The following is a 56,328-nucleotide window of genomic DNA, read 5'->3' as shown; positions in this document are numbered from 1 at the left end:
CGCCATCTCGCGAGATGGCAGGGTTCTCGATGCGATCGGCCAGCATGATCATTCCGGCGCAGGAGCCGTAGGCTGGCATGCCTGCTGCGATGCGCTCCTTGATGGGACCAGCTAGCCCGTAGTTGCGGGACAGCCGGTCAATCACCGAGGACTCGCCGCCGGGAATCACCAGCGCGTCAACCTGCTCCAAATCGACGACGGTGCGCACCATGTGCGTGCGCTGCCCGAGCCGTTCCAAAGAGGCCAGATGTTCGCGGAAATCCCCTTGCAGAGCGAGGACGCCTATTTTCGGCATGGTTCTAACCTTCATGGTGTTCAGTGGTTGGCAGCACGAAAAATGCGCCGAAATAACGTTAAACCCAGAGACGCCGTGCGCCTGTTTTGTTTCCCGGTGTGTCGCGGATTCTTCGACGCCGCCTCCCGGCAAGTGGCGGAACTTGGTAGGTTCAAGGACATGATTGCTGATATTTCTTCCCTCGAACTTGCCGGCGGCGTGAGCATGCCCTCGATCGGTTTGGGCACGTGGCCCATGCGTGGACACGAGGCGGCCGCAGCGGTGCTGTCCGCCCTCGACGTGGGCTACCGCCGCATTGATACAGCGGAGAACTACGAGAATGAGGACGCCGTGGGCAAGGCCCTGGCACAGAGCCGGCTTCATCGCGATGAAATTTTCGTAACCACCAAGTTCAACAAGCAATGGCATTCGGCCCAAGGCGTGCGCCAGGCATTGGAGAACTCCCTGGACCGCTTGGGTCTTGGGTATGTGGATCTGTTCTTGATCCACTGGCCCAACCCCCAGCAGAACACCTATGTCGAAGCCTTCACTGAGCTGGGCAAACTAGTAGACGAGGGCAAGATCCGGGCTGCGGGAGTCTCGAACTTCAAGCCCTACCAGCTGCAGAACGTCCTGGATTCGGGGCACGTGCCGGCGCTGAACCAGATCCAGGTTGATCCTGAACGGCAAAGCGTCGAATGGCAAGGTTTCAACACCGAGCATGGCGTTCGGACCGAAGCCTATTCCCCGCTGGGACGCAAGAAATCTGGATTCCTTTCACATCCTGCCCTGGTCCGGATCGCCCAAGCGCATGGGAAGAGCAGCGCGCAGGTGACCCTGCGCTGGCATGTCCAGTCCGGGCGGGCCGCGGCACCGAAATCGGCAGACCAGCGGCGGCAGAGCGAGAACCTGGACATTTTCGATTTCCAGCTCACCCAGTCGGAAATGGCCGCCATCAATGCCATGGATACTGGTGCTGGCCCCTTCACCGATTCGGATGAGTTCGGGCACTGAATTCCCGCAATACCTGCATGCGGCAGAAACGGAGAACCCAAACATGATTCACGGCTACCAGCGCCCAGATATCGAAGTGGCGGATTACTTCGACGAGCACGGTGCGCTGATCCCCTATGGCCAGCGCTGGGATGAGCGGCCTCCAGCGGAGAGCTATTCGCTGACCTCCCATGTGCAACGCTTTGCCCCGGTGCCGCAGGTAGCCCAGGCGTTGCTGGATTGGCTGCGCGAGCAGTTCGAGGTGCGTTGCTTCGAAGATCCCGGGCTGGCCAGGCAAATGCGGATTCAACCGGGCCATGTGGTGCGCTCTGTTCGCGTGTTTCCGTTGGATTCGCGCTGCGCGCCACTGGGCATGGTCTTCACCACGTTTCCCGCGGCGCATCTGGAGCTCGGTGCGTTGTACCGCGCGACATTTCCGCCGTGCGGCTGCGATGGATGCGACGAAGTTGTCCCCGAAATCCTTGAGGACCTCGAGATCCAGGTCGGTGCCGCCGTGTCCGGAGGATTCGGCGAGTTCCTGGATCGAGGCATGGACTGCCTCGTGCACTGTTTCGACGTTGACGGGACAGGATTCGGCGAGCAGTCCCGCGGCCTCGAAGACATATCGCCGGCACGGCTAGCCAGAGCACGCGCAATTCTTCCCTCAAGCCGCGTGTGGGCACCTTGGCCATTGCGCTAGGTCAGTCCAGCGTCCACTTTCGAAGTCCGTCGTCGAATGCGCCATAGGCATTCACTGTGGCCTCGCTGCGCTTCAAGGAGGCTTTCGCTTCATCTTCCCGAATGCATCCAGCAGCATCGAAAACTTGGCACCAGGCCACAGGTTCATTTGAGAGCTGGTGCGGAACCCACCGCAATTCGCTGACATCCCATTTGCCGGGCCCTTCCTGGGTAAACGTTGCCTTCACGCTGATGCCTTCGCGGTTGAGAATGGTTGGTGTGGCGTGTTTTGCCACGGAATTGCCCAAACCGTAGACGATCCAGGTTCCGTCGTGCTTCTCAATGGGCAATACCGAGTGGGTGTGGTGCATGTAGATGAAATCGAAGACACCGGACTCTGCCAAGGCTCGACCGAGCCTTTTCTGGGACGCTGTCGGTTCGGTGCTGTATTCAGCCCCATCGTGCACGGCAGCCACGACGATGTCCGCTCCCGCCTTGCGCGTTGCCTTGCCCCTGGCGATCAGTTGCTGCGCATCCACCCCGGTATCGACTTGCCAGTCAGCTTCTTCCGGCAAGCCATTGAGCGAATAGGTGCTGGTTACTACACCGAGCTTCACACCTTCCATGTCCAGGATCGATGGCTTCTCGGATTCTTTTTCACTGCGGTAGGAGCCGGTCGCGAAAAGCCCATTCGCTTCCAGGGCGTCCAGCGTTCGCTCTACTCCGGCCGTCCCGGCATCTACCGTGTGATTGGTGGCAGTGGTGCATCCGTCGTAGCCAATAGCGCCGAGGTCGGCCAGGATTCGATCAGGGACTGTGAACCGCGGATACCCCGAATACGGAGGGACGCCAATCGGTGTTTCCAGATTGCATAACGCCACATCTGCGTCCTGGACATAGGGTGCCAGGCCCGCAAGCAAGGGGCTGAAATCGTAGTCGCCGCCGTTGCCCGTTTCCGCTCCAGCCGCTTGCTTCGCTTCATCCAATAGCTGCGGATGCAGCAGTACATCGCCGGTAACCATCAGCGATAGCTCTTCGGGCGCCGAGGGTGCGGCCGAGGCATCCGCTATGGCTGAACTCGGAGCCGGTTCCGGCGAGGCAGGAACGCTGGCCTGGACGGAAGGCTGCGGGGCTGCTGGTTCTGCGTTGTCGCTCGGGACTGCAGAGCAACCGCCAATCAGCAATGCGGCCAGCAGCGTTGAGCTCAGCGGAAGAAATGCAGGCAGTGCACGTTGGGGCATGCATCGAGCCTAGCTCAGCTGGGCATCTGGGGTGTAAATGCAAGCTAAATCACGTTTTCCATGAAAACCTAGGCCTATGCAAAACCCGCTTCTGACTCCCAGTACCAGGCCCTACCAATGGCCAGCCTTCGACCAGCTCACCGCTGAGCATTATCTGGAGGCAGTCCGGCTCGGCGCAGCCGAACAGCGTGAGGAGCTGCAGCGCATCATCGACGAGGCCCAGGCTCCCACTTTTGAGAACACTTTCTTGGCGCTGGAAGCCAGCGGGCAGACCCTGCGCCGTGCGCTCATGACGTATTTTTCGGTGATTTCTGCCCACGGCACCGAAGATCTGCGGGCGATTCAGTCGGAGATTTCTTCGATCTGGACCAAGCAAGAGGATGAGATTTACCTAAACCAAACCTTGTACTTGCGTCTACAAGCTTTGAATTATGAGGGTCTCCAGGGTGAAGATGCCCGCCTAGTGGAGCAAACGCTGAAGAATTTCCAATTGGCCGGCGCAGGCTTGGGCGACGCCGAAAAGGACCAGTTGAAGGCACTAAACGCCAAACTCGCTGAGCTTTCCACGCAGTTCGCTGACCTCGTCCTGGAAAATCAGAATGCCCACGCTGTGCACTTCGACGACGCTGAGGAACTCGCAGGTCTTTCCAGCCAAGCGATCGAGTCCGCTGCGCAAGCCGCCAAGCAAGCAGGCCACGCATCGGGATACTTGCTGACGCTGGTTTCGCCTACCCAGCAACCGGTCCTGGAGTCGCTCGCGTCAAGCCAGTCCCGCCGCAAGGTGTTCAATGCCTCGATCAGCCGTGGCACCGAAGAAAACGCGACCATCCATGTGGCCGCCGAAATGGCACAGCTTCGCGCCGAGCGCGCCGCTCTGCTCGGATTCGCCAACCATGCAGAAACCGTGCTCGCCCAGGCCACTGCACCTTCCACCGCTGCGGTGGAAGAACGACTGGCCGAGCTAACCAAGGCCGCCACCGCTAATGCCCGCCAGGAAGCCGAGGTGCTGGGCAAGATCGCCGGTGCCGAAATCAACGCGTGGGATTGGAAATACTTCTCCAACCAGGTCTTGCGTGAGGAGTACTCGGTGGATTCCGAGGCACTGCGCAACTACTTCGAATTAGACCGGGTCCTGGTCGATGGGGTCTTCGCGACCGCTACCAAGCTGTTTGGCATTACCTTCAGCGAGCGGTTCGACCTTCCCACCTACCACCAGGATGTTCGCGTCTTCGAAGTTTTCGACGCCGACGGCGAGCCGCTGGCGCTCTACACCGGCGACTACCTGACCAGGAATACCAAGAAGGGCGGTGCATGGATGACCAGCCTGCGCGATGCCGCCTCGTTCCTGGACGAGCGGCCAATCGTCACCAACACCTTGAACATCACCCCGCCTGCGCCGGGTGATCCGGTTCTGCTGTCCATGGATGAGGCAAATACGCTGTTCCACGAGTTCGGCCATGCGCTGCACGGGATGTTCTCCAGCGGAAAGTACGCTTCGCTTTCCGGCACCTCGGTCCCCCGGGACTTCGTGGAGTTCCCATCGCAGGTCAACGAGATGTGGATGCTACACGAGGATGTCGTATCCGGTTATGCCGTCCACCACCAGAGCGGCGAAGTGCTGGAAGACGCGCTGATCGAGAAGGTCCGCGCAGCTTCGCTGTGGGGCCAGGGTTTTGCAACGACTGAGTACCTCGCTGCCAGCGTCCTGGACTGGGCATGGCACACCATCAGCGCCGGGACTGTCATCGAAGATCCGCTGCAGTTCGAACAGGACGCACTTCAGGGCGCCGGCTTCGACTCCGCAATGATTCCGCCCCGCTACCGCACCGGTTATTTCCAGCACATTTTCGCCAATGGATACTCCGCTGGCTACTACTCCTACATCTGGAGTGAGGTGCTCGATGCCGACACTGTGCAGTGGTTCGAGGAAAATGGGGGCTTAATGCGCGAAAATGGTAATCGGTTCCGTGAGGAACTGCTTTCGCGCGGCAATACGCGCGATCCCCTTGAGTCCTACGAATTATTCCGCGGCCGCACCGCATTGGTTGAACCGTTGTTGCGCCGTCGAGGATTGGTGAACGCAGAATAATGACCACTATTGCCTCCGCACAGGAAGCACTAAGCCACTGGCATCAGGCACTTGCAGTAGCCACCGGCGGCAAGATCTTTACCACCCACGGATGCTCATGGGCATGGCAGCCAGTACGCAAGCGGCTGATCCTGCTGTTCCCCGAGCAACCAGAACAGGCGGGCCTGCGTCCGGCGCTAGCCGAAGGCCACCGGCTCGGTGCCCGGCGCGTGGAAGCTTGGGTTAACTCTGGAGCCCACGCAGATGAGCTGAGGGCGACCGGATTCTCCGATAATGCCCAGGTTTCCTGGCATGCTGGCCCATTGGCCATTCCAATGGATCGTTGGACCGGCAAGATCCGATTGGGCAATAACGTGCCTGAGGCCACCGGCGCTGATGCGGCCGAGCTGAACGTGACGAACCTATGGCGCGAGACCAGCACCCAGCTCTCCAGCGGGCATCCGGCATTGCGTCGCGTCGAGCACGCCTTGGCCCGTACCGACGAGGGAGAGATCGTGGGCCGGGGCTTTGCCCAGCAGGGCCTGAACGGCCAGCTCATGGTGCATTCCTTGGCCGTGGGCAAGGAACATCGCCGCCATGGCGTTGGCACTGCCCTGCTTCATGGCCTGTCGCGTTCAATGATCAATCCGCTGTCGCCGCCAGACGATGAGGTACCGCAGGAACTGCTCGCTGCGGCCACGCCATCGAGCGCCGACTTCTTCAGCGCCAATGGGCTCAAGCTCCTTGGGCGTGGACGCCACATGATCTTGCGCTCATGGAACCAGTAGCCAACCTCTGATAACTAGAAAGCTCAGCCGGTCACCGGACGTTCCGTGACCGGCTGAGCTTTCTCGAATGGCCTTACCGCGATTTGACGACTCGATAGACAAGCCGGGCGAACGGTCCGGCTTGTCGCGCTTCAACCAGTTCGAGGCGCTCGCTGGAAATAGTTCGTGGCAATACGGGCGCACCAGACGATAGTGCGGCCGGGGCCACAGTCAATGCCAAGACATCTAGGGCATCGACATCCAGGAATTGCCCCAGCAGTTCACCGCCGCCAAGTACCCAAACATTCTTCTCCCCCGCGCTGTCACGAATTACCGGCAAGAACTGCGCAACGGGCCCGTTCACCAGCTGCACATCAGCCCCTTCTGGAATGGGCAACTCTCTCGAAGTGAAGACATAGGTCTTGACCCCCGGATAGTACTCATGCCACTTTTGCGGATTTTCCATGAGCTGTTCATTCTCGATCATCCACATATAGGTGTTCGCGCCTTCGACATGCACACCAACGTTTTTGGGCAATAGTTCCTTATCAGGTTCATGGGACCCCGGAACGTCAAAGAGCCATTGCAGGCTATGGTTCTCGTCGGCCAAGTATCCATTGAGAGTGACCGCGGCATCGAAGATAATCTCGCTCATGGCACATAGTCTGCCACAGGAAAATTGCTCGTGGCTCCGGGGTGCACTTCGCTACCGGCATGCCTGCTCCAGAGCTGCGCCACTAGCAGGTCGCCATCCGAAGTCCCGCCGGCTCCGGAGTCCGACCGGCCGCGGATAGCGTGCAGGCTCCGGTCGAGCAGTAAGTGATCGGGTTGCGCCATGGTACTCGCGATTCCAGGCAGCGAATCTGGTTGGGCGGGGCCGGAGACGGATTGCTGCTCGTAAACGCACCACCTGGAATTAGTTGATTCACGCTGGTTGAAAAGAACACTTGGCGGCAAAGGCTAGATCGCAGTCTCTTGCCGTATCGGGCCCCGGCAGCACTACCGGCAGCACAGAAGCAGCGAGGCCGGAGAAATGGACTGATCTGTCCACTTCTTCGGCCTCGTCATCAGCTACTCAGCGCAGTTCCTACCATCCGTGCTCCGAAAGGCGGTGCGGCACCGGCACATCGGCAACGCTAAGATTGAGGGGCAACTACTCGGCCGCGTCAAGGCCAGAGGCTTACCTGATAAGTGTTCGCAGGGCTACACCACCGTATGAACTGCTGCTAAAGAGTACCCAGCCGTCCGCATGTCATATGCATTCCCTGAGACAGCGTTTTGAATAGCAGACCAGACAAAAGTTGCTCGAAAAATTCATGAACTTCTCGTGCACAGCAGGGGCCAGAGTCTACAGGACCCATCGCGCCCAAAATGTTGAGACGATTCGGGAAGTTGCCTGACTTCACACAAAAGAAATAATGAAAAACTGGAGACTTCCGAGGGACAGTCTCCACCGCTCAGACGAGATCTACTATGCCGTAGACCTCATGCGCCGCGCTGTCATCCAAGCTAACTGTACCGGCATCGGTTGCGATAACGGCGATGGTGATGTCGCGCGATTTCACTCGTTTCCAAGAAATTTCGTATCTAGGCGCTCGTGGGAGCACAACGAGCTGACGGAGTATAGGAAATCGTGCCTGACAGATTTTGCGTCGAAACTATTTTCTCATCCAGATTAGATCCCTGCCACACCTTCGTCTCAACTGATGCAAAAGGGAAACATGCTATCCAGGTGCTGTACAGTAAGTTCGCGTCTCTATAAGGTTCAAAGACCAATGATGCACGACAAACTGAAGAGCCGCCTATCCGATAACGCACCCCCATAGTCGAACAGCGGCAAACTCCGGGAAATCAAAATCGCTGGACTAGATCAATTGCTCCAAAAAGGGGCGTCGACGCCCAACCTAATACTTTTTATACCGACAATTTGCTGTCACTCGCCTCTTTCATTAACTGGTGGACGAGTTTATACATCGTTGATGATGGGTTATTCTCGGGGAATTGAGTGTCGTCGTCTTTATGTTTGCTGTCGAGCTTCTCGGCACGACGCATCGCTTGAGTAAGTTGGTCCATATATCGGTCTTCATCGACTTCTTTGCCCGTTGACGCGTCCAATTCTCTGCGTCGACGGATCGCTTCATTAGTAGTAAGGTGAGCAGTCGCACTTTCGAAGTGCAGGATCAACCACAGCTCGAAGCATGGATTGCTTACAGCAAGCCCTATGTCGTTTGCACGCGCGGTATCAATTGCGGCACTTAAATGCTTGTCACGTTTTTCCGGAGGACTCTCGACATCGAACACACACCAGAAATGGTCGATGTCTCCAATTCCACGCTTCTTGTCATCTCGAGCACGTTGTACCAGCGTGTAAGGCGTGGCTCCCGACTCCTCAATCACAATTTCGACAGCCGAGCCGTTCGCAATATCGGGGTGATTTAGTAGCGCGTGGACATAGTCAACCTCCGTCACTTCGCCTTCCGCATAAATTCGAAAGGTCGCATTCGCCTGACGCGTTCCCTGAACACGGGTGAGTGGCTTATTGGTCTTCTTTCCGCGATTGCGCGCGCTCATGCGATCAAACCCAGCGCGCGCAACACCGCGGGCTGGCTAACGTCGGGGAGGGCACCGAACCTCCCGCTGAGGTACTGCGCTTCAACGTTCGAAGTCCGCCGGACCCTAGCGCCAGAGTATTCGGCTAGAGCTGCAAAACTAGTTTCACCATCCGCATTCTTCTCCGTCAACCAAATCTCGTCACGATTCAAATCGTTTAGCAGGTTGGTGTCGTGCGTCGTAAAGATCAACTGAGCACCACGCGGGTTCGAAGATGTAGACTCGAACATACGCACCAGCTGTGATGTGAGGACCGGGTGCAAGCTTGCGTCAATCTCGTCGAATAAAGCAATACGACCATTCTTGAGCGCAGCTAATACCGGACCAATCAATTCAAACCACGCGCGAGTACCGATTGATTCATTGCGATAGTCAAAAGTCTTACGTTCGCCTTTGGACTCGTGCACAAGCATCGGCTCCTTACGCGTCCAATTAGAACTTGTGCTGTCTCGAGTGCCTCTGGATACTTCGTCAATCTCGACATCGGTGATACCGAGGTCAGCTAGCTTCAACATCGCAAGAGCTTCCTCACGCGTCGAGTGAGATTCGACTTCGAATAGTGCAGGCTGTTCTTGCTGGCCGGCAGCAAACAATCTCAGTGTCGCGCGGTAGCCGAAATTGGTGGAGCCCCGGAGCGGCTTACCAAGAACTTGGATACCGACCACAGCATCAACGAATGCGCTGACTTCATACACGTCAAATTTGCGCATTGCAGAGAGAGCAAGCGTCCGTTCTGTGAGAAGTGCGCGTGCTCCGCTAAGTCGTCCGAGGCCACGCTGGATCTCGAGCTGCTCCCCATCACGTTCGAAGACTCGTCGTTGGCGTCCCTCCGGATAGTGGAACAACGCCTCGTAGGAGACGCGCTGCGCACCAATGTCTAATAAGTACTCATAACGAACACCGTCGATCTCCATATCCAGTATGAAGGACATGTCTTCTGATGCAGCCTCGCCAAAAGCGAATGGTTCGACAGGAATTGATTCTTCCCAGCCTCGTAAAGAATCAGCAACTGCATTACGTAACCACATGAGTGCAGAGAGCATATTCGACTTGCCCGAAGCATTCGGGCCAAAGATGCCGGCAGCAGGGACAAGCGATGCTCGGATACGTTCATGGCGACGTGCCTCAGCTCGGTCTTCGTCGACCGCCACCATCGAGAGCTCCGCGGACTCGCGTATAGATCGGAAGTTCTCGACCTCGAACCGGATGAGCATACACACCTCCAACAATTAAGTAACCTGTTCCGACGCAAGTCTACAGATTTAGCATCTCGTATGCATATGACTAGTTACCTCGGCGGTCAGGTAAGTTGATCACAATAGGCCTTGTTCCACGCACTAGTGCTCGCCAAACTGACCGTCATCATGGTGCCGGCGCTCCTCATACAGATCGCGCTCCTCGTCTGGGCCACTGCCGGAGTGCTGATCCTGCAATTGAACGGTGCGTTTCCATGGTAGTTCGCCGCATCCGGCGTGATCATAGTCGTCGCAACACTCCCTTTAATCGCCACCCAGCCACTGATGTAGATGTTAGGCTGTTCAGTCGCTGCACCTGGAGGGCTGCGTGATCGGCGTGGCAGCCATGACTTCGACGGCTCTGCGACCTATTGCTTACGTACTACCGCAGGCGATCAACACCCGTACACTAAATCTTGGGTCAACAGCGATTACCGGCTCCGGAGTACTGACCGCTTCAAACAGCCTTCAACTCATGCTCGCCGCCGTAGTTATCGCAGCAGTTCCGATCGCGCAGAAAATCCTATTGATCTGCGCGCTCAAGTTCCGCTGAAGACAGCGGTGTCGCTAGGGTTCGGCCAGCCGCGCTCGTCTGATATCCCTCGTTCCGTGGCGACGGGGACGCCTGGCCACATTGGTCACGAGTCCTTGAAACGCAGAAGTCCGTAGTCTCCACTAATTTCCCGGATCGCTTAGCGTGTTTTTGATGCGAGCGAAAGACGGACGGATGAGAACAACCCCGTGATCTCGTTGACCCAGGGGCTGTTCTCACGTTAACGGGCATAGCTCCATCGGTGGCTCGATCATACAGTGACCAGTTCGAAGTTGAGTGAATCGCAGACTTCCTTTATGCGAGGAACAGGTTTGTCAGGTACGTCGAACCCCGATCAGCGCAGTAGAGGCTGGCATCGACCATAGCGACCTCCGGCATGTAGCCCGTCGACATCTTCAGGTGAGGCCCGGTCTGCTCCCTCCCCACTTGCACGTGTGGCTCACCCCAGGCTCAACTAGGTAATGCGACGAGACTATCCGTTGAATCGCTCATTCGCCAACCACGAGGCGGAGCATCGGACGCTGGTCGGGCTCACCGAGCAACTCACGCACCTGCCGAGGGCCGATCTTAAGATGCTCAGCCAACACCGCAACACTGCCTCCGTGGTCGGCTGCGATTTCCGCCGCCTTCTTCAACAGTGTGGGCATCTCGCCGGGGTACGCGGTCGTCGGGTCGGTGTTCGGGTCCTCGGTCACCGCCAGGCGCTGGTAGGCCCTGCGCGCCGACGACTCGGTGGTTCGACCTCGCTCAACCATCCTTCGCACCAGAGAATGCGGGGAGACTCCCCACGTCCGGCCCAGCCTGTCGAGGGCCACGAGGTCAAGGCGCTGAGGAAGGAATGAATCCATCGCGGACGCAGGCGTGAGGAAAGCTGCGGCGAACTCGTCGGCCTCCTTTTCGATTCCGGCACTGTACTCGTCGGTGTCTCCATGCAGCAGGATGTGGCCAATCTCGTGGGCGACGGAGAATCGGTGCGGGAACACCTTCCCGCTCCGGCGGGGCGTCGTCAGGAGGACGGGGCGGTCCACGATCACCGCGGAGAAGGCGTCGACATCGTCGATTTCTCCGTCCGGGCGCACCGACACCACGATCCCGTGCGACTCGGCGGTCGCGACCAGATGCTTGATCGGCCCGTCCGGCAGACCCCAGTGGCTCCGAAGCCGGGCGGCTGCCACTGCCGGGCTCATCCCCGGCCTGATCTCGGGCAGGTCGACGTCTGGAAGCCTCACATAGCGCTCCAGGGCGAATGTCAGCTCCCAGACCATGGTCGCCGTCGCCAATGCCTTCTGTCGATCACTCACACGTGCTGAGCGCAAACTGCGGAAGTGCGCGTTGACCGTCTCGAATCGCGCCATTGGCCGTCCCACGCCGAAGAATTCCGGACGGACATCCAATGCGTCGGCCAAGCGCTCGAGAACATCAGCGCGAGGTGCGTTTACTCCTGCCTCGTACTGACCGATCGCCGCCGCTGAAACGCCTGCCCGCCCCGCGAGCTGTGTCTTGCTCATCGCGGCCTTCACCCTTGCCTGGGTAAGCCGCGCCGGCTCGAAGCGGCCAAGTACCTGCCGATGGCCGGGCATCTCGAACAGACCCGGCGTGTCGTCATGCATCGAACTGCGGCCTCTCCTGCTCCCGTGGCTCGAGGACAGGAATCACAGGAGCACCGCTGTCGAAGGATTCCACCTCGGACGAATCAGGCTCAGCCACGTGCTCAGGCTGCCAGATGGTGGCCTCCCCGCGGAGACGGACTTCCTCTGACTCGAGGTCGAGCTCGGCGACTGCCCACTCGATGGACTGAAGCTGTCGTGGCGACGAGTTTACCATCACGAGCACAACCGGCATCATGCCTTCCATCGAGCTCAGTACGGCTTCGAGATCGCCGAACGAATCAGACTGTGCGGTCAGATCATCGGTCGAAGAATCCCCCACTCCCGAGAAGTCAGGCCCGAACAGTGCTGGATCTGGCAGCGGCGCGCCGAAGCAGCTCATCTTGGTCGGGCTCGTGGCGAAGTGGGCCGGATCGCTCGTGGCCGGCACGCGCCAAACATAGAGGATGCAATCGTTGACGATAGGCACCTTATGTCCGGCTGGGGCCAGCCGGTGGAGATCGTGCCCACGGCTCTGAAACGCCTCTTGAACATCGATCAAGAGGTCCTGCCACAGAGTCGAGTAACCACGCGTGTTCCGCGTGTGCGCTGCCTGGTGCGCATCAGCGGCATAGCCGTGCCTTCTGCGCACCAAATTGGTCACTACTTCGCGGACCGTGTCTGCGTACCGGCCGAGCGCGTCGGCAGGTGAATCTGGAACCATCAGAGCCTCCTGTAACCCAGTTATGAGCCGACAGTCGACCCAATCATAACTTTAGTATGCCACATGATTCACGCACTATGACTTCAACTAGGCCTTTGTGTCGTGCGATCAATATCTTAAATGATGATTTTCGCAAGCTGACTTTCTTCCACAGCACTCTGGACGTCATACCAGAACGGCTCAACATCGAAAAGTGCCGGCCAAGCCTGAACGAGCCCATACAACAGCCTCCGGCATCGAGGGCAGATGCAGGACGTGTCCGCGCTGGTCTACTGCACCGCGCTCAGTCCTTGCTCGGTTTCAGGGCTGATCGAAGCAATCTCTTCCACCCATGAGCAATCGGACCGATGCACCGCTGACAGCGAACACGGCCCCGTCGGGCTGGCGTCCATATTGTCGGAAGGGAACGGTAGAAGTGAAATATGGACTCAAAAGCGCCAGGACGTAACCAGCTCCACACGACTTCCCGTGAGAAACAGCACGTCAGTTCTCGAAAGGCCGGCAAACAGGAGCAAAAAGAGAAACATGCCTCTCACCGAACGCAGCGGGTGAAAGTCCGAGGGCTTCTAATGAACCCGTCCGACGGCGACGGACCAGTCGAGATCTGCGTCAACTTTCAAGCCGACTGGGAGCTCGTCTACAAGAACCCTGAGATCCGGATAAAGTGCCTCGTGGAGTCCTGCGAAACCCTGCTTATGGCCAAGCGCATGAACAAGAGGGGGCTGCGCTTCCTCGCAGTCCGCTCCGGAGGTTGCTCGCATAACCTGGTAGACATGCCAGTGGAGCCCGGCGAGCTGGAGCAGGATCCATCGACTCTGGAAGGAGGCGGAGGGCCAGAAGGTAACGAGCACTTATGGAATAAAGGGCGACTGCTCAAGATCGTGCAGAGCCTTGGTGCCCAAGCTGTCCTGGAACACGCGCCGACACGAGCGGACGTCTTCCTTCCGGACGTGAACATCGCTCTTGAATACCAACGCTGGGATACCGACTTCCAGCAGCGAACGGAGCAGCGCGCCTTGGCGGGAGCTACTACCACAATCTGGTTGTTCCCCTGGCTGCCGTCTAAGACGCCAAAATCGAAAAAACACAGTGCATTCGATAACCAAGTATTCAAGCACGGCGGCATTTACGTAGCAGTCAAAAACATAGACAACCACTACGAATCCCAGTGTCCTTGGGAGGACATCACGCAGGAGCGCACGGCTCGCCTCTTTGCCAGTGGCTCGATCGCGGTATTCGACCCCGACCGCGGCGCGCTGGTCAGGACGTCGCGTTCACTGGCAACCATACTCGGCGAAATCATCGCCGGCGACCGAATATTAACGAACACATTCGTTTTCCGCAAGAGGGATGCTCGCGTAGTGCCGGCGAAGGTGTGGGTCCTGCGTGACGACCTCGCACGTGTCGAGTCCATGCTAACGGATCGCCGACGCGACGCGACGCAGACCACCGGCAAGGACTCGGCCCTAGTTTCGAACACGGAAAGGGTCGCCGAAACTGAACATCGGCAAGGGACCGGCTCATCCGCGGAGGTCAAAGGCAAGGAGGAGCAAGGTACATCTCCGGACTCAGAAACACCATCGGTTGAATCACCGAGCGAGATTCCTGACGTTGCCCTCGGCTCTTCCGCAGCAACAGCTAACACCGATACCAAACCAGTCACCGGGTCAGTTCCTCACGAACTTGCTCCCCCAACGAACCTTCACCCTATGACTCCGCCGTCGACGAATCCACTGAACGTCCCACGCCGATCGATGTGGAAAGCGATCACTGGCTGGTTACGCCGATTGTGAGACAGCAATCAGGATCCGATTCCGCCAGAACCATGATCGGTGACTTGACGCCCGGTAATTCTCAATCCTTCCACCGCGGGACTCAGCGGGAGGCGGAGGCTCTTAGCGCCCCTAAGCACACCGATGCCCTCGCAGCTAGAATCTCTTCTGGCAACTCGGGCAGAAGTGGCTCGAACGGTTTATGAACTCCTCGCGCACGATCGGAGTCAAACAGCGCGGACGCGGCTGTTCCGTGAGACCGAACACGCTCAGAGGCCGATCAGAGTACACACTACTGCCGGCCAGAGCGGGATTCCGCTAGCACGGCAGCGGATGGACTTCATCATCTTATTCTCCAACAGGCATCGCGTCGTGCTGGAAGTAGACGGGAAGCAGCACTACGCGAACGGTGACACTGCGAGTCCCGCACTTTACAGCGCGATGGTCGCCGAGGACCGCAATCTCTGGCTCGCCGGATACGAGACCTACCGCTTCGGCGATGTCGAGCTGATGAATGCTGGCTCAGACAAGATGCTCACCCGCACAAAGCAGACCTATAAAATGAAACCATGAAACCGCATCTAAATGACGCTACTCCGGGCATCCGGCCTGCGCGCGCACCCAATCGACCATTAAAACGAGCAAACATTAGCGAATCCACGCGAAGATATCTCTTATCTGAGTCCGGGGGTCACTGTCAGAACCCGCAATGTCGACGCGACTTGCACGCCATCGTAAATGGTGATGTTGTCGCTGAAAGGGCTCACATCATCCCCGCGAGCGCTGACGGACCACGCGGCGACGATGAGCCATATCTGGACGAAATTGCGCGAGCTAACGCTGCCAACATTCTGCTTCTCTGCCCGACATGCCACACTATGATTGACCGCGCCCCCGACGATTTCCCCGTGGCGCTGCTGCGAAGCTGGAAGCGCACCAGCCAGAATGCGAGGGAGACTGCGTTCGGCATTCCCACGTTCGAGAACCGCGTCGAGGCTCGCGCGTACCTCGCAAGGCTTCTAGACGCGAACCATCAGGCATTCCAAGCGTACGGCCCTATCGAAGACTTGCACGACGAAGACCGTGCGTGGATGTGGAAGGAGCTGGTGAAGCGCAATATTGTCCCGAACAACGCAAGGATCGTCGCCTTTCTGCAAGCGAACAGCCGTCTCCTGACGGCTGACGAACTTACCTTGGCAAGTCAGTTCGAACTGCACGCGCAGCAACTAGCGGACCGGCACCTCAATGATAATTGGGCGGCCGGCACCCTCAGATTCCCTGAAGGGTTCGACAATATGATGGAGGACGCTTCTTGAATATTCGTGACTGGGTGCGGGAAAAGCTCGCGAATGACGGGCTCACTGCCGAGCCCGTTGGAAGCGACGCGCTCGCTGTGTCGACGAGCTCACGCCCCCGGCCGGCGGTTATCGTCGTCCCCGAGCCTATGCAGGAAGTATTCGGTGTTCCTCAACTGAACGTGGTCACCGGCGACTATCCGGCAGTCGATGCAGTTCTCCTCATACGACGGCCGGCAGATGAAGCTGTTTTCACCGCGGCTTCTGAGCGCAGCATTCAGATCGACACCTTTGGAAACGTGGTCCGAGCGCTCGAAGAACAAGGCGAAATGAGTCGCTACCAGCATCCGAAGGAGAGATATCTGCGGTCCCGCATCAGCAGGCTACCCGCGGTGCGAAAGATCCATCGGATAGGGCTCTCGGCATGGGGCATCGAGCGAAATAACGGTCGGACATTACTAAAGATCATCACGCACGATCGCTATGAATTTCCGGTGTCTGAGCTACGTCAAGTGTTGAATACGCATCCAACTTTTCGGCCAGACGCGGTGGTGATCACGAACCCCAATGCGAGCGGCTTCAGCACTGTTGTCACCGAAATCGCTCAGCAGGAGGGGGTACGACTCCTCCTCCTCCCCGACTTCATCGAAGGCATCAGACATGCAACCATCTGAGCGCTGGCCGGTACTCGGCGAGCTATGCCGTGCGGCTGAGCAGATCGGAAGCCTTGAGCTGCGCCTGTTCGGCTCAGCTCTATACTCAATAAGTCCCAGCGATCTCGACGTTCTTGTCCTGTACGACAACCCTGCGAAGCTGAACGCTCTCGTGAAGGCTGACCTCTGGGAAATGTACGTGCCGCCAATTGATCTGATAGGCATGACGCACGATGAAGATTTCGAACTGAAGTTCACCGCAGGAACGGGAGCGACTCCACTTTCCGGACGAAGACACTACAGACTAGTAGCAACCTCTACGACCGCAACTGATCAATCAGCCCCAGAGGGTGCCGAGCGAACGATCGCATGAGTTCCCGGCAGCAGTTGCGATGAAAGACCGACGGTATACGCATTGACATACAGCAGGGCGAGGGAGTGGCCGCACAACGGCTTCCCGAATAAACTCCCGATTCAGCTCTGCGTTTACGCTCAACTACCGTTTTCGCTGGCAGACCGGGCAAAAATGGCTGGAGCGGTTCATGAACTTTTCCCTTACGATTAGCGTGCCACAGCGCTTGCAGGGACTTCCCGCAAGCCCATAGACATTTAGACTCCGATCAAAGTAACCCGATTTTACGTTCACATTGACGTACAGGCCTTCGAAACTCGTCCCACTTCTGTATATATACCGCCCCATAGTGAAGAAGTATGTCGAGAAGTATGTCTCGGCCTGCGAGTCGCCGGCTTGCCCTCGCGGAATCGGAGAAAATAGCGGCCTTTGTCCGACTGGCAACTGTCGAGAACCAAAACGACTTCCCAGTCTGATGTGACGCATCTGATCAGCGTTGCGTGAGATTGACGTTATACAGACATGTATTGGATCGGTGAAAATGCTCAAAAGGTCAATTCACGTCGACGTCTCGCAGGAGGCCGCAGTTGCCCCTTGCTCACAGGTAGCACACGAGTTTCACCAACCGACGCATAAATTTCTTTAAAGACATACCATCACCAAACCGCAGCATCGACGGATACCTATCTTAGACCACAGCATCGGCCTCTGAACAACTATGAAAAACAAGGACCCACGCCACCGAATTCCCGCTGACGTGGGCCCGATTTGTCTTGTATTTCAGTTTTTACCAGCCGCGCTCCGAAAGGCGGTGAGGTACCGGCACGTCGGCGACGTTGATGCCGACCATGGCTTCGCCCAGACCGCGGGAGATCTTGGCCAGCTCGTCCGGGTTGTCGAAGAAGGTCGTCGCCTTCACGATGGCCTCGGCGCGCTGCACTGGATTGCCGGACTTGAAGATGCCCGAGCCGACGAAGACGCCATCGGCGCCCAGCTGCATCATCATTGCTGCATCGGCCGGGGTGGCAATGCCGCCCGCGGTGAACAGCACTACCGGCAGCTTGCCGGTCTGCGCGATTTCCTTGACCAGCTCATACGGTGCCTGTAGCTCCTTGGCAGCCACGTACAGCTCATCTTCCGGCAGTGCGGCCAGCTTGGCGATCTCTGCACGGATCTTGCGCATGTGCCCGGTGGCGTTCGAAACATCGCCGGTGCCGGCTTCGCCCTTCGAGCGGATCATCGCGGCACCTTCGTTGATGCGACGCAATGCCTCACCGAGGTTGGTGGCGCCGCAAACGAATGGAACGGTGAAAGGCCACTTATCGATGTGGTTCTCGTAGTCTGCTGGCGAAAGGACCTCGGACTCATCAATGTAGTCGACGCCGAGGGACTGCAGGATCTGCGCCTCGACAAAGTGGCCAATACGAGCCTTGGCCATCACCGGGATGGACACCTCGGCGATGATGCCATCGATCATATCCGGGTCGCTCATGCGCGAGACGCCACCCTGGGCACGGATATCCGCAGGAACGCGTTCCAGAGCCATGACGGCCACGGCACCTGCATCTTCGGCGATGCGTGCCTGCTCTGGGGTGACTACGTCCATGATGACGCCGCCCTTGAGCATTTCGGCCATGCCGCGCTTGACGCGGTCCGAGCCAACGACGGAGTTCTGGTTGTTCGTAGACATGGTGTGGAGGGGTTCCTTTCGACACTGCGGTGACTCGTTTTTGCCCCAGAATTTCGGGGATATAAGCGAGGTGGTACGCCAGTAATCGTAGGATCGCTTTGCTTTATTACCTCGCGTGTTGCGTCACAATGTTACACCGGGAGACTTGTCCACTGATCAGGGGTTAGTGCGTAACATAGTCATTCAAGCTAAAACTGCTAGTCAGAGATGATTTTTGCGCGCAGTCGAGGGTTTCCCTCCAATAGCTCAGCGACAATGTTTTTTGCTGGTTTTTCATTCGCGTCATATTCGCCAGTTTCCATGCGCGCCACTTCATCTGACATGTACTTCACCAAGTGCACGTCCCCATCAATCTTGCCTGCCACTGCCTGCAACTGTTCGGCGTAGTCCAATAGCTGCGTGGTGCAGGCCCGGGTGAAAGATGGATCAGGATCGTCGGCGCGTTCGTGGATGCCGCTGAAGCATTCGGCCAGCTCATCAATCCCAGGCTTCGCAGCTTCCATTACTTGGAGCAGTGCGCGGTCATCTGCCCGTGCTGTGCCTAAGAGCCCGAGGCGGTAGTGGGATTCGGTGGCCACGGCCGCTGCGAGCCGTTCCAGCGGATCCAGGGTATCCAACCAACCGCGCAGGAACGTATCGCAGTTTGCATCGTGCTCGTAGCCCAGTTCTTCAAGCAGCTGATCAATCATGCCGATCGAGTAGCGGGCCGCTCCTTGGATAGCGAAACGCATTTCATGCTCGGAGCCGCTGATAATCCAGTCGCGGATGTCGTCAATGGTGCCGATTGGTTCGGGAGACCTGGGAATTTTCAACGATGCTCATTTCATGGGGAAGTTGTTCCACTATGCCACCATAATCCGCCGCATTCTTATTTTCACAGGTCAAGACGGTTGTTTTGGCGTTAAATGACATTGGGCCCGACAGGACATTTCCATGTCCTATCAGGCCCGTGTGCCGGTTAGTGCCTAGTTCGGTGTTTCGCTGTCCCATGCATCAGCAATGGCACTGCGAACCTCGGACAAGGTCTGCGGGATGGCTTTTGTCTGCGCGATGATCGGGAAGAAATTCCCATCCCCGTTCCAGCGCGGCACGATGTGCTGATGCAGGTGCGCGGCGATGCCTGCCCCCCCGGCTTCGCCCTGGTTCATGCCCAGGTTGAAACCGGCGGGGTTGGAGACCTTGCGCAGCACGCGCATTGACTGCTGCGCCAACGCTGCCATTTCGGCCGTTTCCTCCACCGTGATATCGGTGTAGTTGGGCACATGGCGGTACGGGCACACGAGCAGGTGGCCCGGGTTGTACGGGAACAGATTCAGGATCAAGTAGCAGGTTTTGCCACGGTGCACGATCAGCGCTTCTTCGTCGGTACGCCCAGGACCGGCGCAGAATGGGCAACTGGCCTCATCCTTGACCTGGTCCTGTCCGCCCTTGATATAAGCCATCCGGTAGGGAGTCCACAGGCGCTGGAACGAATCCGGCACTCCGGCGAGTTCAAAGTCGTCGGTGACGGACCGGTCTGCTTGTTCCTGCATGCTTGGTGGACTCCCTATCCGAACTAGTTGTTGTTGTCGCGGCTCTTGATGGCTTCAACGATGCGGGCTACCGCATCGTCGACTGGAACCTGGTTCTCCTGGCTGCCATCGCGGAAGCGGAAGGACACGGCGTTTGCATCGGCATCTTCGCCACCGGCGATGAGCACGAATGGAACCTTGTCCTTGGACGCGTTGCGGATCTTCTTCGGGAAGCGATCCGTCGAGTCATCCAGTTCCACGCGGACACCCTGCGCCTTGAGCTTGGCAACAACTTCACCGAGGTAGTCGTTGAAAGCCTCGGCCACTGGGATCGCGCGAACCTGTACCGGCGAGAGCCATGCGGGGAAGGCACCTGCGTAGTGCTCGGTGAGCACGCCCAGGAAGCGCTCGATGGAACCGAACTTCGCAGCGTGGATCATCACTGGTTCCTGGCGGGAACCGTCGGCAGCCTGGTACTCCAAACCGAAGCGCGCTGGCTGGTTGAAGTCGTACTGCACGGTGCCCATCTGCCAGGTACGGCCGATGGCATCCTTGGCCTGGACCGAGATCTTCGGACCGTAGAATGCGGCTCCGCCTGGGTCGGCAACCAGTTCGACGCCGGATTCGGTGGCGACGCGCTCCAGCACGGCGGTAGCTTCATCCCACTGCTCATCCGAGCCGATGAACTTGTCCGACTCCGGATCACGGGTGGACAGCTCCAGGTAGAAGTCGTCCATGCCGAAGTCGCGCAACAGCGAGAGCATGAAGTTCAGCAGGTGCTCAACCTCGGCCGGTGCCTGCTCCTTGGTGACGTAGGAGTGGCTGTCATCCTGGGAGAAACCGCGCACGCGGGTCAGGCCGTGGACCACGCCGGACTTCTCGTAGCGGTAGACGTGGCCGAATTCGAATAGGCGCAGCGGCAATTCACGGTATGAACGTCCGCGGCCGCGGAAGATCAGGTTGTGCATCGGGCAGTTCATGGCCTTCAGGCGGTATTCCTGGCCCTGCTTGGTGATGTTGCCATCTTCATCGCGCTCTTCATCGATGTGCAGCGCAGGGAACATGGTGTCCGCGTAGTACGGCAGGTGGCCCGAGGTGTGGAACAGCCCATCCTTGGAGATGTGCGGGGTGCCCACGTACTGGAAGCCTTCTTCGACGTGGCGGTCGCGCACGTAGTCTTCCATCTCGCGCTTGATGATGCCGCCCTTGGGGTGGAACACCGGCAGGCCCGAGCCCAGCTCATCGGGGAACGAGAACAGGTCCAGTTCGGCACCGAGCTTGCGGTGGTCGCGGCGCTCGGCTTCGGCCAGGCGCTCCTGGTAGGCCTTCAGGTCGTCCTTGGTTGGCCATGCGGTGCCGTAGATGCGCTGCAGCTGCTTGTTCTTCTCGCTGCCCAGCCAGTAGGCGGCAGCCGAGCGGGTCAGCGCGTAGGCGTTCTTGATCAGCTTGGTGTTCGGCAGGTGCGGTCCGCGGCACAGGTCCTTCCAGACAGTGTCGCCGGACTTGCGGTCCACGTTGTCGTAGATGGTGGTTTCGCCAGCGGCCACCTCAACGGTGACGCCTTCGCCGGAAGTGTCGGCGGAGTCGGCCTTGGCCAACAGCTCGCACTTGTATGGCTCGTTGGCCATTTCAGCCTTGGCTTCCTCCGGGGAAACTTCGCGGCGGACAAAGAGCTGGTTCTGGTTGATGATCTTCTGCATCATCTTTTCCAGCTGCTTCAAGTCTTCTGGGGTGAATGGGTCCTCGACATCGAAGTCGAAGTAGAAACCGTCGGTGATGTAGGGGCCGATTCCCAGCTTGGAGTCCGGGCGCAGCTGCTGCACAGCCTGGGCCATCACGTGGGCGGTCGAGTGGCGCAGCACCTCCAATCCTTCTGGATCATTGATGGTTACGCGGGTGACAGTGGTTCCGGCTTCCAGTTCGCGGGCCAGGTCGCGCAATACGCCATCGACGTGCATGACAACCACGTCTTTATCGTTGGCAAAATGCTGCAGACCGGTCGTTCCCGCGTCCACCTGTACCTGCTCGCCGTCAATGGTGAGAGTCAGCTGCTCGCTCATGAGATCGGGTTCTACCTTTCAATCTGTGATGGCTTCATAGCTTGTGGCATACCTTGGCCACAGCCAGCCAGAATCCAGTTTAGTTCAGGACCCCACCTCAGCGTGCGTTTACCTCGGGTTTTACGAAGATTGATCGCCCTCTTGTGACTCGTTCAACAGCGAATCTGCGTTGAACAGGCTCATGACATGCCAGATTTCACGATCGCCCGCGGGCTGCGAACTGGTGACTTTGCCGTTTTTCAGATCCTCGCGGAAAGCCGGAATCACTTCTTCCATGCGGCGCATGAGTTCGTCGCATTCATCTTGGGTAAGCATCAGGTTGCTCGTTTGCATCTGCGCTTTAATCTCCCCGGGCTCTTCGCCGCGATAGTGCCTTTCTGCATGCCGAAGCGTCGCTTGCAGGCGGCGTTGCTCGTCATGGACCACTTGGCTGAGGTAGGCATCCATAGCCGTCCCGGTCTGGTCCTCCGGGCGCTCTCCCGCTTTGCCGGTCGTATAGCCGCGAGCCGCAGGTTTCCATACGCGGTCACGCCTATCGCGCGCCAGTTCCGGAACTTCAACGATCATGTCGGCTTTGGCCAGCTCACGCAGATGGAAACTGATCTTGTTCGCGGGTACACCAAGAGCCTGCGCGAGGTCTGCCGCGCGTGCGGTTTCCATTGCCGAAAGCGCGTCAAGGATTTGCCGACGCAAGGGGTTTGCGATGGCCTTGAGCATGGGGGTGGTGAATGTGACCGGTGGCTCATGGTTGCTCATAAGCACAGCATAGCAATCCCACAAATAAAGTTGCGCAAATTCTATTGCGCAACTTTATTTGCGAATCTATAGTTGGTGCCATGACCAGCATCCAGGCCAACGATCCATCAGGCACCACAGCGATTATCACGGAGCCTTTGCCGCCTTTGCGCGTGCAGCGCAACTACCGGATGTGGCTGCTGGCGGACTCAACGGCTTTGCTGTCGGGCAGTATTTACGGGTTCATCTTTCCTTTGATCTTGCTGTCCGCTACGGGGTCCCCGGTTTTGGCCGGAACCCTGGCCGCAGTGGGAATGGCAGCACGGGCGAGCGTAATCTTGGCCGGCGGAGCCATGGCGGATCGTACCGACAAGGCTCGGATGATTCTCATAGGAAGTTTCGCCGGTGCTGCAATCACAGCAGCCATGGCCCTGGGCAGCAGCGTCGGTCCACTGCCGGTTGCCTCCTTATGCCTTGCCCACATCCTTATGGAACTGCGCGGCGGGTACTTTGGGTCGACAACCAATGCCGCCCTAAAGGATCTCGTACACCCCAAACAGCTCGGCCGCGCGATGGCCGCGAATCAAGGCCGCGACTCGGTGCTGATGCTCGGCTCCGCTCCCCTGGGCGGCGTGCTTCTGGGCTTAGGCGGTGGCATTGCCCTGCTCATCGTCAGTGTCCTGAATCTGATCGCTGCGGCCAGTGGATTTGTGCTGCGTCGTCCATTGCGGGCAGCCAATCGATCTGGGCAAGATTCCAATGGCACCAGCAATGATTCCGAGGAGGAAGTGGCCCACGGAATTCTGGCAGGCATGCACTGGTGCTTTTCCCGGCCACAGCTGCGCGCTCTGCTGATTTTGATTACTGTCGTCAACATCGGCGTCAACGGGCTGATGACAACGCTGATCTACGGACTTCAACAGCGTTCCGAAGAACCTTGGGTTATCGGGTTAACTTCTACCTTCATGGGCGTTGGAATGCTGCTCGGATCGTTGGTCGCAACGAAGCTCATCGATAAATTCCGCAGTGGTTTACTTGCCTGCGCCTGTCTCACCATTTTGGGTGTAGCCATGCTGCTCATCGGGTTTAATACGAACCTGCTCTGGATGGGGACCATGCTGATGATCAGCTTCCTCAGCGTTCCAGCTCTCAACGCTGCGGTGGGTGGATACTTCATGGCATCCATTCCGAAGCAAATGTCTGGGCGCGCTAATTCCCTAATCACCTTTATGGCTTTGGCCGCTTTGCCCTTATCTCCGCTGGTTACCGGCTTTGGTCTGGAATCGGTCGGCATGGGACCGACGCTGATATTTTTCGGGGCATTCGTTTCCTTAGCAGCAGTCATGGCCTGGCTCTCACCGCAGGTACGGCGCATACCCCGTCCTGAGCATTGGGTGGCGACATCGCCCGAACTCACCGTCGCATCCGCCCCTCAGCAATCCCCCGCCCCAGCGGCCTCCACCGAATAGGAGTATCCAAAGCGAATTCCGATCCCACATCGCCCAGCGATTACCGGCTCAAGCGATCAGCCCGGAAGCGAATCTTCAGCAGCGAAAAAAGATACCGCCATGCTTCTGCGTTGACGCACCAAGCCGACGATGCAGTTGCCCAGGCGAGGTATCAAGCGCTGCGCAACGAACAATGGATCTATTTATAAGGAGGCAGGAAAAGTCTTGGAAGATCCGCAAACCCATGGCTTTCATTTTCAACCCCTCCTACCCTAGGAATATGAACAAACCGGCCCCACCTGTCATCAGTGCCATTACCCTCGGAGTGCGCGATGTCGGTGCTTCCACGAAGTTCTACACCGAGGGCCTGGGGTTTGAGCTGGTCCAGCCAGCCCACCCGGAAATCGCTTTTGTCCGTGCCGGCTATGGCTTGATGCTCGCCCTCTGGGATGTGAAGCAGATGCCCAGCGAGTACGGCGACGTCGGGCACAGCCAGCTGGCGCCACCGATCTCACTGGGACACAACGTGCACTCTGACGCAGAAGTGGACCGACACTACCGGCGAGCGCTGGATGCGGGAGCGACTTCTGTCACCGAACCGACGGTGCAGCCGTGGGGTGGCAAGAGTGCCTGTGTGGCTGATCCGGATGGCTTCCGCTGGGATTTTGTGCACAACCCGTCATTTGTCGTCGACGCCGATGGGCATGTTTCCTCGGTTTGAGAATTATCAGTTTTCAGTGATCTTCCTTGATGCCTCCCGTTGCGAGGGTTCATCACTAGTGCCTGCAAAGCAGCAGGCCTTCGCTGCGAAGTGGTCGATGGCGTCCGTGACGCTGAGGAAGGGAATAGCCAGCGCCCCAAAGGGCTCTTCGTACCAAAGTTGGACGCATGCTCCGTTGCGTACTTCGATTTCTGCGTCCATGCCCTTGAAGAGGACTTTGGCTCCACGAATGAGCGCATCTTCGGCCTCCCAGGACGTATCTTCATCGAAGTAGATGAAGTCGTAGTCACGAATTCCTCTTTGCGGATCTTTGCCTTCGAGCACGTTCCAAACTGTTTGGGATAGTGCACCTGCAGTGAGCCACCAATCATCTGTGCTTACGCCCGTTCTCCCCTCACATCAGGTATCTCTCCTATTGGACCCGATGTATCTGTTAGGTAAACCCTGTCAGCGAACTAGCTCATCAGGCCCCTCTCTGGTCCAGGCCTTCAGCTTCCATCCGTTTGGCAAGTTCCCCGACACTTTCGATCTTGCGTGCTCCCTCGCCGAGGTTTGGCCGATAGCTTGGTTGCGGCCGGGTGAGCTCCGCGAGGTAGCCTGCAGCAGGCAGGGTCTCCGGCTGATGCAGGTCCCAGGCGTTCAGCGCTTGGAGGGAGATGCCGCGCGGTCCGGTACGGCGTGTGACCCCGTGGATGAGCAGCATGCGTGTGGAGAAGAGCAAGGGCGCTGTGCGCTGCTGCGTGTCATCGAAGAAGGTGGCGTCGATGCAGCCAGTCCCATCATCCACGGAAATGAAGACCACACGCTTGCCTCCGCGCATGGGAGGAGTCTGAGTGGCCACCCGTACCCCGGCGACCAGAACTTCGGTTCCGTTGCGCAGGTGCAGCAGCTCGGCTGCCTGCGTAATGGGCAGGTGCGCCAGCCGTTGGCGGTACGAGGTGATCAGATGCTCGCTGGCGTCCAGATGCATGAGGTCCAATTCGGTACGTACTACTTCCGCGGGATCCAGTGCTTTGCCGGTCTGGTCGATATATTCGATCTGCCCCAGATCCAGGGCAAGTTGTCCGGGTCCCGGCCGGTATTTGGCCGGAAGGGAGCTGTGCGCCATGGATTGCGTGTGGGCGATCATGTCGGCACGGGAGGTCCCGGACAATAGGGAATCGAACACTCCGAGCGCTGCAAGGTTCTGGTAGGTGCGTCGCGAGAGTCCTGCGCGGGCGCGGACATCGGCGAGGTACTCATAGGGCTGGCCTGCGACCAGGCGTTGTACTTCGCGTTCGCTCATCTGGTGGATATCGCGGAAGGCCAGACGGATTCCATAGCGCCCAGGGCGCAGCGAGCTGGGTGCGCGGGGCACCACAGGAACCTTCGCTGGAGCGGATTCGAATATTCGTTCGACTCGGTAGTGCCCGGTGGATCGGTTGATATCCAGCGGAAGGATGGGAACGCCCATTCTGCGCGCTTCGGAGACCAGCAGCCGCTTGGGATACATGCCCGGGTCGTGCTCCCAGATCCCGGCAAGGAAAGCTTCGGGGTGGTGCGCCTTGAGCCAGGCCGAGTGGTAGGTGGGTACGGCAAAGGCAGCCCCGTGGGCCTTGCAGAAGCCGAAGGAGCCGAAGCCGGAGAGCACCTCCCAGACTTGGTCAATGGTTTCCTGGCTATAACCGCGCTTGGCCGCTTCGGCGCGCACATATTTCTCTACGGCTGGTTCCTTCTCCGGGTTGCCCAGCAGGCGCCGGTAGACATCGGCCATGCCCAATCCGCATCCGGTGAGCACATCAAGCATGCGCAGCACCTGTTCATGGAAGACGGTCACCCCGTGGGTTTCGGCGAGCGCCGGAATCAGATCCTCGTGCAGGTATTGGGCAGGGGCGAATCCGTGGCGGTGCTCCAGGTAGGGCTTGACCATATTCGACTGCATGGGACCCGGGCGGAACAGGGAAATATCGATGATCAGGTCGTTGAATTCGCGGGGCGCGAGCTTGCCGATCAGTTCGCGCTGCCCCGGGGATTCGATCTGGAAGCAGCCCAGCGTATGGGTGGAGCGGATCAATTCGAAAGTGGGTTCGTCATCCAGTGGCACCCTGGACAGGTCTATCGCTCCGGTAGCGGAGATATAGCTGTCGTCGGCGTGCCCTCCGGCGCGGGCGGCCGCTTGCTTATCCGGGTGCATGCGGGCGATCTCCTCGAGCGTGTAGGCGATGGCTGATTGCATGCGCACACCGAGCACGTCGAGCTTGATCAAGCCCATCAGGTCCATGTCATGCTTGTCGAACTGGCTCATCTGCAGTCCGATGCCCGAGGGCTGGACCGGGGTGCGGTCCAGCAGGCTCGCGTCGGAGAGGATCACCCCGCAGGGGTGCATGGAGATATGCCGGGGCAGCCGGTCCAGGCGCTCGGTAGCGTCGATGAGGATATCGAGCTGGGTGTCATCGGTAATGCGTTCTGCCAATGCGGCCAGCTCCGGCTTCTCGGTGAGCGCTTCGCGGAAAGAGGATGCGGAGAAGCGCCAGAGCTGCTTCGCGATCTCATCCACCTGCTCCTGCTCTACCCCGAGGGCGGCTCCTGCATCACGGACCGCGCCGCGCGCACGGTAGGCGTTCTGCATGCTCATCAGGCTGACGCGCTCTTCCCCGAAGCTGGAGAAGATCTCGCGGTAGATCTCGTGGCGGCGTGCGGATTCCACGTCGATGTCGATATCCGGCAGGGTGGTGCGGGTATCGGAGAGGAAGCGTTCGAACACCAGGTCGTGGGCCAGCGGGTTCACCTGGCTGATGCCCAGCAGGTAGTTCACCAGCGAGGAAGCACCGGAGCCGCGGGCGGCCACGCGGATTCCCATGCCGGTGATCAGCTTGACGGTTTCGGCGACGGTCAGGAAATACCCGGCGAAGTCCAGCCGGTCGATCACCCCAAGTTCCAGAGCCAGCTGTCTTTCAATGAGGCTGGGATTGGCGTGCGGCAAGAGCCCAGGCACCGCTGCATGGACTCGCTCGGTGAGTTCTTGCATGGCCGGACGGTGCAGGCCGATGATCTTCGCTTCGGGGATCACCGGCTGCTTCCATCCAAGATCGGCTACCGGGTCCGCCGCTGCCCATTCGGCGAGCGCTTCAGTTTCCCGCAAAAGCTGCTGCGCCCAGCTCCTTTCTGTGGCTTGGCCGATCTCCTTGGCCAGCTGGCGCATCTGGGGCGGGGTTTTCAGCCACCCTTGGCCATTGGGTTGGCAGGAGTCCAGGTTCTTCAGGCTATGCAGGGCGCGCGCCGAGTCCAGGATGTCTGCGGTAACCGCTCCATCGGGGTCCACGTAGCGCACGGCGTTGGTGAGCACGGCCCTGATCCCCCGCTCCTGGGCGTAGCGCAGCAAGCGGGCTGCTTCACCGAGGCTGTAGCGCGATCCAGGGCTGGAGAGGTGCGTGGTGATTTCCACTCGCAGCATCTTTCCCAGCCGCTTCTTCCAGCTGGCAAGCAGTGCCCGGGCTTGGGCGTAGCTTCCCTTGAGGATTGCGCGGGCCACGTCTGATTCGCCGCCGAGCAGGATCATCAGGTTTCCGGCAGCACCCAGGTGTGCCAGCTGCTCGGTTTTCAGCCCCGGAACCCCGTGCGCAGTGCTGTGCGCGAGGGTGATGGCTCGGCACAGCGCCGCATACCCTGCGCCATTGCAGCGCCCACGGGCCAGCAGGACAATCCGCCCTTGGGTTTCTCCGTGGTTATCGAGCACGGCAAGGTTCACCCCGAGAATCGGGTGCAGCCCTTCTGCCATGCAGGCCGCCACATGCTTGACCGTTCCATAGAGCCCATCCCGGTCAGTCAGCGCGAGCATCTGGGCACCCTGCGCTTTGGCCGCTTGGGCCAGCCGCTTTGGGTGCGAGACTCCGTAGTGGGCGCTATAGGAAGAACTGACGTTCAGGTGGGTGAAGCTCATGGAGGTCCTTCGAATATATGTTCCCCTGCAGGGGAATTAGGCGCTGCGGGCCAGCGACTCATGCACACGCACCAGACGCCACCGTTCGGTTTGCGCATCAAAACTCACATCAACGCTGTGCACTTGCCGGGATCCGCGCACCGCGACCAGTTGCAGGCGCCACATCTCATAGTCGGCAATCCCCGCACCGGCTCCGCGAGGAATCCGCAGGTTTTCATCCCACCATTTGCGGCGTTCGAACCAGCGCTGAGGCTCGGCCACCAAGCGATAGTCCTGCCCTTGCCAGCTCACGCGCAACGGCATTCCATCAGCTGCACGAGTAACCTCGATCGACTCGGTGAACATCCCCACGTGTGCACTCCTTACTTAGTAGAACCATTCTATTCGAACACGTGTTCGAATGACAGTTACACTAGTCAGTGCGACCGACAGTTTGGGTTAGCCAGATGCAGCGGATCTCAGCGCCGACGGACTGGTTGAATAAGCCCTGCGAAAGGCAGCGCTGAGCGCAAAGGGTGAAGAATATCCGACATCACGGGCAATCTGCGACAGCGGTGCATCGCTGGCGAGCAGCGCATCATGAGCCAACGCCAGACGCAATTTGGTGAGGTACCCCATGGGCGCGGTGCCCATGGCCTGGCGGAAGGCTGGCGAAAAAGCCGAACGGGACATCGCAGCTGTTCTGGCCAGCCCCTCCACGCTCCACGCTCGAGCTGGTTGCGCCCACATCGCCCCCACCGCCAACCCAATGCCTGGCGCCGCCGAGCGAAGCACCCTGGTTCCCGGCAAGTGCTGCAAGGCGCAGATCGCCAGAATGTCCAGCAGCCGGTCCAATACCACTTGCTGGGCGGGACCCGCACTTTCGGCTTCGGTCGCCAGCAGTTCAGCCCATCGCCACGCCGCATCGTCATCGATAACTGCCAGATCGGTACCCTCGCAGACAAGATCAGCGAGAGCGCTGGTCGTAGTGAAGGTGCCAACCAGTAGCTGGTCGGGGCCATTAGGCGAATTGCCCCATGCACGCACCCCATGGCGCAACTCCTGGACCATGGCTCGGCCCGATGGCCCCAGGCATTGCTGGCCCGGGGCAATGGCATAGTTGCCAGGCGCCGCGGACGGAAGAGTCTGGGCGCTGGCCGAGCGAACCTCATAGGAGGCTGATCCGCAAATGACGACCAATTCCCCTTGCCGCGCCACCACGGACTTTTGTCCTCGTTGCACCCTGCAGGATCCCGAGCGCACCGCCAAAATCGTCAGCGGGCAAAGATCGCGAACAGCAACACTCCACTGGCCATCCATGCACATGCGGAGAATGAAGGCTTCACGAGCCCGTGGGCCAGAAGGGAAAAATGCATCGGGTCTCACGCCACCACTCTGGACGATTGCGTATGCATTGTCGAGCCTTGAGCATTCAAAATCCTGCCCAACATCTGTTGAATGAAATCATGAACCTGCCGTTGCTTACTATTTTCCTGCCGCTGCTGACAATTGCCACCGGCTTGATCATTGCCGGATTCTACGTTTCCTTCACCCTCGTGGTCTTCCCTGCGCTAGCGCGAATGGATGATCGCTCCGCAAGCACGTTCATGGTCCACGTGAACAGATACGCCCAACGGCCCCCATTCCTGAGCTTGTTCTTCCTCGGCTTGCTCGCCAGCACCGGATGCCTTGCCCTCTCCATCGTCCACGAGAATATCCGCATATCGATCGGAGCGGCACTGGTGCTTAGCGGTGCCCTGCTCACTATCGGGGTCAATGTTCCGCTCAATCGGCGACTGGAGCAGAATTCGTTGGCTTGGGCGAAATACGAGCCACGGTGGATCAGGGCCAATGCCGCGCGAGCACTGGGTTCCGGCCTAGGCGCTGTCCTCCTGCTCAGTGGTGTTTGAGCTGGATGCAGCACTCCTGCCCCGTCACATCCATTCCGGGGGCAACCCGTGATCGACCTGCACAAATTGGCTCTGCGCGAAACTGCCTGCGTCATTGTGTCTCGAATGCTCGATTAGCACCTGAGACACCGATAGCATCGAGAGAGCACTAGCCAATCGTTCCAGGAGCTAAATCCCATGTCCCATAAGGTCAAAGCCGTTATTTCCCGCGTCAAAGACGCACCCGTAGAGGTCGTAGACATCATCGTTCCGGATCCGGGTCCCGGAGAAGTAGTTGTCGATGTGCTCACCACCGGTGTCTGCCACACCGACCTGCACTACAAGCTCGGCGGAATTGGCGACGAGTACCCGTACCTGCTGGGCCACGAGTCCACCGCAGTAGTCAGCCAGATCGGCGAGAACGTCACCAACGTCAAGGTCGGCGACCGCGTGATCCTGAACTGGCGTGCAGTCTGCGGCCAGTGCCGCGCTTGCGCCAAGGGCGAGCCGAAGTACTGCTTCAACACCTTCAATGCCACCCAGAAGATGACCCTGGAAGATGGCACCGAGCTTTCCCCAGCGCTGGGCATCGGGTCCTTCGCCGAAAAGACCCTGGTCCACTCCGGCCAGTGCACCATCGTGGATGAAGAAGCCGACCCGGCCGCAGTAGGCCTGCTCGGTTGCGGTGTCATGGCCGGCATCGGGGCAGCGATCAATACCGGCGAGATCAAGCGCGGCGAGTCCGTCGCAGTGATCGGTTGCGGTGGCGTCGGCGCTGCTGCCATCGCCGGCGCGCAGCTGGCCGGCGCAACCACCATCATCGCGGTGGACGTGAACCCGGACAAGCTGGAAGGCGCCAAGAAGTTCGGCGCCACCCACACCGTGGATTCTTCCAAGGTCGACGCCGTGGAAGCCATCCAGGCGCTGACCGGCGGTTTCGGCGCCGACGTCGTCATCGACGCGGTGGGCCGCCCGGAAACCTACAAGCAGGCCTTCTACGCCCGCGATCTTGCTGGCCGCGTCGTATTGGTAGGCGTGCCAACTCCGGAGATGAAGCTCGAGCTGCCGCTGCTCGATGTCTTCGGCCGCGGCGGCTCGCTGAAGAGCTCGTGGTACGGCGACTGCCTGCCAAGCCACGACTTCCCGATGCTCGTCGAGCAGTACAAGCTCGGCCGCCTGGATCTGGATGCCTTTGTCACCGAACGCATCACGATCGATGAAATCGAAGAAGCGTTCACTAAGATGCATGAAGGCACCGTGCTTCGTTCGGTGGTGGAGCTCTAGTGGCCGCCCGCATCGAGAACGTCGTCACTTCCGGCACCTTCTCCCTGGATGGCGGGACGTGGGATGTCGATAACAACGTCTGGATCGTCGGCGATGATTCCGAGGTGATGGTCATCGACCCGGCACATGATGTAGCCAAGATCCGCGAAGCTGTGGGCGATCGAGAAGTCATGGCCGTGCTGCTTACCCACGGGCACGATGACCACATCCGCGCGGCTGGCGAATTCGCCGACGCCGTGGATGCACCGCTGTTCTTGAACCCGGAAGACCGCATGCTCTGGGAAGCTGTCTACCCCGAGCGCGATGTGGACGCAGAAATCAGCGAAGGCGATTCATTCACCATCGCCGGCACCACGCTGACCGCCCTGCACACCCCGGGGCACTCTCCGGGCTCAACCTGCTTCTACGCCGAAGACCTCGGTGTACTGTTCAGCGGTGATACCCTGTTCAACGGCGGCCCGGGGGCTACCGGTCGCAGCTACTCCAGCTTCGAGACGATCGTCGAGTCGATCCGCACCAAGCTGCTGGTCCTGCCAGCTGAAACCGTGGTCAATACCGGCCACGGCGATGCCACCTCCATCGGTGCAGAAGCGCCGAACCTGGATGAATGGATCAAGCGCGGTCACTAAGCACCACGCATCGAGCGGCAGCAGGCCTTTAGAGCCGGCTGCCGCTCGTGTTTAAAGTTGATGCGCAAAACATCTGGTGATGGCAAGATTAAATACATGCCTTCAGATAAACGCTACAAGTCCGCCACTGCCTTATTCCTGGGCGCAGCAGTATTCATCATCGTCGGCATCGTCGTGCTGTGGTGGGACAGTCAGCAAGAAGTAGTTTTCTACTCTGGATCCTATGTACCGCTGGTCGAAGACTCTGAAATCTACTTCGGCCCGGGTCCCGCCGAAATTTTCGGTTGGGTGCTGGCTTTGCTCGGCGTTGGCGCGCTGGGGGTTGCCGGCGGCTTATCGCTTCGCCAGCTCGCTCGGTTCAAGACCTGGTTCCTGATCGCCGGGCTGCTGTTGGCAGCAGGTGGCATCGGAGCACTGCTATGGGACTACAACCAGGTTCGAACCTTCGGCTGGTTCGCCTATGCCCCGCTGAGCGAAGCAGCATTCGTTCCTGACAGCGCAGCCCACGTCATGGGCGAGCTGGGACTTGTGGCAGGAACCCTGCTGGCCAGCAGCTACCTGGGGTTCCGGCTCGGGTCCAAGCCCAGCGGATCAGCCATCCGCGGCTAAAACAGCGAGTTGTTGTGCGCCGCAATCAGCTCCGGCGAATTATTGCGCACATTGCCAACAGCGGTATCGACCTCATGCATGGTCCATTGGGAAGCCACATCGAAAGCTTCGGCGCGAATCTGCTCGATCAGCCCTTCACCGTCTTCCTCGGCAGGGTTCATCCACCGGCCCATCATCTCCTTGCCCAACGGAATGGGCAGGCGATCATGCAGGCCCGCAAGTTCGCCGAGCACCCCGGGCTCCTCCGCTGAAGGCGAATCCATGGTCATGATCGAGGTGGAAAGAATCCAGGACCCGTCCTGGTCCTTCCACCATTCGTAGAGGCCGGCGAAGAAGATCAGCTTTCCATCCTCGCGATGCACGTAGAAGGGGCGCTTTTTGCTGCCTTCCTTTTTCCATTCGTAATACCCTTCCACCGGGACGACGGCACGGCGCTTCTTCACCGCCGAACGGAAGGTCGGCTTGGTGCTGGCCGTCTCGCTGCGCGCATTGAAGGCGCGCACCCCGACCGCGAGCTCCTTGGCCCATCCTGGCACCAGCCCCCACCGTGCTACATGGATCTGGCGGTGCAGCTCATCGTCGATCAGCCGCTCGAGCACAACTGGCACGTCGGTAGTCGGAGCAACGTTCCAGGACTGGCGCAGTTCCAGATTGGCGTCCGCTTCCGCCTCGGCCTCTGCCACCAGATCGCCGATGGCTTTGGCCATCACATATCGTCCGCACATCGCCTACCCCTTCGAACCGGCATCAAGGAAAATCTGCTCCCCAGTCTAGCGAGCGGAGCAAAAGAATCCAGCGAACTTTTTCTACCCCTCCGGGAACAAAGTAAACATCATTGCCGTTACACCATGTATGAGCAACGAATTGAACCTTGACCAGTACGTTCCCGCTGCCGGCGGAGTCACCATGTTCACCACCAGCTGGTGCGGCTACTGCCGCAACCTCAAGCGCCTGATGGACCAGAAGGGTGTCGCATACACCGAGGTGAATATCGAAGAAGTCGAAGGCACCGCAGAGATCGTCGAGGCGTTCAACAACGGCAACCAAACCGTGCCAACCCTGATCTTCCCGGACGGCACCGCAGCCACCAACCCGCGCATTGACGAGGTTGTTGAGCGAGTCGGCGCTTAGATCCGGCCGCGAACCAAAATCGGCACCCGCATCGGGTGCCGATTCTTTTTTAAGCTGTGCTAGATGCCTTGCAGCGCGGCGTGCTCGCTATATTCCTCGAGCAGCGCTGAAATAAATGCTTCGGTGGTGACAGCGGCGAGCAGATCATTAGCCGCGCCTACTGTCGTGGGATCCATTGGAATGCCCATTGCTTGGTAGACCCCATCGAGGACTTGCCGCAATGGCGCGGAATCCTCGACAACAAAGACCGAAGAGAACAGCCATGCCCCGGAAACCACACGCTGAGCTGTGCCTACCAGCTTCACTGGATAGTTGCGCGGCGATTTCCCATCAGGGAGGCCATGCACCGAATGATCTCCCGGGCAATACTCCCCCGGGATTGGCCCGACTTGCGCATTCACGCCAAGGCGCTGGAAAGCGTTGGCATACACCCGCGCGAAGACCTCGAAGCGATTCTGCTGGCGCATCACCGCCTCGGCTTCGGGCTCAATATGATCAACGATCAATGTACCCCGGTGATACGCGGCGGCCCGGCCTCCAGCTTTGCGCACCAAAGGAGCAAAGCCTTGCTGCTGCGCTACGTCACGAGCCGCCTCATAGCCCTCTAGCCGCACATCGCGCTGGCCGAAGGCCAGGGTCGGGTCCGGACGATAGAGCCGTAGCAGCGCGCCGCTTTCGCCAGATTGGACGCTGCGCAGCAGTTGCACTCCACGTTCTAGGTCAGCAGCCGGGTCTCCGGTAGGATTTTCGATTTCCACAGATAACGGCGCATCTGACTGGGGGTTCCACAAACTCATAAATCTGAGTCTAATTCAGCAATTCGCTCCAGGCGGAGTAGATGTCACAGCATCCGATTGCCGATGGCCGAGGTTTCTGGGCCATAATAAAAGGCGTGCCAAATTCTTCTACCCCTGTCATCCTGATCGGCGGACCGTCCGGCTCCGGCAAGTCCTATCTCGCGTCGAAATTCGGCCGACCCCACCTGCCACTGGACGAGTTCTACCGCCAGATCAGCGAAGACGGGAATCCCGTTGATTTCCCCCGTACCGGTTACGGCGAAATCGATTGGGACAATTCGGCTACCTGGAATCAGGAAGCCGCACTGCAGGCTATCGATGATTTGCTCCACCACGGTACCACTCTGGTCCCCAACTACTCGATCACGACCTCGAGCTACAACGGGCATCGTGAAATCGCTTGCGCAGACGGGCCGATTGTCGCCGAAGGCATCTTCCTCTACGAAATCCTTGAGCCGCTGCGCGCCAAGGGCATTAACGTCCAAGCGTATTACGTCGACGAACCTGCATTGGTAACTGCTCTTCGACGGTTCGTGCGCGATGTAGCACAGCGCCGGAAACCGGTCCTGTTCTTGGTCAAGCGCGGCTATGCACTTTTCCGGGCCCACGGTGCAGACCGGGAAAAGTACCGCCAGCGCCAGTTCACGCTGAAGTCCAAGCCAGAGCTCAAGAAGCTGCTGGCCAAGCTTTCAACCGGCGCATCGAGCTAGCGCGAACGGACCGTCAGGATCTGTTCAGCACGGCCGAAAGGGCCTGCTTCATCGTGCAATACCGTTGAGGTCAGGCCGATGCCGTCTGTGCCGAAGCTCTGCTGGACATCCAGGCCCAGCCACTTGCCCTCGGGCTTGCGGTACATGTGGATCTGCAGATCCACGTTCGGGTAGATCCAGGTTCCTTCACCCGGATCCACGCGCGGCACCACACCGTTTGCCGTGTCGATCATTCCCACCAAGCTGGACAACGCTGTGGCGTCTCCTGTGTCGACGAGGTCATAAGGAGTACGCAGCCACGCAAAACCTCGACCCGGCCGCAGCTCATCATTGGCGCGCATCTCGATGGATTTGATGTAGCCGCCGGGCCACTGCTCACTGATTTCGCGCACCGCGCAGGCCTCTGGGCCTGGGATTTCCTTGTCTTCAACCCCTGCAACAGCACTGGTGTCACCCGTAATCACCCGCCACGCGCGCGCAACGATGCTGGTGCGGCCCTTGGCCGTCATTTCGGCCTCGATCAATTCGATCGTCCGGCCGGGACGGACCATTCGCGTTGAGATCTCGAATTCTCCGGCGTGAATAAGGCCATGGATCTCATAGCTGATCCGTGCGATGCGCATGTCTTCACGAGGCTGGAAATTTTCCAAGGCGTAGGCCAAGATTCCAGAGGCGGGACCCATGTGCTGCTCATGGGGATTCCACGCACCCTGGGAATGCCACGACGAGCGATAGCGGCCTTCACCGAGTGCTTCGAAATAGAAATCGCCATCAGCTAGGACCTGTTCAAGCTCCTCGTTGAGCTGGTGCGTCATCGTTGCCCTCCTGGCATCGCAGTGTTCAATACTCTGCCCTCAGGTTATCCAGGAGTAATTGGAATCACTAAACTAGCTGGCTGTGTCGTGCTCATGGGCTCGTTGGCCTGCATGATCCATGATTCCGAGCACCTCGGCAATGCCATTGACCGCCCACAGGGCATGAGGAGTCATTGTGTCGAACTGCGCAGATTGCCCCGCCTTCACGTGATAGGTGCGATCTCCTAGCTTTAGCTGGATTTCTCCGAGGAGCACTGTGAACCATTCCTTGCCCGGATGAATACGCAGCTCGGTGGGAGCAGGCGCCTGCGAAGGGTCGAAACGCATTTTCGACACATTCACCCCGTTAACTGCGTCATCGGCGGACAGCTTCCACATGGTTATCCCGGTCATCGAAATCGGCTCCGGGCGGATAATAATCTCGGCTTCAGAGGTCGATACGAGCTCATCCAAGCTGGTATTCAGTGCCTTGGCTATTGGAACCAGCTGGTCAAGGGCAATACGCCGGCCTCCCGTTTCAATCCTGCTGAGCGTGGAAACGCTCAGGGAAGCCTTGCTCGCCAACGATTCCAACGACCAGCCTAGGTTCTGCCGCAACGTTCTTATGCGCTGGCGGATGACTTGGTCAACTTCAAATTCTTGCGTCATGCGCAAAACGGTACACCCCACAGCGCAAAACGTCGATACCGTGGACACAACATCACAAATAGCAGGGAGAGGAATCATGGAACATTTCGAAGCGATCATTATCGGCGGCGGCAGTGCCGGGCTCGCGGCCGCAGTCGCATTGGGCCGCTCACGGCGTACCGTCCTGGTCATCGACGAGGGAAATCCGCGAAACGCGGCAGCGCAGCATGCCCACAACGTTCTGGGAAACGAGGGCATCAACCCGCTGGACCTCCTGGCCCGCGGACGGCAGGAAGCGATTGGCTATGGTGCGCGGATCATCGAAGGCGGGGTGGAGAACCTCACCGGTTCGCTGGACACCGGATTCAGCGTCTCTGCTGCAGGGAATACCTTTAGTGCCGAAAGAATCGTGCTGGCAACGGGCCTCATTGATGATTTGCCGTCGATTCCGGGGCTGGCCCAAGCATGGGGTGATACCGCGATCCATTGCGCATACTGCCACGGCTGGGAAGTGCGTGACCAGGAGATCCTGGTACTCGGAATCGGCCCCATGAGCACGCACCAAGCAATGATGTTCAGCCAGCTCAGCTCGAAGATCACCTTCGTCAACCACACCCCGGATGCATTGAACGATGAAAATCGCGCGACACTTGCCGCATTGGGAATACCGGTGGTTGAGCAGCCAGTGAAAGCAATCGATTTCGATACCCAAGGGACTCTGGATTCAGTCACACTGGCAGACGGCCAGAAGATCAGCGCTCAAGCTCTGGTCGTTGCAAGCCGAATGAACGCACAAGCCTCGCTCTATCTCAAGCTCGGCGGACAGCTTGCCGAGCACCCGCTTGGCACCTTCATCCAGGTCAATGAAATGGGTGCCACAGCCCTGCCAGGGGTTTATGCGGCAGGGAATGCCAGCAACCTAGGTGCGATGGTCATGGCAGCAGCCGCAGCCGGAACGATCGCCGGAGCAGCCATAAATGCGGATCTGCTCGGAAATCAGCTAGCTAAGGTCCAGGCGCAAGCGAATCCGTAACTGCTGGCTCTACCCCTTCGGGCACCGGCCCAAACGGGGTAGAGCCAGGGCCGCAGGGTGAGCATGAAAATAGCCCGCATCAATTTTCCGGAAAAATAATATTTACTAAAACACTAGTCAACAGGGAAATAACGAATGTCGATGCAACGATTTGCATTGCCAAAACGCCCAAGTATCACGCATCACGCCCCACGGACCAGCGATCAATGGTACGCTTGATTTGTTACCTCAACGGTTGCAGGTGTGAGTCCCCGCCAGTAATTGTTAGCAGTAGGATTTGTAGCACAGCCAACAAATCGTCTGTGCTTTACAAATCGGTTCATCGATCTTCAGATCGAATGAGCTCCTATCGAAACGAATTCTTCATCTTCTCTTCTTCACTGCAGATAAAACATCTCGACGACTCCGTACGTCACTTTTCTGTGGATTCCTTGTTCTACTCCGCTAGCGTGGGGTCATTACCCGTTAGCAGCCTGGAATCCGACGATGTTTAAGCAAGTGCAGCGACCCCCGTTTTGGCCGATACCGGCAAAATCAGTATTCGATTCTCCGTATCGACGGCAGGCGAATCGTTCTCGGCAGCTCTGCGCGAGGTAACCCCTAAATTTTCCGATTCGGAACTTCGGATCGGCAACCAGGCCACATCGTGGCCAATCAATAAATAAGGATATAACACTATGGCCACTGGCACCGTGAAATGGTTCAACGCTGAAAAGGGCTTCGGCTTCATCGCTCCTTCGGATGGATCGGCTGACGTCTTCGCACACTACAGCGCAATCCAGAGCTTCGGTTTCCGTAGCCTCGAAGAGGGCCAGACTGTTGAGTACACCCTGGAAGCTGGTCCAAAGGGCCCACAGGCAACCAACATCCAGGCTCGCTAAGAGACTTTCTTCAAAGGTGTAGTTCCCCGCAAGGTTGGAACTGCACCTTTGTTGCTTTTAACCGGTTCTTAGCTGCAGGCTTCGACCGGAGGACGTTCCCGAAGAACCCCAACGCCAAGCAATCTACCTGGCAGTGCCGTTTGCTTCGGGGCAAGCGGAAAGCTGCAGCTATCGGCATCGGCAGCTGGAATTCGGCTCGGAATTCGACTATCGACTGCACGGCTAGTAGATTGCGGAAATTCCACTGTGGCGCCACGGCAATGAATTGAAAAGGGAGCTGCATTCGCGACAGGTTAGGAACGGTTGCCGGCGATCCGTTGGAGACCGGACTACTTGCCTGGGTAACTTTGCTGAACCCGATTCTTCGAATTCGCCCACCAGTCCCAGTTCATAGAGCACGTGCAAAGTTGACGGACAGATGGTGCCACCGCGAAAGTCCCTGAGGAACTCACCGTGCTTTTCATGAACCGCTACTGGCACACCGCTGCGAGCAAGCATTGAACCGGCGGCCATTCCAGCCGGCCCTCCCCCAACTTTGATTCACTGCCTTCTGCCTGCCATGAATATGCTCTCCTTCATTTGAAGTGACTATTACCGAATTGGATTTGCAGCCTACTCGTGAACAGTTCCAGCGCTATTAGACTTCATATTCACAGCGATCATGAACATCGCGAAAATCAACAGCACCACGGCCAGTCCGCGGAACCCTACAGCTGCCAAAATTGGGCCAGCGGTGAGACCGCCAAGCACACCAGCCAGATTCATGCAGAGGTCCGACGTGCCCTGCAACTTCGGACGTTCAGCAAGGCCAACTGATCCAGTAATCATCGTTGCGCCTGCAACCGTCGACGCCGACCAACCGAGGCCTAGACTAAGCAACGCCAAAGTTGTCACGGTATGGTTCTCTGCATTGCTCCATACCAAGATGCTTGCGGTAACTAGCAACGCCTGTCCGGTAAAGATGACCGTTCGTGGACCTCGCATATCTGTGAGCCAGCCAAAGACTGGTGAGAGCGCATACATCCCCGCAACATGGACCGAAATGGTGATCCCGATGAGCGTGAGGCTTGCCCCTTGATGCTGCATGTGAATTGGAGTCATCGACATCATGGACACCATATAAAGATGAGTCAAGGCGACGGTAAGCACGGCATGCCTGGCAGCAGGAGTGTTTCTTAGGATGCTCCAGCCGCGGCGGCGAAGCTGAACCTCGCTCGCTTGGGCAGCCGCCTGACGCTGTGCGATCTGCAACGGATCGGGACGCAAGCCCAGCCAGTAGACAAGAACCCCTACCAGCTGGGCGCACATCGCAATAAGAAAGCCGCCGGTAAACGGTGGAAGGCTGATGAACTGCGCTAGCTCTTCTCCAGGTTCAAATAAATTCGGGCCGATGACTGCACCCGCAGTTGTTGACCACACAACCAGGGAAAGGTCACGGCCTCGTGTAGCCGTGGTGGACAAGTCGGTGGCAGCGAATCGAGATTGGAGGTTCATTGCCGAACCTGTTCCCAGAACCAGCATTCCAAGCAGCAGCAACGGCCAGTATCTCAGAAAAGCTGCGGCAATGATGACGACAACACCGCTGGCTGCCAGCAATGCGCCGGTCGACAGCGAAATACGCCGGCCGAACTTCTGGGCAAGCAATGCCAAAGGCAACGCCATGATGGCAGCACCTAAAGTATTCATGGTCGCGGCCATGCCAGCCAATGCATCGAGTCCGGAAATGCTTACGATCAGCAGCGACCCCAAAGTCAGGGTTGCGCCACCGCCTAGACCTCCAAGAATTTGTCCCGCAGCGAGGACGGAAATCGACTTGCGTCGAATCCGCTGAATCTGCTGGTCATCCAATGAACGCTGTTCATCCGAAGTGGATTCGATCTGCACATTGACTCCCCCGCATTTATAGCTACCTGTACTGTCTAAGTATCTACTATTTATCTCCGAGCGTTGAGTGCGCCGCTGTGCATGACTATGGACCCACCGAAGCTGGGCTATAGCCGGAGTGGTCGCATCCCCATGAATTTCCAATTCAATGGGCTAGGTAACTCACCTTGGTTGCGGATCCGCATCTTTCGACGCTCGAATAATACTGGCGTATCGCTCTGCCGGGTCAGCAGGCAGTCCCACTTTAAGTTCACGGTTCACATCAACAGCGAACACCTCTGCGGCTCCGGATTGGAGTCCATCTCGCAGTCTTCAGACCCCAGCTTGGCTGAGCCGTCGGCGAAGGCGCAAAATTTCGGACCCGTATGTGAGATCGGTCCTTTCGAATAGGGCAACGGCGGCGCATGCTTCTGTGGAAGCATACCGAGATTGCTATTACGCCTACTCAAGTTACTCGTTTTCGCGAATCGCTGCCGCAGGCAGCTTACCCTTCACTGTCTCAAGACCACTGCCTCCAAAGCTCAAAATACGTGCCTTGTCCGGCGCAGTCTCGATCGTTTCCATAACGTGCACCGCGAAGAGCGCCACTTGAGCTTCAAATGGTTCCATTTGAGGCCAGAACTCTTCGCCACCAGATTGAACCGCGTGATTGAGCACTTCTTCGAAAGTGCAGTCGAATGCGTATAGCTCTTGGGAGTCGGCATACCGCAAGAATACGTATCCATCTTCAGCAGGAGGCACAATAAAGACCTCGCCAAGCCCCGATAATTGGTGTTTCAATCGCTCCAGTTTGCCTGGCAAGCTAGGCATCTGGACCCCCATTCTTGCTTTGGCAGAGAACCATAATGATGCAGCGATCTGATTATTCGACCGCCGTGCTGAGGTCGCTCTCTTCTGCTTTTGTGGCCGAAGGAGTTTTTGCTGTAAGAGGCTGAACTCGCGTGGATGCTAGTCAAACCGCGTTGCTCACGATACCTGCGAAATCTCGCCATTTCGCGTTCATCTGCGGTTGCGGGCCAGGTTGCTTCCGCCCAAGCCATAATTCCCCGCGATCTGGCGGTTGTCCTTGTCTCGATGGGGATACTGCGAGAACGAACTCCAGATTTCATAACCGCTGCTCACCGCGCAAACGGGACATTTGTCCACGCACCGGGTTCGCACGTAGTTACCAATGGCCGTTCCAACACCACAGGCGCCCCAAGATCTTGCTCGGTCCACCGCTGACGTACCGTTAGCCCAGCCGGATACGTCAACTTCGGAACAGCTTAAATGCCAGCAGGCCCGGACTCTGCATGAGTCCGGGCCTGCTGGCCATCACCAATTAAGCTGAAGATTTTCTAGATTAGAAATCCCAGTCTTCGTCTTCGGTGTTCACTGCCTTGCCGATCACGTACGACGAACCGGAACCGGAGAAGAAGTCGTGATTCTCATCAGCGTTCGGGCTCAACGCAGCCAAAATCGCTGGCGACACATCGGTCACGGTCGACGGGAACATCGCCTCATAGCCCAAGTTCATCAGCGCCTTGTTGGCGTTGTAGTGCAAGAACTTCTTGACGTCCTCGGACAGGCCTACCGGATCATAGAGATCGTGGGTGTACTGGACTTCATTTTCGTACAGTTCATACATCAGCTCGAAGGTGTAGTCCTTCAGCTCCTGCTTGCGCTCCTCGGTCTCGTTTTCCAGACCCTTCTGGAACTTGTATCCGATGTAGTAACCGTGAACAGCTTCGTCGCGGATGATCAAGCGGATCAGGTCTGCAGTGTTGGTCAGCTTCGCATGCGAGGACCAGTGCATTGGCAGGTAGAAGCCCGAGTAGAACAAGAACGATTCGAGCAGCGTCGAAGCAATCTTGCGCTTCAGTGGATCTTCGCCGTGGTAGTAGCTCTCAATGATCTGAGCCTTCTTCTGCAGATTCACATTTTCAGTGGACCAGCGGAAGGCTTCGTCGATTTCCTTGGTCGATGCCAAGGTCGAGAAGATCGAGGAGTAGCTCTTTGCGTGTACCGATTCCATGAAGGCAATGTTGGTGTACACGGCTTCTTCGTGTGGGGTGATCGCATCTGGAATCAGCGAAACAGCGCCAACGGTGCCCTGCAAGGTATCAAGCAGGGTCAGACCGGTGAAGACGCGCATGGTCAGCAGCTTCTCGTCTTCGGTCAGGGTTCCCCACGACTGGATGTCGTTGGACAGCGGCACCTTCTCCGGCAGCCAGAAGTTATTGACGAGACGGTTCCAGACCTCTACGTCCTTGTCGTCCTGGATACGGTTCCAGTTGATTGCCTCAACCTTGTTGGTGAGCTGAATCTTCTCGGTCATTGCCCCTCATCGAAAAGCTAAATCGTATTAAGAACTTTGCTTACAACTCTACCGTTCTTTCGAACGCCACCTGTACAGCAAGGCCCCAAGTTATTGTCAGATCGCTGACACGATCTGAGGTCGTTTTGATATGCAACAGCTGCCGTTGGGCGAAACCATGCGGCAGCTGTTGCGTGATGCCATTGCCCGGCTAACCGGTCAATGGATCAAGGTCTTACAGTGCGCAGGAAACGCAGCCTTCAACCTCGGTGCCTTCCAGCGCAAGCTGGCGAAGGCGGATGTAGTACAGGCTCTTGATGCCCTTGCGCCATGCGTAGATCTGGGCCTTGTTGATGTCACGGGTGGTGACAGTGTCCTTGAAGAACAAGGTCAGCGACAGGCCCTGGTCTACGTGCTGGGTTGCGGCAGCGTAGGTGTCAATGATCTTCTCGTAGCCGATTTCGTAAGCGTCTTCGTAGAAGTCGATGTTCTCGTTGTTCATGTAAGGAGCCGGGTAGTAAACGCGGCCGATCTTACCTTCCTTGCGGATCTCGATCTTCGCTGCGACCGGGTGGATCGAGGAAGTCGAGTTGTTGATGTACGAGATCGAACCGGTGGGAGGAACTGCCTGCAAGTTCTGGTTGTAGATGCCGTGCTCCATGACAGAAGCCTTCAGCGCCTTCCAGTCTTCCTGGGTAGGAATCTGCATGCCGTCGAACAGTTCGCGGACGCGCTCGGTAGCTGGAACCCATTCCTGCTCGGTGTACTTGTCGAAGAATTCACCCGAGGCGTACTTCGAGTTCTCGAAGTTATCGAAGGTCTCGCCGCGCTCCATGGCGATCTTGTTCGATGCAGTCAGTGCATGGAACAGGATCGTGTAGAAGTAGATATTGGTGAAGTCGATGCCTTCTTCGGAGCCGTAGTAGATGTGCTCGCGGGCCAGGAAGCCGTGCAGGTTCATCTGGCCCAGGCCGATGGCGTGCGACTTGCTGTTGCCGTCAGCAATCGAAGGAACCGAGGCGATGTAGGACATGTCCGAAACTGCGCTCAGGGCACGGATGGCGATGTCTACCGAGGTAGCCAGATCCTTGCCGTCCATGGCCTTGGCGATGTTCATCGAACCGAGGTTGCAGGAGATGTCCTTGCCGACGGTCTTGTAGCTCAGGTCGTCAGAGAACTCCGAAGCGGAGGAAACCTGGAGGATTTCCGAGCACAGGTTCGACATGGTGATGCGGCCGGCAATCGGGTTGGCCTTGTTCACGGTGTCTTCGAACATGATGTACGGGTAACCGGACTCGAACTGGATCTCGGCCAGGGTCTGGAAGAACTCGCGGGCGCTGATCTTCGTCTTCTTGATCCGAGCGTCGTCTACCATCTCGTAGTACTTCTCGGTGACGGAGATTTCGCTGAACGGTACGCCATAGACGCGCTCGACGTCGTACGGGCTGAACAGGTACATGTCTTCGTTCTTGCGAGCCAGTTCGAAGGTGACATCCGGAATAACAACACCCAAGGACAGGGTCTTGATACGGATCTTCTCATCAGCGTTTTCGCGCTTGGTGTCCAAGAAGCGGTAGATGTCCGGGTGGTGTGCGTTCAGGTAAACGGCACCTGCACCCTGGCGTGCACCGAGCTGGTTTGCATAGGAGAAGGAATCTTCAAGAAGCTTCATCACCGGGATGACGCCGGAAGACTGGTTCTCGATCTGCTTGATCGGCGCACCGTGCTCACGCAGGTTGGTCAGCGACAGGGCAACGCCACCTCCGCGCTTGGACAGCTGAAGCGACGAGTTGACTGCGCGGGCAATCGATTCCATGTTGTCTTCGATGCGCAGCAGGAAGCAGGAGACGAGTTCGCCACGCTGTGCCTTGCCGGCGTTCAGGAAGGTTGGGGTGGCCGGCTGGAAGCGGCCTTCGATGATTTCATCGACCAGGTGCATGGCCAGCTTTTCATCGCCACGTGCCAGGTGCAGGGCAACCATGCATACGCGGTCTTCGTAGCGTTCCAGGTAGCGCTTGCCATCGAAGGTCTTCAGCGTGTACGAGGTGTAGAACTTGAAGGCGCCCAAGAAGGTTTCGAAACGGAACTTCTTGCCGAAGGCGTGCTTGAACAGATCCCGGATGAAGTTCATCGAGTACTGATCGAGGGTTTCACGCTCGTAGTACTCGTGCTTGACCAGATATTCAAGCTTCTCATCGAGATCATGGAAGAACACGGTGTTGTTGTTCACGTGGTCCAAGAAGTACTGGCGAGCCGCGTAGCGGTCCACCTCAAACTGGATCTTTCCATCTGGTCCGTAAAGGTTCAGCATGGCGTTGAGGTCGTTGTAGCTCAAGCCCCGGAACTGGGCTGGGAGCTCCTTTGAGCTATTCATCGTTGCTGCCGGTTCTGCGACGCTGGTGTCCAAAAGGTTTCAAGCCCTTCTTTGACGTTGAGAACGTCTTCTGAGGTTCCCATAATTTCGAATGTGTAAAGCACGGGTACGTTGCATTTCTCGGCAATGCGTTTTGCCGCAATGCAGTAGTACTCGCCAAAGTTTGTGTTCCCTGCACCGATCACGCCGCGAAGATTCACGCGGTTCGCTTCATGCCGCAGGAACTTCATGATCTGCGGCATGATCGAGCGCTTGCCACGCTCTCCGCCATAAGTGGGTATGAGCAGCACGTATGGTGCAGTTGAGATCAGCTGCGGTTCGGTCGCATAGACCGGAATCCGTGCGGCATCCATCTCAAGTTTGTCCACGAAACGCTTGGTGTTCTCCGAAACAGATGAAAAATAGATCAGTTTCGAATCGGTGAGTTCCAGCGGTTCCTGGGCCTCAGCATTTTGCCTATCGGCAAGCGCTGCAGGTGACATTGCTTTTCGCCTCCACTACAAGCTAGCGGATGGAATTCTTGATTAGTTGGCTGGAGCCAGCAGCTCGATCTTGTCTGGGCGGAAGCCCGACCAGTGATCGTCATCGGTGATTACGACAGGTGCCTGCATGTAGCCCAAGCCACGAACGTGCTCCAAGGCTGCCGCATCCTGAGAGATGTCTACCTTGTTGTACTCGACACCCTTCTTATCCAGCGCGCGGTACGTAGCGTTGCACTGAACGCAGGAAGGCTTCGTGTAAACCGTGATGGCCATGTCCCTGATCCCCTTTAAAAAGTCTTTGTTTCGGCTAGGATCCCGGATTTTCGGAAAAGTCCTAGCCATCCTCTCGGATGCCTCAAAACCACTGTTTCGAGGTGCTTCTGGTGCGAGCCGCACCGACGGGTTCAATACTACATCTTGTGTTTGGCGGGTCAAGCGGCCACAACATGATGTATTACAAGTATGTCATTCATCCACGGCAACGTCCACAGGAACTGTGGATATTAACCCCCGTTTAAACCGCGATTTCTCGCGGACTCGAGACCTTTGTCCACAGGTTGGCAGAAGTCCGCCGTGGGTTAAAAATTCTTCTTGTGAGATGTTCGTCGGCGTGTTCTGCACCCTCCATGTAGTTCGGGGTACACGGTGTGCACCACTACATGTAGTGTCGCCCCTGGCACCCACAGTTTGGCCGACGCACGACCGGCTGTGGAGAACGCGCAGCAAGGGCAGCTGGCGATTTGCCAGCTGCCCTTGCAACGAAGCTCAGTGGCGACGCAGAAGCGTCTTAGGCCGGGTAGGTGCGGGCACCGAAGATTCCCTGGCCTACACGCACGACGGTGGCCCCCTCGGCGATGGCCAGCTCGTAGTCTCCGCTCATGCCCATGGACAGGTGCTGGAAGCTTTCAGGAGCATCCTGCTGCAATTGGTCACGGGTTTCGCGCAGCAACGCAAAGCTGCCACGGATGGATGCTTCGTCCTTGGTATTTGCGGCCATGGTCATCAAGCCCACTGGCGTCAACCGATCCAGCGGCGCCAACCCGCCAAGCAAGTCCGCTGCCCCAGCAGCTTCGATGCCTGATTTGCTTTCCTCGCCGGAGGTATTGACCTGGATGAAGACTTCAAGCGTCCGATCCTCTGCCTCCAACCGGCGTTGCAGGGTCTGTGCCAGCTTCAGCGAGTCCAAGGCATGGAACTCATCAGCGAACTTCGCCACGAACTTCGCCTTGTTGGTCTGCAAGGGACCGATAATCGCATAACGCAGGTGCGGGAAATCCTCGCAGAAGTGCTCGTACTTGCCTTGGGCCTCTTGGACCTTATTTTCCCCCAGCGTGTCCACACCGGCAGCAATGGCCAATGCCAAGCGCTCGAAATCGATGGTTTTGGTGACCGGCAGCAGCCGAACCGAGCCAGCGTCGCGGCCGGCGGCCAGCGCCGCCGCGGCGATCTTCTGGTTGACAGCAGCCAGGTTGCGGGTGAAATCCTCGATGGTGGCCGCGTGGGTAGCGGCAGGTTGCGAAGCCAAAGCGCCAACTTTCTTGATGTCACAAACGTGTTGCTGGTGCCAAGGGCACCAGCAACAAGCATAGGCATAAAAGGACTAGAACAATTGCCGCCAATTGGTTTTAGCCAGATTCAGCAGCTCGTCGCCACGCCCGGAGAGCACGGTGCGTATGGCATACAAGGCAAATCCCTTGGCTTGTTCCAACTTGATTTCCGGTGGCATCGACATCTCCTGGCGGTCGGTCACCACATCCAGCAGCGCAGGACCGTCATGGGCCAGGAATTCTTGCACCGTGGCTTCAAGCTGCGCCGAATCATCTACCCGGTAGCCCTTGAGCCCCGAGGCGGTAGCCACGGCCCCGAAGTCGGGGTTGTGCAGATCGGTGGCGTAGGTGACGAACCCGGCGGCCTTCATTTCCAGTTCCACGAAATTCAGCGAGGAGTTGTTGAACACCACGATCTTGATCGGCAGCTTGTTCTGCGTGGCGGTCAGCAGCTCACCGAGCATCATGGCCAATCCGCCGTCCCCGGCGAACGCGATAACCTGGCGCTGCCGGTCAATTGCCTGGGCGCCCAGGGCATGGCACAGTGCGTTGGCCATGGAACCGTGGTTGAAGGAGCCGAGCACCCGTCGCTTGCCGGTCATGGTCAGGTAGCGGGCTGCCCAAATCACCGGGGATCCCACATCGGCGGTGAAAATCGCATCCTCATCTGCGTGCTGGTCGATCAGCCGGGCCAGATACTGCGGATGGATTGCAGCACCCGGCTTGGAGGGCGTGGCGAGCTCGTCGAGCTTCGTACGGGTCTTGCGGTAATGCTCCACCGCTGTCTCCAGGTGCTTGCGGTGGGTCTGCACCGGCAGCAGCGCATCCAGAGCCGCCGCGGTGTCCTTCACGGTGCCCACCAGCGGGATGTCCACCCGGGTGCGCTTGCCGATCTGCTCGCCGCGGATATCCACCTGGATGATGGTCGCGTCCTGCGGGTAGAACTGCTGGTAGGGGAAGTCGGTGCCCAGCATCAGGAGCACATCGCATTCGGCAATCGCCTTGGCGCCCGAAGCGAAACCCAGCAGGCCCGTCATGCCCACATCGAAGGGGTTCTCGTACTCGATATGCTCCTTGCCTCGCATCGCATGCACGATCGGCGCGCCGAGCTTGCCAGCCAGCGCGATCACCTCGTCATGGGCTCCTGCCACGCCCGCACCAGCCAGAATGGTGACCTTGCGCGAGCCTTCGAGGATCTCCGCGGTGCGCTCGAGCTCGTCTTCATTGGGCAGCACCCGCGGGTTGGTCTTGGTGATTTCCTGGGTGGGCGTGCGTTCCATCTCCGCCAACGCGACATCGCCGGAAATCACTAGTACTGCCACGCCGCGCTTCTCGATGGCCTCGCGCATCGCAATGCGCAGCATGCGCGGCATCTGCTTGGGGTCGGAAACCTGTTCGGCATAGACCGAGCAGCCACGGAAGACTTCCACCGGGTGGGTCTCCTGGAAGTAGTTGGAACCGATCTCCTCGGTAGGGATGTGCGCTGCAATCGCCAGCACCGGCACGCGCGAGCGGTTCGCGTCGTACAGCCCGTTGATCAGGTGCAGGTTCCCCGGTCCGCAAGAGCCGACGCATACCGTCAGCTCTCCGGTGATTCCGGCTTCGGCCGCCGCGGCGAAGGCAGCGGCTTCCTCATGGCGGTGGTGGACCCATTCGATCCGCCCGTTCTCCCGCAATGAATCGGTCAAGCCGTTCAGGGAATCCCCCGGAAGGCCGTAAATCCGGCGCACTCCCTGGGTATCGAGCTGTTCAATCAGGTGGTCGGCTACGGTAGGCAAAACATTCCTCCTGCACACAATTTTCCAGTGGGTCTATTCTTCACCCTACTGCGCCAGCCACCTTGTGTCATGGGTTTTTGACGCTGCCGAAGGTTCCTCCCAACACACCGGCAGGTGGCGCACGCAACGAGCGCAGATTACGGGGCAACGCCGGCTACCCCGCACCGGTGCACCCAGGTCCACCGCGCTTTCTTTCCCGGCGTCCCGGGGCCTGTGGGCGAAGCGCGCCGCGGCGGGTCATCGATGGGAGCCAGCCGTGGTATCCAACAGCGTGCGCCGGCTCAGCAGCATGGCCAAGGGCGCGGCCGTCGCCAATGCCGAGGCCGCGTAGAGCACCCGCGCAATCAAGGGGCTGCCGACGCCGAAAATCAGGACACCCTGGATGAAGACAAGGCAGAGCAGCGCCATGGGATGCGACGCGGTCCAAGCCAACACGACCCAGCTGGCCAGCAGCAGCGGTCCTCCGGAGAAGAGCACCAGGCCCGGTCGCCGATCCGATAGCCGCCCTGCGCTGGTTACGCCGAGGAAGGATCCGAGCCCGAACAGGACCAGCGCGGCCCAAACCCATCCCTCGGCCACGCCGGCGGTGATAGCCGCAACCGGCGCAATGAAGGTGAACGCCGCGAAGGTGCCCCCGTTGACCAGCGCTCCCAGTGCCATGGCCAGGATGAGCGGCCGCGTGGCCAACTGGCTCAGTTCGGCACGCACCGCGTCACCGCCCGGTGGACCGGGGCGTTGCCCGCCATTGGATAGGCTGGAAGCTGCAGCAGAGAACTTCAAGGAGAGACGATGCCCGAACCGCGCCGCATGGCCAATACCACCGAGCTGGCCGCCGGAAAAACCAACGGAGCGATCTGGAAGCTGGAACCCGGGCAGCGCGACCTCGACGCCAACGTGATCTCGCTGGCCCCGTCCGGAGAGATCGGGGAGCACCAGGGCCCGGAGCTGGACGTGGTGCTGCACGTCTTCGCCGGCTCCGGGGTGCTGCATACCGCCAGCGGATCCATCGAGCTGGCCATCGGCGACATCATCTACCTGCCCGCCCGCTCCCAACGGCGCTTCGTGGCCGGCGAAGCGGGCCTGGGCTACTTCTCGGTGCACCAGCGCAAGAAGCGGGCCGGGCTCATGCCCGCCCTGCGTGGCAGCTAGCTCCAGGCCCCGGTCTGGATGAAGCGCTCCAGCTGCGCGGCGTAGGGCTCCAGGTCCAAGCCCTGCTCGGCCACCCACTGCTCGTTGTAGTAGGTGTTCGCGTAGCGCTCGCCGGAGTCGCAGATCAGCGTCACCACCGAGCCCTGCTCACCGCGTTCGAGCATCTGGGCGATGATTCCGAACGCCGCGTAGAGGTTGGTCCCGGTGGAGCCGCCGGCAAAGTAGCGGGTCTTGGCGCGCAGGAAATGCATGGCTGCCAGCGAGGCGGCATCGGGCACCTGCACCATCTGGTCGATTACCCCTGGCACGAAGCTCGGTTCCACGCTGGGCCGGCCGATCCCCTCGATGCGCGATCCCTGCCCCGTCGCGTAGCCCATGTCCCCGGTGCGCCATCCCCCGTAGAAGGAGGAGCCTTCCGGATCGCCCACGCAGATCCTGGTTTCGTGCCGCTTGTAGCGCGCATAGCGCCCGAAGGTGGCACTGGTGCCGCCGGTCCCGGCTCCGACCACGATCCAGCTGGGGATCGGGTGGGCTTCGGCGGCCATCTGCGCGTACACCGACTCGGCAATGTTATTGTTCCCGCGCCAATCCGTCGCCCGCTCGGCATAGGTGAACTGGTCCAGATAGTAGCCGCCGGTTTCGGCCGCCAGCGCGCGGGCCGCCTCATCGACCTGGCCGGCCGCGTCCACCAGGTGGCAGCGCCCGCCGTAGAACTCGATCAGCTCGATCTTCTCGCCGCTGGTGGATTTGGGCACCACCGCGATGAAGTCCAGCCCCAGCATCCGCGCGAAGTACGCTTCGGAAACGGCCGTGGATCCGCTGGAGGCCTCCACCAGCGTGGTGCCTTCGCCGATCTTCCCGTTGACCAGCCCGTAGAGGATCAGCGAGCGCGCCAGCCGGTGCTTGAGCGAACCGGTGGGGTGCACCGACTCGTCCTTCAAATAGAGCTCGATCCCCCAGTGGGCGGGAAGTTCGAAGCGATGCAGGTGGGTGTCGGCGCTGCGGTTCGCGTCAGCGTCGAGCAGGGAAATGGCACGGCGTACCCAAAGATCTGTCATGGCTCCACTCTAACCGTGGCGAACGGTTTTAACCCTGGCGGCGTGGTACCTTCGGAATCGTGAAAAGAAGGCTGGTTACCGGCGGTTATGCCGCCATCATCCTGCTCGGCTTGGGCTGGGCGGCGTGGGCGGTGCTTTCCGCCGCCGGGCTGGAAACACTCGCCGGCGGGTGGATGGGGCAGGACGCCACCGTCACCTCGGTGCCGCGCATCGGGCAGCTGCCCTGGTTCGGGCTGATGGCCGCAGTGGCGTTCTACGCGATCTGGCAATGCCTGCCGCAAGAACGCACCGGGTTCCATCGCCGGCTGCGCCCCTGGGTGCTCGGCGCGGTGCTGTGCAATGCGCTGTGGGTGGCGTTCTTGGAGCGCGACCGCATCGGCACCTCGCTGGTGTTCGGCCTGCTCCTGCTGGCATTGCTGATCCGCATCGTGGTGATGATCGGCAAGACCCCTGCCCTGCAGCAAGTGGACCGGTGGATTACCCGCGCCAGTTTCGGGCTGTTCACCGGGTGGCTTTCGGTGATCGTGCTGGCCGAAACTGTCGCCTTCGCCGCCCTGTCCGGGGCCGACGCCAGCTCCCTGATGTTCAAGGGCGCCTGCGCCCTGTCGGTGCTGCTCCTGGCGCTGTTCCTCAGCGCGGTGAGCTTCAAGAATCCCATGGGGATCTACCTGAACGCCGGCGCGCTGTGGGTGATCGGCTGGATCATCGTGGATCGCTACACCGGCCACGCCACCTCTCCCGGGTTTGCCACGGTGCTTTCGATCGCGGCGATACTGATGCTGCTGTGCCTGCTCAGCGCGCTGCGGACCCGCATTCGCAAGCTGCGCCCGCCCGCAGCCTCCCAGTAAATTCCCAGTTCGCAGTCAGCGCAACGGCGCGGCCTTGAGTGCCCACCCCCGGCTGGCTAGGCTGGGAGCTGAGACCTCAAGGTCCACCAGACTCAAGGTCCATCAGAGAGGAACAACATGTCGAAGACTGCCAAGAGCTTGAAGCAAGTTGAAAAGTCGCTGGCGAAACTCGCCAAGGCTGCCAAGGAAGAGCTGCCGAAGGAAATCCGTGGCGGCTGGAACGAGGCCGTCTCCGGTGTCAACACCGAAGCCATCAGCAAGGCCGGCGCCAACCTGATCGAGAATGTCGGCGGGAATTCCAAGGCCGCCAAGCGTGCCCGCGCCTCGGTGGAGAGCGCTGTGCAGGCCGCCCAGAAGAACCTCGCCGCCCAGGACAAGAAGTCCGGCAATGGCGGCAAGTTCCTGGTCATCTCGCTGATCATCGCCGTCGTGGCCGCGGTCGTGATTTCGCAGAAGAAGAACTAGCTGTCAATCCCGAAGGCGTGGCACCTGCATAGGTGCCACGCCTTCGCTGTTTTCCCGGTACCTTCCGTGCGGCCTACTTCGCGCGGGCCCGTGCGGTCTTGAGGGCCGCCGCGGCGCCGAGCAGCGCGATCACCGCACCCACCGGAATCAGCCAGAAGCTGTTCGCACCGGTATCGGCGAGGTGTTCGCTGGCTTCCGGCTGGGCTGGATCCGCGGCCTGCGGCGCCTGGGACTGGCCAGCTTCCCGGGTCGGATCCGGGACCCGCGAAGGATCGTGCGATTCCCCGCTCGGCTGCGGCGAGGGGTTCCGGGTTGGTTCCGCGGCTAGCTCTTCGTCCTGGTCCTTGCCCTCTTCTTCGCCGGGCTCCTCGCTGGGTGCCTGGCCGGCCAGCTCGAAGACCTCTTCCACCGCACCGAGGTTCGCGAAGACGGTCTCGCCGGTGGCCTCATCCACCGCATCGTTATCGGTCACCATGTAGAGGTGGCCATCGGCTACGGCCAGCCCCTCCAGCTTTTCCTGGGTCCATCCGTTGGTTTCCTGCAGGGCAGGCAACGCATCGGCCGCCAGCTTCTTCTCGACCAGCGGCACCTCTCCGGCTACGGATTGCGGAAGCCGGAACTGGTAGATCGCCTTGTGCTTGGCGTTCGGACCCACCTGGTTATCGCGTTCGATCACCGCATAGGAGCCATCGGGCAGGGCGGTGATTTCCGACAGGCCATGCCATGCGCCTTCGGCAGCCGCGTCCAGCCGGTAGCCGTACCAGCTGAATTCCCCGGTGGACGGCAGGTACTTGCCCAGGCGGACGAAGTCCTCGCCGGGCAGTTCGCGCTGCACGGCGAACACTACTTCTTCCTGTTTCCCGGAGCCGGTCGCGGCAATGCCTTCCAGCCCGTGCTTGCCCAGCCCCGCCAGTGCAGGCAACGCGACTTCTTCTTGCACCGCACCGGCCGCGTCGATGCGCACCAGCAGGTTGTCCGCCCCGGTGGCCCCTTCATGGGCGGCCCAGAAACCGCCCTCCGCGCGGGCGGCAATGCCTTCCAGGTCCAGTTCGGTACTGGCCGAGGTCACCGCCATCGACGATTCCACGGTGGCCGGGGTACCGGCGCCCAGGGTGTAGATGCGCGGCTGGTACGCGTTGTCGCTGACCGCGAAGAGCTGCGAAGCATCGGCCGGGTTGGCCGACAGGCCGCTGAGCGCACCGAATGGCACCGGATCGGCGGCATCCGAGGACAGCTGCGGGAACTGCGCTTCGGCGGCACCGAAGGAGTACAGGGACACCGCCGAGCGCACCTGGCCCTCATCGGTTTCCGAGGCGATGGCCAGCAGGTTGCGCCCGGGGATCGGCAGGATCCCTTCCGGGCCGTTGGTAGTCGGCAGCGACTGCACATAGCGCGGGCGCACCGGGTCGGACAGGTCGTACACGGCCACGAAGTTCCCGCGCTCGGCGGCGATGAAGCCGTAGTCCACGCCGCCGAATTCGGCGATGGCCAGGCCCTCGGGCTCAACCCCCTTCTTGCCTGCGCGCTGCTCCGGGAACAAGGCCTGGGACAGCGCGAGGCGCTCGAAGCTATTGCCGGCATCCCACACCACGTCGCCGGTGGCGGAGTCGAAGATCGTGAATCCGCGGCTGCCGCCCTTCCAGTCGCCCTCATTGGCCGTGGCCAGGTAGCGGTCCTGGATCCAGCCGATGGCATCGGGCTCGCGCGGCACGCCCTTCAGCTCCCCGCTGGGATCGAGCACGCCGTCCTTTTCGGTGTCGATCCCGGCCAGGTCCACGGTCCCGGTGCTGAAGGCGCCGGTAATCCCGCCCGAGCCCAGGTCCACCAGCACCACGCCGTTGTTTTCCTGGAGGGTTGCCGCCAGCTGGTTCTTCTCGTTGATCGTGACGTACTCGGGCTCGGGGTCTTGCGGGGTGTCGAGACCGGCCGCGGCCAGCAGCGGCAGCGCAATCGGTTCGGTGCGGGAACCGGAGGTGAGCGGGACTTCGCGCAGCTTCCAGCCGGCCGGGTCCGCGCCTTGCAGGTCCATGATGGCGATCGATCCGGCCGGGGCTTGCGGCAGCGCGCCTTCGCCAGCGTCCTCGTCGCGTTCATTCTCGATGGCGATGCCCGCGTAGGCGCCGTCGGCAGACAGCGCGATGGAATCGGGCTGGCCTGGCAGCGCAAAACTGTGCACCAGCGTGCGGTCGGCAATCCGCACCACATCCACCCGCCCCGAGGGGTCGCTGTAGCTGGCCGAGGTGTTCACCACCACGAACACGTAGTCGCCGTAGGCGGCCACGCTGGTGGGCTCGTCCTCGGCGCTGCCCAGCTGGTGCAGGCCCAGCAGGCCCAGGCCCTTCGGTGCGGCAGGGTTGGAAATGTCCAGGAAGCCGACGCTGCGCGAGAGCGCATCGGAGTAGATCAGCGTGTTGCCGTCCGCCGATACGGTGGGGATTTCTGCGGCGGTCTGGGCCGCGGCGCCCTCGGGATGGTTCTGGTAGACCGGGTAGGTGGCCTCGCGTTCGAAGTACTCCCCCGGGTCCGCGGCGGCGGCTAGCGGCGACAGGCTCGCGGCGATGACGGCGGCGGCCAGGACTCCCGGGGCCTTCTTGGATATGCGGTGCACGTAATTCTCCCCCATGCTGGTTGCGGATGACTCCCCAAGAGTTCCAGCACCACCTAGCCAGAAAGTGAATCTTCGGCAACTGGCAGCCAACCAGCAGGTGTCGGGCGTTCTCCCGCTCACATTTAGTTGAAATTGCGCAACTAAAAGCGGAGAGTGAAGCTGTACCCCAAGGAGAATCATGGAACTGCAACGCATCACCGTTCTGGGCACTGGCGTGCTCGGCGCACAAATCATCTTCCAAACCGCCTACCACGGCTTGCCCGTCATCGGCTACGACATCAGCGAGCAAGCGCTGGCCGCCGCAAACCAGCGGCTGGATGCCCTGGTTGCGCAGTACGCCCAGTACTTCGGGAACCCGCAGAAGGCCCAATCCGCCCGCGAGTCCATCGAACTGACCAGCGATCTGGCCGACGCGGTGCGGGAGGCCGACCTGGTCATCGAGGCGGTGCCCGAGAATCTGGAGATCAAGGCGCAGACCTACCGGAAGCTGGCCGTGCTGGCCCCCGAACAGGCCATATTCGCCACCAATTCATCGACCCTGCTGCCCTCGGATATCGCCGAATTCACTGG

Annotated in this window: 54 protein-coding genes and 4 pseudogenes (2 of these 58 cut by a window edge); 24 read left to right on the top strand and 34 right to left on the bottom strand. The window is 59.4% G+C overall.

Annotation, left to right across the window (positions count from 1 at the left end; translation table 11 throughout):
* On the bottom strand, positions 1–295 hold the 5' end (the start) of the coding sequence (gene pdxT / locus ACP3TE_RS16045; RefSeq protein ID WP_105661372.1) for a pyridoxal 5'-phosphate synthase glutaminase subunit PdxT. 317 nt of this gene lie to the left of the window's left edge; 295 of the gene's 612 nt are visible here — the first part of the coding sequence; the start codon lies at positions 293–295; the stop codon falls past the left edge of the window.
* Between the two features lie 159 nt (positions 296–454).
* Here pdxT and ACP3TE_RS16040 point away from each other — a divergent pair, with 159 nt between their 5' ends.
* Both ACP3TE_RS16040 and ACP3TE_RS16035 read left to right on the top strand, forming a co-directional pair.
* Positions 455–1,288 (top strand): aldo/keto reductase, encoded by an 834-nt coding sequence (locus tag ACP3TE_RS16040; protein ID WP_426734238.1) that lies wholly within the window; start codon positions 455–457, stop codon positions 1,286–1,288.
* A 43-nt stretch (positions 1,289–1,331) separates the two neighbouring features.
* Positions 1,332–1,967, top strand: a complete 636-nt coding sequence (locus ACP3TE_RS16035) for a DUF6226 family protein (RefSeq protein WP_426734236.1) — start codon at positions 1,332–1,334, stop codon at positions 1,965–1,967.
* A 1-nt stretch (position 1,968) separates the two neighbouring features.
* On the opposite strand, the gene ACP3TE_RS16030 is transcribed toward ACP3TE_RS16035, so the two are convergent.
* The gene (locus ACP3TE_RS16030) at positions 1,969–3,186 is read right to left on the bottom strand and encodes a CapA family protein (RefSeq protein WP_426734235.1); all 1,218 of its coding nucleotides are present in this window, start codon (positions 3,184–3,186) and stop codon (positions 1,969–1,971) included.
* A 76-nt stretch (positions 3,187–3,262) separates the two neighbouring features.
* On the opposite strand from ACP3TE_RS16030, the gene ACP3TE_RS16025 reads away from it, so the two are divergent.
* The gene (locus ACP3TE_RS16025; RefSeq protein ID WP_426734233.1) at positions 3,263–5,275 is read left to right on the top strand and encodes a M3 family metallopeptidase; all 2,013 of its coding nucleotides are present in this window, start codon (positions 3,263–3,265) and stop codon (positions 5,273–5,275) included.
* Positions 5,275–6,042 carry a GNAT family N-acetyltransferase gene (locus ACP3TE_RS16020; RefSeq protein ID WP_426734231.1) on the top strand — a complete coding sequence of 256 codons (768 nt, stop codon included), beginning with the start codon at positions 5,275–5,277 and terminating at the stop codon, positions 6,040–6,042. The genes ACP3TE_RS16025 and ACP3TE_RS16020 overlap by 1 nt, the downstream gene beginning before the upstream one ends.
* Before the next feature lie 73 nt (positions 6,043–6,115).
* Here the strand turns inward: ACP3TE_RS16020 and ACP3TE_RS16015 are convergent, their stop codons facing one another.
* The 5 genes from ACP3TE_RS16015 to ACP3TE_RS15995 all read right to left on the bottom strand — a co-directional run bounded on the left by ACP3TE_RS16015 (position 6,116) and on the right by ACP3TE_RS15995 (position 12,729).
* Positions 6,116–6,676 (bottom strand): dihydrofolate reductase family protein, encoded by a 561-nt coding sequence (locus tag ACP3TE_RS16015; RefSeq protein WP_426734229.1) that lies wholly within the window; start codon positions 6,674–6,676, stop codon positions 6,116–6,118.
* Between the two features lie 1,259 nt (positions 6,677–7,935).
* Positions 7,936–8,592 (bottom strand): RloB family protein, encoded by a 657-nt coding sequence (locus tag ACP3TE_RS16010; protein ID WP_426734226.1) that lies wholly within the window; start codon positions 8,590–8,592, stop codon positions 7,936–7,938.
* A complete protein-coding gene (locus tag ACP3TE_RS16005) occupies positions 8,589–9,845 on the bottom strand; it encodes an AAA family ATPase (RefSeq protein ID WP_426734223.1) in 1,257 nt (418 codons plus the stop codon). The genes ACP3TE_RS16010 and ACP3TE_RS16005 overlap by 4 nt, the downstream gene beginning before the upstream one ends.
* 1,062 nt (positions 9,846–10,907) lie before the next feature.
* A complete protein-coding gene (locus ACP3TE_RS16000; protein WP_426734220.1) occupies positions 10,908–12,029 on the bottom strand; it encodes a helix-turn-helix domain-containing protein in 1,122 nt (373 codons plus the stop codon).
* Positions 12,022–12,729 (bottom strand): hypothetical protein, encoded by a 708-nt coding sequence (locus ACP3TE_RS15995; RefSeq protein WP_426734218.1) that lies wholly within the window; start codon positions 12,727–12,729, stop codon positions 12,022–12,024. The genes ACP3TE_RS16000 and ACP3TE_RS15995 overlap by 8 nt, the downstream gene beginning before the upstream one ends.
* A gap of 422 nt (positions 12,730–13,151) precedes the next feature.
* On the opposite strand from ACP3TE_RS15995, the gene ACP3TE_RS15990 reads away from it, so the two are divergent.
* Positions 13,152–14,522, top strand: a complete 1,371-nt coding sequence (locus ACP3TE_RS15990) for a hypothetical protein (protein WP_426734216.1) — start codon at positions 13,152–13,154, stop codon at positions 14,520–14,522.
* Between the two features lie 135 nt (positions 14,523–14,657).
* On the opposite strand, the gene ACP3TE_RS15985 is transcribed toward ACP3TE_RS15990, so the two are convergent.
* On the bottom strand, positions 14,658–14,768 hold the full coding sequence (locus ACP3TE_RS15985; RefSeq protein WP_426734213.1) for a zinc finger domain-containing protein: 111 nt from the start codon (positions 14,766–14,768) through the stop codon (positions 14,658–14,660).
* Between the two features lie 66 nt (positions 14,769–14,834).
* Between ACP3TE_RS15985 and ACP3TE_RS15980 the strand changes: the two genes are divergently transcribed.
* From ACP3TE_RS15980 to ACP3TE_RS15960, 5 genes and pseudogenes are all read left to right on the top strand, one after another.
* Positions 14,835–15,074 (top strand): hypothetical protein, encoded by a 240-nt coding sequence (locus ACP3TE_RS15980; RefSeq protein WP_426734210.1) that lies wholly within the window; start codon positions 14,835–14,837, stop codon positions 15,072–15,074.
* Positions 15,071–15,379, top strand: a pseudogene (locus ACP3TE_RS15975) (hypothetical protein); the annotation flags it as partial. The gene ACP3TE_RS15980 and the pseudogene ACP3TE_RS15975, both read left to right, overlap by 4 nt.
* Positions 15,380–15,817 carry a hypothetical protein gene (locus ACP3TE_RS15970; RefSeq protein ID WP_426736266.1) on the top strand — a complete coding sequence of 146 codons (438 nt, stop codon included), beginning with the start codon at positions 15,380–15,382 and terminating at the stop codon, positions 15,815–15,817.
* The gene (locus ACP3TE_RS15965) at positions 15,814–16,470 is read left to right on the top strand and encodes a hypothetical protein (protein ID WP_426734208.1); all 657 of its coding nucleotides are present in this window, start codon (positions 15,814–15,816) and stop codon (positions 16,468–16,470) included. Before ACP3TE_RS15970 ends, ACP3TE_RS15965 begins: the two co-directional genes overlap by 4 nt.
* Positions 16,457–16,822 (top strand): hypothetical protein, encoded by a 366-nt coding sequence (locus tag ACP3TE_RS15960; protein ID WP_426734206.1) that lies wholly within the window; start codon positions 16,457–16,459, stop codon positions 16,820–16,822. Before ACP3TE_RS15965 ends, ACP3TE_RS15960 begins: the two co-directional genes overlap by 14 nt.
* Before the next feature lie 123 nt (positions 16,823–16,945).
* Here the strand turns inward: ACP3TE_RS15960 and ACP3TE_RS15955 are convergent.
* The 6 genes and pseudogenes from ACP3TE_RS15955 to ACP3TE_RS15930 form a co-directional block, all read right to left on the bottom strand.
* Positions 16,946–17,128 (bottom strand): annotated as a pseudogene (locus tag ACP3TE_RS15955) (zinc finger domain-containing protein); the annotation flags it as partial.
* Positions 17,129–17,588: 460 nt separating this feature from the next.
* Positions 17,589–18,491 carry a pyridoxal 5'-phosphate synthase lyase subunit PdxS gene (pdxS, locus tag ACP3TE_RS15950; RefSeq protein ID WP_105658267.1) on the bottom strand — a complete coding sequence of 301 codons (903 nt, stop codon included), beginning with the start codon at positions 18,489–18,491 and terminating at the stop codon, positions 17,589–17,591.
* Between the two features lie 197 nt (positions 18,492–18,688).
* Positions 18,689–19,303: a hypothetical protein gene (locus tag ACP3TE_RS15945; RefSeq protein ID WP_426734203.1), complete on the bottom strand. Its 615-nt coding sequence runs from the start codon at positions 19,301–19,303 to the stop codon at positions 18,689–18,691.
* A gap of 153 nt (positions 19,304–19,456) precedes the next feature.
* Entirely contained in the window at positions 19,457–20,023 is a 567-nt protein-coding gene (locus tag ACP3TE_RS15940; RefSeq protein WP_426734200.1) for an HIT family protein, read from the bottom strand.
* 23 nt (positions 20,024–20,046) lie between these two features.
* Positions 20,047–22,062, bottom strand: coding sequence for a threonine--tRNA ligase (thrS, locus tag ACP3TE_RS15935; protein ID WP_105658264.1), 2,016 nt, complete (start codon positions 22,060–22,062; stop codon positions 20,047–20,049).
* Positions 22,063–22,182: 120 nt separating this feature from the next.
* Positions 22,183–22,818, bottom strand: coding sequence for a winged helix-turn-helix domain-containing protein (locus ACP3TE_RS15930; RefSeq protein ID WP_426734197.1), 636 nt, complete (start codon positions 22,816–22,818; stop codon positions 22,183–22,185).
* Between the two features lie 80 nt (positions 22,819–22,898).
* On the opposite strand from ACP3TE_RS15930, the gene ACP3TE_RS15925 reads away from it, so the two are divergent.
* Together ACP3TE_RS15925 and ACP3TE_RS15920 are read left to right on the top strand one after the other, a co-directional pair.
* Positions 22,899–24,266 (top strand): MFS transporter, encoded by a 1,368-nt coding sequence (locus ACP3TE_RS15925; protein ID WP_426734194.1) that lies wholly within the window; start codon positions 22,899–22,901, stop codon positions 24,264–24,266.
* 259 nt (positions 24,267–24,525) lie between these two features.
* Entirely contained in the window at positions 24,526–24,966 is a 441-nt protein-coding gene (locus tag ACP3TE_RS15920; RefSeq protein ID WP_105658261.1) for a VOC family protein, read from the top strand.
* Between the two features lie 6 nt (positions 24,967–24,972).
* Here the strand turns inward: ACP3TE_RS15920 and ACP3TE_RS15915 are convergent.
* The 4 genes and pseudogenes from ACP3TE_RS15915 to ACP3TE_RS15900 form a co-directional block, all read right to left on the bottom strand.
* Positions 24,973–25,326: pseudogene (locus ACP3TE_RS15915) on the bottom strand (nucleotidyltransferase family protein); the annotation flags it as partial.
* 103 nt (positions 25,327–25,429) lie between these two features.
* Complete coding sequence (locus ACP3TE_RS15910; protein WP_426734190.1) at positions 25,430–28,885, bottom strand: DNA polymerase III subunit alpha; 3,456 nt, start codon at positions 28,883–28,885, stop codon at positions 25,430–25,432.
* Positions 28,886–28,921: 36 nt separating this feature from the next.
* Positions 28,922–29,230 (bottom strand): DUF6504 family protein, encoded by a 309-nt coding sequence (locus tag ACP3TE_RS15905; RefSeq protein ID WP_286172116.1) that lies wholly within the window; start codon positions 29,228–29,230, stop codon positions 28,922–28,924.
* A gap of 93 nt (positions 29,231–29,323) precedes the next feature.
* Positions 29,324–30,250, bottom strand: a complete 927-nt coding sequence (locus ACP3TE_RS15900) for an AraC family transcriptional regulator (RefSeq protein ID WP_426734187.1) — start codon at positions 30,248–30,250, stop codon at positions 29,324–29,326.
* A gap of 80 nt (positions 30,251–30,330) precedes the next feature.
* On the opposite strand from ACP3TE_RS15900, the gene ACP3TE_RS15895 reads away from it, so the two are divergent.
* From ACP3TE_RS15895 to ACP3TE_RS15880, 4 genes are all read left to right on the top strand, one after another.
* Entirely contained in the window at positions 30,331–30,774 is a 444-nt protein-coding gene (locus ACP3TE_RS15895; protein ID WP_400289268.1) for an anthrone oxygenase family protein, read from the top strand.
* 177 nt (positions 30,775–30,951) lie between these two features.
* Complete coding sequence (locus tag ACP3TE_RS15890; protein ID WP_105661387.1) at positions 30,952–32,037, top strand: S-(hydroxymethyl)mycothiol dehydrogenase; 1,086 nt, start codon at positions 30,952–30,954, stop codon at positions 32,035–32,037.
* On the top strand, positions 32,037–32,666 hold the full coding sequence (locus ACP3TE_RS15885) for an MBL fold metallo-hydrolase (RefSeq protein WP_105658255.1): 630 nt from the start codon (positions 32,037–32,039) through the stop codon (positions 32,664–32,666). The genes ACP3TE_RS15890 and ACP3TE_RS15885 overlap by 1 nt, the downstream gene beginning before the upstream one ends.
* 96 nt (positions 32,667–32,762) lie before the next feature.
* Positions 32,763–33,275 (top strand): hypothetical protein, encoded by a 513-nt coding sequence (locus ACP3TE_RS15880; RefSeq protein ID WP_426734182.1) that lies wholly within the window; start codon positions 32,763–32,765, stop codon positions 33,273–33,275.
* Here the strand turns inward: ACP3TE_RS15880 and ACP3TE_RS15875 are convergent.
* Positions 33,272–34,000: an SOS response-associated peptidase gene (locus ACP3TE_RS15875; RefSeq protein WP_332499405.1), complete on the bottom strand. Its 729-nt coding sequence runs from the start codon at positions 33,998–34,000 to the stop codon at positions 33,272–33,274. The two genes, ACP3TE_RS15880 and ACP3TE_RS15875, sit on opposite strands and share 4 nt — an antisense overlap.
* Positions 34,001–34,127: 127 nt before the next feature.
* Between ACP3TE_RS15875 and ACP3TE_RS15870 the strand changes: the two genes are divergently transcribed.
* On the top strand, positions 34,128–34,406 hold the full coding sequence (locus tag ACP3TE_RS15870) for a glutaredoxin domain-containing protein (protein WP_105661390.1): 279 nt from the start codon (positions 34,128–34,130) through the stop codon (positions 34,404–34,406).
* A gap of 59 nt (positions 34,407–34,465) precedes the next feature.
* Here the strand turns inward: ACP3TE_RS15870 and ACP3TE_RS15865 are convergent, their stop codons facing one another.
* Entirely contained in the window at positions 34,466–35,203 is a 738-nt protein-coding gene (locus ACP3TE_RS15865; RefSeq protein ID WP_426734178.1) for a lipoate--protein ligase family protein, read from the bottom strand.
* A 95-nt stretch (positions 35,204–35,298) separates the two neighbouring features.
* On the opposite strand from ACP3TE_RS15865, the gene ACP3TE_RS15860 reads away from it, so the two are divergent.
* The gene (locus ACP3TE_RS15860; RefSeq protein ID WP_332727678.1) at positions 35,299–35,913 is read left to right on the top strand and encodes a uridine kinase; all 615 of its coding nucleotides are present in this window, start codon (positions 35,299–35,301) and stop codon (positions 35,911–35,913) included.
* Here the strand turns inward: ACP3TE_RS15860 and ACP3TE_RS15855 are convergent.
* Positions 35,910–36,728: a thioesterase family protein gene (locus ACP3TE_RS15855; RefSeq protein WP_332595148.1), complete on the bottom strand. Its 819-nt coding sequence runs from the start codon at positions 36,726–36,728 to the stop codon at positions 35,910–35,912. The two genes, ACP3TE_RS15860 and ACP3TE_RS15855, sit on opposite strands and share 4 nt — an antisense overlap.
* Positions 36,729–36,800: 72 nt before the next feature.
* Positions 36,801–37,376, bottom strand: a complete 576-nt coding sequence (locus tag ACP3TE_RS15850) for a helix-turn-helix domain-containing protein (RefSeq protein WP_426736246.1) — start codon at positions 37,374–37,376, stop codon at positions 36,801–36,803.
* Positions 37,377–37,452: 76 nt separating this feature from the next.
* Here ACP3TE_RS15850 and ACP3TE_RS15845 point away from each other — a divergent pair, with 76 nt between their 5' ends.
* Together ACP3TE_RS15845 and ACP3TE_RS15840 are read left to right on the top strand one after the other, a co-directional pair.
* Positions 37,453–38,388 (top strand): NAD(P)/FAD-dependent oxidoreductase, encoded by a 936-nt coding sequence (locus ACP3TE_RS15845; RefSeq protein WP_332595149.1) that lies wholly within the window; start codon positions 37,453–37,455, stop codon positions 38,386–38,388.
* Between the two features lie 677 nt (positions 38,389–39,065).
* Entirely contained in the window at positions 39,066–39,269 is a 204-nt protein-coding gene (locus ACP3TE_RS15840; protein ID WP_013349123.1) for a cold-shock protein, read from the top strand.
* 222 nt (positions 39,270–39,491) lie between these two features.
* Here the strand turns inward: ACP3TE_RS15840 and ACP3TE_RS15835 are convergent, their stop codons facing one another.
* The 10 genes and pseudogenes from ACP3TE_RS15835 to ACP3TE_RS15790 all read right to left on the bottom strand — a co-directional run.
* The gene (locus tag ACP3TE_RS15835) at positions 39,492–39,809 is read right to left on the bottom strand and encodes an FAD-dependent monooxygenase (RefSeq protein ID WP_426736244.1); all 318 of its coding nucleotides are present in this window, start codon (positions 39,807–39,809) and stop codon (positions 39,492–39,494) included.
* Positions 39,810–39,881: 72 nt separating this feature from the next.
* Positions 39,882–41,153 carry an MFS transporter gene (locus ACP3TE_RS15830; protein ID WP_426734173.1) on the bottom strand — a complete coding sequence of 424 codons (1,272 nt, stop codon included), beginning with the start codon at positions 41,151–41,153 and terminating at the stop codon, positions 39,882–39,884.
* Between the two features lie 450 nt (positions 41,154–41,603).
* On the bottom strand, positions 41,604–41,963 hold the full coding sequence (locus ACP3TE_RS15825) for a hypothetical protein (RefSeq protein ID WP_426734171.1): 360 nt from the start codon (positions 41,961–41,963) through the stop codon (positions 41,604–41,606).
* Between the two features lie 532 nt (positions 41,964–42,495).
* The gene (gene nrdF, locus ACP3TE_RS15820) at positions 42,496–43,470 is read right to left on the bottom strand and encodes a class 1b ribonucleoside-diphosphate reductase subunit beta (RefSeq protein ID WP_105658533.1); all 975 of its coding nucleotides are present in this window, start codon (positions 43,468–43,470) and stop codon (positions 42,496–42,498) included.
* Between the two features lie 214 nt (positions 43,471–43,684).
* Positions 43,685–45,823, bottom strand: a complete 2,139-nt coding sequence (nrdE, locus tag ACP3TE_RS15815) for a class 1b ribonucleoside-diphosphate reductase subunit alpha (RefSeq protein ID WP_426734169.1) — start codon at positions 45,821–45,823, stop codon at positions 43,685–43,687.
* Complete coding sequence (gene nrdI, locus ACP3TE_RS15810) at positions 45,820–46,305, bottom strand: class Ib ribonucleoside-diphosphate reductase assembly flavoprotein NrdI (RefSeq protein ID WP_105658531.1); 486 nt, start codon at positions 46,303–46,305, stop codon at positions 45,820–45,822. Before nrdI ends, nrdE begins: the two co-directional genes overlap by 4 nt.
* Positions 46,306–46,347: 42 nt before the next feature.
* Positions 46,348–46,578 (bottom strand): glutaredoxin-like protein NrdH, encoded by a 231-nt coding sequence (gene nrdH / locus ACP3TE_RS15805; RefSeq protein ID WP_013349130.1) that lies wholly within the window; start codon positions 46,576–46,578, stop codon positions 46,348–46,350.
* Positions 46,579–47,092: 514 nt separating this feature from the next.
* Complete coding sequence (locus ACP3TE_RS15800; RefSeq protein ID WP_105658530.1) at positions 47,093–47,830, bottom strand: YggS family pyridoxal phosphate-dependent enzyme; 738 nt, start codon at positions 47,828–47,830, stop codon at positions 47,093–47,095.
* A 75-nt stretch (positions 47,831–47,905) separates the two neighbouring features.
* Complete coding sequence (poxB, locus tag ACP3TE_RS15795) at positions 47,906–49,630, bottom strand: ubiquinone-dependent pyruvate dehydrogenase (RefSeq protein ID WP_105658529.1); 1,725 nt, start codon at positions 49,628–49,630, stop codon at positions 47,906–47,908.
* Between the two features lie 306 nt (positions 49,631–49,936).
* Positions 49,937–50,335: pseudogene (locus tag ACP3TE_RS15790) on the bottom strand (Cmx/CmrA family chloramphenicol efflux MFS transporter); the annotation flags it as partial.
* An 84-nt stretch (positions 50,336–50,419) separates the two neighbouring features.
* On the opposite strand from ACP3TE_RS15790, the gene ACP3TE_RS15785 reads away from it, so the two are divergent.
* Positions 50,420–50,779 carry a cupin domain-containing protein gene (locus ACP3TE_RS15785; RefSeq protein ID WP_105658528.1) on the top strand — a complete coding sequence of 120 codons (360 nt, stop codon included), beginning with the start codon at positions 50,420–50,422 and terminating at the stop codon, positions 50,777–50,779.
* Here ACP3TE_RS15785 and ACP3TE_RS15780 read toward each other — a convergent pair.
* On the bottom strand, positions 50,776–51,837 hold the full coding sequence (locus ACP3TE_RS15780) for a PLP-dependent cysteine synthase family protein (RefSeq protein WP_332488758.1): 1,062 nt from the start codon (positions 51,835–51,837) through the stop codon (positions 50,776–50,778). The two genes, ACP3TE_RS15785 and ACP3TE_RS15780, sit on opposite strands and share 4 nt — an antisense overlap.
* 59 nt (positions 51,838–51,896) lie before the next feature.
* Here ACP3TE_RS15780 and ACP3TE_RS15775 point away from each other — a divergent pair, with 59 nt between their 5' ends.
* Complete coding sequence (locus ACP3TE_RS15775) at positions 51,897–52,685, top strand: hypothetical protein (protein ID WP_105661401.1); 789 nt, start codon at positions 51,897–51,899, stop codon at positions 52,683–52,685.
* A 117-nt stretch (positions 52,686–52,802) separates the two neighbouring features.
* Entirely contained in the window at positions 52,803–53,150 is a 348-nt protein-coding gene (locus tag ACP3TE_RS15770; RefSeq protein WP_105658525.1) for a hypothetical protein, read from the top strand.
* Between the two features lie 73 nt (positions 53,151–53,223).
* Here ACP3TE_RS15770 and ACP3TE_RS15765 read toward each other — a convergent pair whose 3' ends face one another.
* Positions 53,224–55,758 carry an esterase-like activity of phytase family protein gene (locus ACP3TE_RS15765; RefSeq protein ID WP_426734162.1) on the bottom strand — a complete coding sequence of 845 codons (2,535 nt, stop codon included), beginning with the start codon at positions 55,756–55,758 and terminating at the stop codon, positions 53,224–53,226.
* Between the two features lie 178 nt (positions 55,759–55,936).
* Between ACP3TE_RS15765 and ACP3TE_RS15760 the strand changes: the two genes are divergently transcribed.
* On the top strand, positions 55,937–56,328 hold the 5' portion of the coding sequence (locus tag ACP3TE_RS15760; RefSeq protein ID WP_332731509.1) for a 3-hydroxyacyl-CoA dehydrogenase. It continues 454 nt past the right edge of the window; only the first 392 of its 846 coding nucleotides appear in the window; its start codon is at positions 55,937–55,939; the stop codon falls past the right edge of the window.

Origin of the sequence: Glutamicibacter sp. 2E12, assembly GCF_050030965.1 — a bacterium.
Taxonomy (GTDB): Bacteria; Actinomycetota; Actinomycetes; order Actinomycetales; family Micrococcaceae; genus Glutamicibacter.
The sequence above is the reverse complement of the archived record's forward strand: the minus strand, read 5'-3'. Positions and strand labels throughout refer to the sequence as shown.

Coding starts and splice junctions, on each gene's coding strand:
- ACP3TE_RS16040 (WP_426734238.1), top strand. CDS start 455: ATGATTGCTGATATTTCTTCCCTCGAACTTGCCGGCGGCGTGAGCATG.
- ACP3TE_RS16035 (WP_426734236.1), top strand. CDS start 1,332: ATGATTCACGGCTACCAGCGCCCAGATATCGAAGTGGCGGATTACTTC.
- ACP3TE_RS16030 (WP_426734235.1), bottom strand. CDS start 3,186: ATGCCCCAACGTGCACTGCCTGCATTTCTTCCGCTGAGCTCAACGCTG.
- ACP3TE_RS16025 (WP_426734233.1), top strand. CDS start 3,263: ATGCAAAACCCGCTTCTGACTCCCAGTACCAGGCCCTACCAATGGCCA.
- ACP3TE_RS16020 (WP_426734231.1), top strand. CDS start 5,275: ATGACCACTATTGCCTCCGCACAGGAAGCACTAAGCCACTGGCATCAG.
- ACP3TE_RS16015 (WP_426734229.1), bottom strand. CDS start 6,676: ATGAGCGAGATTATCTTCGATGCCGCGGTCACTCTCAATGGATACTTG.
- ACP3TE_RS16010 (WP_426734226.1), bottom strand. CDS start 8,592: ATGAGCGCGCGCAATCGCGGAAAGAAGACCAATAAGCCACTCACCCGT.
- ACP3TE_RS16005 (WP_426734223.1), bottom strand. CDS start 9,845: ATGCTCATCCGGTTCGAGGTCGAGAACTTCCGATCTATACGCGAGTCC.
- ACP3TE_RS16000 (WP_426734220.1), bottom strand. CDS start 12,029: ATGCATGACGACACGCCGGGTCTGTTCGAGATGCCCGGCCATCGGCAG.
- ACP3TE_RS15995 (WP_426734218.1), bottom strand. CDS start 12,729: ATGGTTCCAGATTCACCTGCCGACGCGCTCGGCCGGTACGCAGACACG.
- ACP3TE_RS15990 (WP_426734216.1), top strand. CDS start 13,152: ATGGACTCAAAAGCGCCAGGACGTAACCAGCTCCACACGACTTCCCGT.
- ACP3TE_RS15980 (WP_426734210.1), top strand. CDS start 14,835: ATGGACTTCATCATCTTATTCTCCAACAGGCATCGCGTCGTGCTGGAA.
- ACP3TE_RS15970 (WP_426736266.1), top strand. CDS start 15,380: ATGATTGACCGCGCCCCCGACGATTTCCCCGTGGCGCTGCTGCGAAGC.
- ACP3TE_RS15960 (WP_426734206.1), top strand. CDS start 16,457: ATGCAACCATCTGAGCGCTGGCCGGTACTCGGCGAGCTATGCCGTGCG.
- pdxS (WP_105658267.1), bottom strand. CDS start 18,491: ATGTCTACGAACAACCAGAACTCCGTCGTTGGCTCGGACCGCGTCAAG.
- ACP3TE_RS15940 (WP_426734200.1), bottom strand. CDS start 20,023: ATGCAGGAACAAGCAGACCGGTCCGTCACCGACGACTTTGAACTCGCC.
- thrS (WP_105658264.1), bottom strand. CDS start 22,062: ATGAGCGAGCAGCTGACTCTCACCATTGACGGCGAGCAGGTACAGGTG.
- ACP3TE_RS15930 (WP_426734197.1), bottom strand. CDS start 22,818: ATGAGCAACCATGAGCCACCGGTCACATTCACCACCCCCATGCTCAAG.
- ACP3TE_RS15925 (WP_426734194.1), top strand. CDS start 22,899: ATGACCAGCATCCAGGCCAACGATCCATCAGGCACCACAGCGATTATC.
- ACP3TE_RS15920 (WP_105658261.1), top strand. CDS start 24,526: ATGAACAAACCGGCCCCACCTGTCATCAGTGCCATTACCCTCGGAGTG.
- ACP3TE_RS15910 (WP_426734190.1), bottom strand. CDS start 28,885: ATGAGCTTCACCCACCTGAACGTCAGTTCTTCCTATAGCGCCCACTAC.
- ACP3TE_RS15905 (WP_286172116.1), bottom strand. CDS start 29,230: ATGTTCACCGAGTCGATCGAGGTTACTCGTGCAGCTGATGGAATGCCG.
- ACP3TE_RS15895 (WP_400289268.1), top strand. CDS start 30,331: ATGAACCTGCCGTTGCTTACTATTTTCCTGCCGCTGCTGACAATTGCC.
- ACP3TE_RS15890 (WP_105661387.1), top strand. CDS start 30,952: ATGTCCCATAAGGTCAAAGCCGTTATTTCCCGCGTCAAAGACGCACCC.
- ACP3TE_RS15880 (WP_426734182.1), top strand. CDS start 32,763: ATGCCTTCAGATAAACGCTACAAGTCCGCCACTGCCTTATTCCTGGGC.
- ACP3TE_RS15875 (WP_332499405.1), bottom strand. CDS start 34,000: ATGTGCGGACGATATGTGATGGCCAAAGCCATCGGCGATCTGGTGGCA.
- ACP3TE_RS15870 (WP_105661390.1), top strand. CDS start 34,128: ATGAGCAACGAATTGAACCTTGACCAGTACGTTCCCGCTGCCGGCGGA.
- ACP3TE_RS15865 (WP_426734178.1), bottom strand. CDS start 35,203: ATGAGTTTGTGGAACCCCCAGTCAGATGCGCCGTTATCTGTGGAAATC.
- ACP3TE_RS15855 (WP_332595148.1), bottom strand. CDS start 36,728: ATGACGCACCAGCTCAACGAGGAGCTTGAACAGGTCCTAGCTGATGGC.
- ACP3TE_RS15850 (WP_426736246.1), bottom strand. CDS start 37,376: ATGACGCAAGAATTTGAAGTTGACCAAGTCATCCGCCAGCGCATAAGA.
- ACP3TE_RS15845 (WP_332595149.1), top strand. CDS start 37,453: ATGGAACATTTCGAAGCGATCATTATCGGCGGCGGCAGTGCCGGGCTC.
- ACP3TE_RS15840 (WP_013349123.1), top strand. CDS start 39,066: ATGGCCACTGGCACCGTGAAATGGTTCAACGCTGAAAAGGGCTTCGGC.
- ACP3TE_RS15825 (WP_426734171.1), bottom strand. CDS start 41,963: ATGCCTAGCTTGCCAGGCAAACTGGAGCGATTGAAACACCAATTATCG.
- nrdF (WP_105658533.1), bottom strand. CDS start 43,470: ATGACCGAGAAGATTCAGCTCACCAACAAGGTTGAGGCAATCAACTGG.
- nrdE (WP_426734169.1), bottom strand. CDS start 45,823: ATGAATAGCTCAAAGGAGCTCCCAGCCCAGTTCCGGGGCTTGAGCTAC.
- nrdI (WP_105658531.1), bottom strand. CDS start 46,305: ATGTCACCTGCAGCGCTTGCCGATAGGCAAAATGCTGAGGCCCAGGAA.
- nrdH (WP_013349130.1), bottom strand. CDS start 46,578: ATGGCCATCACGGTTTACACGAAGCCTTCCTGCGTTCAGTGCAACGCT.
- ACP3TE_RS15785 (WP_105658528.1), top strand. CDS start 50,420: ATGCCCGAACCGCGCCGCATGGCCAATACCACCGAGCTGGCCGCCGGA.
- ACP3TE_RS15780 (WP_332488758.1), bottom strand. CDS start 51,837: ATGACAGATCTTTGGGTACGCCGTGCCATTTCCCTGCTCGACGCTGAC.
- ACP3TE_RS15770 (WP_105658525.1), top strand. CDS start 52,803: ATGTCGAAGACTGCCAAGAGCTTGAAGCAAGTTGAAAAGTCGCTGGCG.